The 57,671-nt window shown below is 35.7% G+C and carries 60 protein-coding genes and 1 pseudogene (2 of these 61 running past the window's edge); 42 read left to right on the top strand and 19 right to left on the bottom strand.

Annotated elements, in window-relative coordinates; all coding sequences use genetic code 11:
• Positions 1-43, top strand: partial view of a DUF6886 family protein gene (locus tag SJW71_RS17390; protein WP_312505451.1) — the 3' portion only. The gene continues 473 nt to the left of window position 1, outside the view; the window shows 43 of its 516 coding nt (coding positions 474-516); its start codon lies beyond the left edge, outside the window; it ends in the stop codon at positions 41-43.
• Positions 44-93: 50 nt separating this feature from the next.
• On the opposite strand, the gene SJW71_RS17385 is transcribed toward SJW71_RS17390, so the two are convergent.
• Together SJW71_RS17385 and SJW71_RS17380 are read right to left on the bottom strand one after the other, a co-directional pair.
• Positions 94-579 (bottom strand): NUDIX hydrolase, encoded by a 486-nt coding sequence (locus SJW71_RS17385; protein WP_312505452.1) that lies wholly within the window; start codon positions 577-579, stop codon positions 94-96.
• A gap of 19 nt (positions 580-598) precedes the next feature.
• Positions 599-1,144: a GrpB family protein gene (locus tag SJW71_RS17380; RefSeq protein WP_431811274.1), complete on the bottom strand. Its 546-nt coding sequence runs from the start codon at positions 1,142-1,144 to the stop codon at positions 599-601.
• 117 nt (positions 1,145-1,261) lie between these two features.
• On the opposite strand from SJW71_RS17380, the gene SJW71_RS17375 reads away from it, so the two are divergent.
• From SJW71_RS17375 to tnpA, 3 genes are all read left to right on the top strand, one after another.
• Positions 1,262-1,714 carry a DUF523 domain-containing protein gene (locus tag SJW71_RS17375; protein ID WP_274796232.1) on the top strand — a complete coding sequence of 151 codons (453 nt, stop codon included), beginning with the start codon at positions 1,262-1,264 and terminating at the stop codon, positions 1,712-1,714.
• Between the two features lie 78 nt (positions 1,715-1,792).
• A complete protein-coding gene (locus tag SJW71_RS17370) occupies positions 1,793-2,551 on the top strand; it encodes a DUF4184 family protein (protein ID WP_322610380.1) in 759 nt (252 codons plus the stop codon).
• Between the two features lie 148 nt (positions 2,552-2,699).
• On the top strand, positions 2,700-3,176 hold the full coding sequence (gene tnpA / locus SJW71_RS17365) for an IS200/IS605 family transposase (protein ID WP_274797225.1): 477 nt from the start codon (positions 2,700-2,702) through the stop codon (positions 3,174-3,176).
• A gap of 111 nt (positions 3,177-3,287) precedes the next feature.
• Here the strand turns inward: tnpA and SJW71_RS17360 are convergent, their stop codons facing one another.
• The 4 genes from SJW71_RS17360 to SJW71_RS17345 all read right to left on the bottom strand — a co-directional run bounded on the left by SJW71_RS17360 (position 3,288) and on the right by SJW71_RS17345 (position 6,761).
• On the bottom strand, positions 3,288-4,010 hold the full coding sequence (locus SJW71_RS17360; protein WP_431811273.1) for an ABC transporter permease: 723 nt from the start codon (positions 4,008-4,010) through the stop codon (positions 3,288-3,290).
• The gene (locus SJW71_RS17355; RefSeq protein ID WP_431811272.1) at positions 4,003-4,875 is read right to left on the bottom strand and encodes an ABC transporter ATP-binding protein; all 873 of its coding nucleotides are present in this window, start codon (positions 4,873-4,875) and stop codon (positions 4,003-4,005) included. The genes SJW71_RS17360 and SJW71_RS17355 overlap by 8 nt, the downstream gene beginning before the upstream one ends.
• Positions 4,876-5,019: 144 nt before the next feature.
• A complete protein-coding gene (locus tag SJW71_RS17350) occupies positions 5,020-6,036 on the bottom strand; it encodes an ABC transporter permease (RefSeq protein WP_341385810.1) in 1,017 nt (338 codons plus the stop codon).
• A complete protein-coding gene (locus SJW71_RS17345) occupies positions 6,033-6,761 on the bottom strand; it encodes an ABC transporter ATP-binding protein (protein ID WP_431811271.1) in 729 nt (242 codons plus the stop codon). Before SJW71_RS17345 ends, SJW71_RS17350 begins: the two co-directional genes overlap by 4 nt.
• A 117-nt stretch (positions 6,762-6,878) precedes the next feature.
• Between SJW71_RS17345 and SJW71_RS17340 the strand changes: the two genes are divergently transcribed.
• Positions 6,879-7,475, top strand: a complete 597-nt coding sequence (locus tag SJW71_RS17340; protein ID WP_431811270.1) for a TetR/AcrR family transcriptional regulator C-terminal domain-containing protein — start codon at positions 6,879-6,881, stop codon at positions 7,473-7,475.
• A gap of 153 nt (positions 7,476-7,628) precedes the next feature.
• Here the strand turns inward: SJW71_RS17340 and SJW71_RS17335 are convergent, their stop codons facing one another.
• Positions 7,629-8,528 (bottom strand): hypothetical protein, encoded by a 900-nt coding sequence (locus SJW71_RS17335; RefSeq protein ID WP_274796240.1) that lies wholly within the window; start codon positions 8,526-8,528, stop codon positions 7,629-7,631.
• Between the two features lie 232 nt (positions 8,529-8,760).
• Here SJW71_RS17335 and SJW71_RS17330 point away from each other — a divergent pair, with 232 nt between their 5' ends.
• Genes SJW71_RS17330 through SJW71_RS17315 form a run of 4 tightly spaced genes read left to right on the top strand, consistent with a single transcriptional unit; the run spans position 8,761 to position 12,173 of the window.
• Complete coding sequence (locus SJW71_RS17330; protein ID WP_274796241.1) at positions 8,761-9,333, top strand: class I SAM-dependent methyltransferase; 573 nt, start codon at positions 8,761-8,763, stop codon at positions 9,331-9,333.
• Positions 9,333-9,920 carry a DedA family protein gene (locus tag SJW71_RS17325; protein ID WP_274796242.1) on the top strand — a complete coding sequence of 196 codons (588 nt, stop codon included), beginning with the start codon at positions 9,333-9,335 and terminating at the stop codon, positions 9,918-9,920. The genes SJW71_RS17330 and SJW71_RS17325 overlap by 1 nt, the downstream gene beginning before the upstream one ends.
• A 53-nt stretch (positions 9,921-9,973) precedes the next feature.
• On the top strand, positions 9,974-10,675 hold the full coding sequence (locus SJW71_RS17320; protein WP_274796243.1) for a response regulator transcription factor: 702 nt from the start codon (positions 9,974-9,976) through the stop codon (positions 10,673-10,675).
• Positions 10,659-12,173 carry an ATP-binding protein gene (locus SJW71_RS17315; RefSeq protein WP_431811269.1) on the top strand — a complete coding sequence of 505 codons (1,515 nt, stop codon included), beginning with the start codon at positions 10,659-10,661 and terminating at the stop codon, positions 12,171-12,173. The genes SJW71_RS17320 and SJW71_RS17315 overlap by 17 nt, the downstream gene beginning before the upstream one ends.
• Positions 12,174-12,179: 6 nt before the next feature.
• On the opposite strand, the gene SJW71_RS17310 is transcribed toward SJW71_RS17315, so the two are convergent.
• Both SJW71_RS17310 and SJW71_RS17305 read right to left on the bottom strand, forming a co-directional pair.
• The gene (locus SJW71_RS17310; RefSeq protein ID WP_274796245.1) at positions 12,180-12,485 is read right to left on the bottom strand and encodes a hypothetical protein; all 306 of its coding nucleotides are present in this window, start codon (positions 12,483-12,485) and stop codon (positions 12,180-12,182) included.
• A gap of 136 nt (positions 12,486-12,621) precedes the next feature.
• Entirely contained in the window at positions 12,622-13,500 is an 879-nt protein-coding gene (locus SJW71_RS17305) for a LysR family transcriptional regulator (RefSeq protein WP_431811268.1), read from the bottom strand.
• A 102-nt stretch (positions 13,501-13,602) separates the two neighbouring features.
• Between SJW71_RS17305 and SJW71_RS17300 the strand changes: the two genes are divergently transcribed.
• Positions 13,603-14,793, top strand: a complete 1,191-nt coding sequence (locus SJW71_RS17300; RefSeq protein WP_313470526.1) for a YbfB/YjiJ family MFS transporter — start codon at positions 13,603-13,605, stop codon at positions 14,791-14,793.
• Positions 14,794-14,838: 45 nt separating this feature from the next.
• Here the strand turns inward: SJW71_RS17300 and SJW71_RS17295 are convergent, their stop codons facing one another.
• Positions 14,839-15,699: a YitT family protein gene (locus SJW71_RS17295; protein ID WP_274796248.1), complete on the bottom strand. Its 861-nt coding sequence runs from the start codon at positions 15,697-15,699 to the stop codon at positions 14,839-14,841.
• 33 nt (positions 15,700-15,732) lie between these two features.
• Positions 15,733-16,272 (bottom strand): transcriptional regulator, encoded by a 540-nt coding sequence (locus tag SJW71_RS17290; protein ID WP_274796249.1) that lies wholly within the window; start codon positions 16,270-16,272, stop codon positions 15,733-15,735.
• A gap of 187 nt (positions 16,273-16,459) precedes the next feature.
• Here SJW71_RS17290 and SJW71_RS17285 point away from each other — a divergent pair, with 187 nt between their 5' ends.
• From SJW71_RS17285 to SJW71_RS17270, 4 genes are read left to right on the top strand one after another with little or no spacing between them, the layout of a single operon-like run.
• Entirely contained in the window at positions 16,460-16,711 is a 252-nt protein-coding gene (locus SJW71_RS17285; protein WP_431811267.1) for a PLD nuclease N-terminal domain-containing protein, read from the top strand.
• Entirely contained in the window at positions 16,695-17,597 is a 903-nt protein-coding gene (locus tag SJW71_RS17280) for an ABC transporter ATP-binding protein (RefSeq protein ID WP_431811266.1), read from the top strand. Before SJW71_RS17285 ends, SJW71_RS17280 begins: the two co-directional genes overlap by 17 nt.
• Positions 17,598-17,603: 6 nt before the next feature.
• Complete coding sequence (locus SJW71_RS17275) at positions 17,604-18,383, top strand: ABC transporter permease (RefSeq protein ID WP_431811265.1); 780 nt, start codon at positions 17,604-17,606, stop codon at positions 18,381-18,383.
• Between the two features lie 19 nt (positions 18,384-18,402).
• Positions 18,403-18,801 carry a GntR family transcriptional regulator gene (locus SJW71_RS17270; RefSeq protein WP_431811264.1) on the top strand — a complete coding sequence of 133 codons (399 nt, stop codon included), beginning with the start codon at positions 18,403-18,405 and terminating at the stop codon, positions 18,799-18,801.
• 28 nt (positions 18,802-18,829) lie between these two features.
• Here SJW71_RS17270 and SJW71_RS17265 read toward each other — a convergent pair whose 3' ends face one another.
• Complete coding sequence (locus SJW71_RS17265) at positions 18,830-20,227, bottom strand: hypothetical protein (RefSeq protein WP_274796254.1); 1,398 nt, start codon at positions 20,225-20,227, stop codon at positions 18,830-18,832.
• A gap of 422 nt (positions 20,228-20,649) precedes the next feature.
• Between SJW71_RS17265 and SJW71_RS17260 the strand changes: the two are divergent.
• The 3 genes and pseudogenes from SJW71_RS17260 to SJW71_RS17250 form a co-directional block, all read left to right on the top strand.
• Positions 20,650-20,897, top strand: a pseudogene (locus SJW71_RS17260) (aldo/keto reductase); the annotation flags it as partial.
• A gap of 367 nt (positions 20,898-21,264) precedes the next feature.
• Positions 21,265-22,434, top strand: coding sequence for a class I SAM-dependent methyltransferase (locus tag SJW71_RS17255; RefSeq protein WP_429979462.1), 1,170 nt, complete (start codon positions 21,265-21,267; stop codon positions 22,432-22,434).
• A 36-nt stretch (positions 22,435-22,470) separates the two neighbouring features.
• On the top strand, positions 22,471-22,764 hold the full coding sequence (locus tag SJW71_RS17250; protein ID WP_274796256.1) for a putative quinol monooxygenase: 294 nt from the start codon (positions 22,471-22,473) through the stop codon (positions 22,762-22,764).
• A 115-nt stretch (positions 22,765-22,879) separates the two neighbouring features.
• On the opposite strand, the gene SJW71_RS17245 is transcribed toward SJW71_RS17250, so the two are convergent.
• Positions 22,880-23,263, bottom strand: coding sequence for a winged helix-turn-helix transcriptional regulator (locus SJW71_RS17245; protein ID WP_274796257.1), 384 nt, complete (start codon positions 23,261-23,263; stop codon positions 22,880-22,882).
• A 421-nt stretch (positions 23,264-23,684) separates the two neighbouring features.
• Between SJW71_RS17245 and SJW71_RS17240 the strand changes: the two genes are divergently transcribed.
• Both SJW71_RS17240 and SJW71_RS17235 read left to right on the top strand, forming a co-directional pair.
• Positions 23,685-24,323 (top strand): GntR family transcriptional regulator, encoded by a 639-nt coding sequence (locus SJW71_RS17240; RefSeq protein WP_274796258.1) that lies wholly within the window; start codon positions 23,685-23,687, stop codon positions 24,321-24,323.
• Positions 24,324-24,340: 17 nt separating this feature from the next.
• Entirely contained in the window at positions 24,341-25,390 is a 1,050-nt protein-coding gene (locus SJW71_RS17235) for a 2,3-butanediol dehydrogenase (protein ID WP_274796259.1), read from the top strand.
• Between the two features lie 321 nt (positions 25,391-25,711).
• On the opposite strand, the gene yiaA is transcribed toward SJW71_RS17235, so the two are convergent.
• Positions 25,712-26,182: an inner membrane protein YiaA gene (gene yiaA / locus SJW71_RS17230; RefSeq protein WP_274796260.1), complete on the bottom strand. Its 471-nt coding sequence runs from the start codon at positions 26,180-26,182 to the stop codon at positions 25,712-25,714.
• Between the two features lie 771 nt (positions 26,183-26,953).
• Here yiaA and SJW71_RS17225 point away from each other — a divergent pair.
• The 4 genes from SJW71_RS17225 (at position 26,954) to SJW71_RS17210 (ending at position 31,580) form a co-directional block, all read left to right on the top strand.
• The gene (locus SJW71_RS17225) at positions 26,954-27,397 is read left to right on the top strand and encodes a GNAT family N-acetyltransferase (protein WP_431811263.1); all 444 of its coding nucleotides are present in this window, start codon (positions 26,954-26,956) and stop codon (positions 27,395-27,397) included.
• A gap of 441 nt (positions 27,398-27,838) precedes the next feature.
• Complete coding sequence (locus tag SJW71_RS17220; protein ID WP_431811262.1) at positions 27,839-28,648, top strand: CPBP family intramembrane glutamic endopeptidase; 810 nt, start codon at positions 27,839-27,841, stop codon at positions 28,646-28,648.
• A gap of 78 nt (positions 28,649-28,726) precedes the next feature.
• Positions 28,727-30,985 carry a sensor histidine kinase gene (locus SJW71_RS17215; protein WP_431811261.1) on the top strand — a complete coding sequence of 753 codons (2,259 nt, stop codon included), beginning with the start codon at positions 28,727-28,729 and terminating at the stop codon, positions 30,983-30,985.
• Positions 30,951-31,580 (top strand): response regulator transcription factor, encoded by a 630-nt coding sequence (locus SJW71_RS17210; RefSeq protein WP_274796264.1) that lies wholly within the window; start codon positions 30,951-30,953, stop codon positions 31,578-31,580. Before SJW71_RS17215 ends, SJW71_RS17210 begins: the two co-directional genes overlap by 35 nt.
• A 206-nt stretch (positions 31,581-31,786) precedes the next feature.
• Here SJW71_RS17210 and SJW71_RS17205 read toward each other — a convergent pair whose 3' ends face one another.
• Positions 31,787-32,980 (bottom strand): MFS transporter, encoded by a 1,194-nt coding sequence (locus SJW71_RS17205; RefSeq protein WP_274796265.1) that lies wholly within the window; start codon positions 32,978-32,980, stop codon positions 31,787-31,789.
• Positions 32,981-33,222: 242 nt separating this feature from the next.
• Between SJW71_RS17205 and SJW71_RS17200 the strand changes: the two genes are divergently transcribed.
• From SJW71_RS17200 to SJW71_RS17175, 6 genes are all read left to right on the top strand, one after another.
• Positions 33,223-33,807 carry a TetR/AcrR family transcriptional regulator gene (locus tag SJW71_RS17200; protein ID WP_274796266.1) on the top strand — a complete coding sequence of 195 codons (585 nt, stop codon included), beginning with the start codon at positions 33,223-33,225 and terminating at the stop codon, positions 33,805-33,807.
• Between the two features lie 184 nt (positions 33,808-33,991).
• Positions 33,992-34,153 carry a hypothetical protein gene (locus SJW71_RS17195; protein ID WP_274796267.1) on the top strand — a complete coding sequence of 54 codons (162 nt, stop codon included), beginning with the start codon at positions 33,992-33,994 and terminating at the stop codon, positions 34,151-34,153.
• A gap of 157 nt (positions 34,154-34,310) precedes the next feature.
• Entirely contained in the window at positions 34,311-35,360 is a 1,050-nt protein-coding gene (locus SJW71_RS17190; RefSeq protein WP_431811260.1) for a Cfr family 23S rRNA (adenine(2503)-C(8))-methyltransferase, read from the top strand.
• Between the two features lie 447 nt (positions 35,361-35,807).
• The gene (locus tag SJW71_RS17185; protein ID WP_274796269.1) at positions 35,808-36,551 is read left to right on the top strand and encodes an SDR family NAD(P)-dependent oxidoreductase; all 744 of its coding nucleotides are present in this window, start codon (positions 35,808-35,810) and stop codon (positions 36,549-36,551) included.
• A gap of 288 nt (positions 36,552-36,839) precedes the next feature.
• Positions 36,840-37,247 (top strand): Rrf2 family transcriptional regulator, encoded by a 408-nt coding sequence (locus SJW71_RS17180; RefSeq protein ID WP_312505733.1) that lies wholly within the window; start codon positions 36,840-36,842, stop codon positions 37,245-37,247.
• Positions 37,248-37,319: 72 nt separating this feature from the next.
• Positions 37,320-38,219: an NAD(P)/FAD-dependent oxidoreductase gene (locus tag SJW71_RS17175; RefSeq protein WP_313470318.1), complete on the top strand. Its 900-nt coding sequence runs from the start codon at positions 37,320-37,322 to the stop codon at positions 38,217-38,219.
• 56 nt (positions 38,220-38,275) lie between these two features.
• Here the strand turns inward: SJW71_RS17175 and SJW71_RS17170 are convergent, their stop codons facing one another.
• Positions 38,276-38,890 carry a flavin reductase family protein gene (locus SJW71_RS17170; protein ID WP_312505729.1) on the bottom strand — a complete coding sequence of 205 codons (615 nt, stop codon included), beginning with the start codon at positions 38,888-38,890 and terminating at the stop codon, positions 38,276-38,278.
• A gap of 257 nt (positions 38,891-39,147) precedes the next feature.
• On the opposite strand from SJW71_RS17170, the gene SJW71_RS17165 reads away from it, so the two are divergent.
• The 3 genes from SJW71_RS17165 to SJW71_RS17155 all read left to right on the top strand — a co-directional run bounded on the left by SJW71_RS17165 (position 39,148) and on the right by SJW71_RS17155 (position 44,370).
• Positions 39,148-39,600: a CBO0543 family protein gene (locus SJW71_RS17165; protein WP_313470315.1), complete on the top strand. Its 453-nt coding sequence runs from the start codon at positions 39,148-39,150 to the stop codon at positions 39,598-39,600.
• 495 nt (positions 39,601-40,095) lie between these two features.
• The gene (locus tag SJW71_RS17160) at positions 40,096-41,367 is read left to right on the top strand and encodes a DUF5068 domain-containing protein (RefSeq protein WP_274796275.1); all 1,272 of its coding nucleotides are present in this window, start codon (positions 40,096-40,098) and stop codon (positions 41,365-41,367) included.
• A gap of 522 nt (positions 41,368-41,889) precedes the next feature.
• A complete protein-coding gene (locus SJW71_RS17155; protein ID WP_431811259.1) occupies positions 41,890-44,370 on the top strand; it encodes an S-layer homology domain-containing protein in 2,481 nt (826 codons plus the stop codon).
• Positions 44,371-44,507: 137 nt separating this feature from the next.
• On the opposite strand, the gene SJW71_RS17150 is transcribed toward SJW71_RS17155, so the two are convergent.
• On the bottom strand, positions 44,508-45,635 hold the full coding sequence (locus SJW71_RS17150; protein WP_431811258.1) for an acyltransferase: 1,128 nt from the start codon (positions 45,633-45,635) through the stop codon (positions 44,508-44,510).
• 265 nt (positions 45,636-45,900) lie between these two features.
• Positions 45,901-46,893, bottom strand: a complete 993-nt coding sequence (locus tag SJW71_RS17145; protein ID WP_322610395.1) for an NADPH:quinone oxidoreductase family protein — start codon at positions 46,891-46,893, stop codon at positions 45,901-45,903.
• Positions 46,894-47,018: 125 nt separating this feature from the next.
• Here SJW71_RS17145 and SJW71_RS17140 point away from each other — a divergent pair, with 125 nt between their 5' ends.
• From SJW71_RS17140 to SJW71_RS17100, 9 genes are all read left to right on the top strand, one after another.
• A complete protein-coding gene (locus SJW71_RS17140; RefSeq protein ID WP_274796279.1) occupies positions 47,019-47,606 on the top strand; it encodes a TetR/AcrR family transcriptional regulator in 588 nt (195 codons plus the stop codon).
• 416 nt (positions 47,607-48,022) lie between these two features.
• The gene (gene rocF / locus SJW71_RS17135) at positions 48,023-48,928 is read left to right on the top strand and encodes an arginase (RefSeq protein ID WP_431811257.1); all 906 of its coding nucleotides are present in this window, start codon (positions 48,023-48,025) and stop codon (positions 48,926-48,928) included.
• Positions 48,929-49,189: 261 nt separating this feature from the next.
• The gene (locus SJW71_RS17130) at positions 49,190-50,617 is read left to right on the top strand and encodes an amino acid permease (RefSeq protein ID WP_274796281.1); all 1,428 of its coding nucleotides are present in this window, start codon (positions 49,190-49,192) and stop codon (positions 50,615-50,617) included.
• 220 nt (positions 50,618-50,837) lie between these two features.
• Positions 50,838-51,638, top strand: coding sequence for a DUF817 domain-containing protein (locus SJW71_RS17125; protein ID WP_274796282.1), 801 nt, complete (start codon positions 50,838-50,840; stop codon positions 51,636-51,638).
• 155 nt (positions 51,639-51,793) lie between these two features.
• On the top strand, positions 51,794-52,372 hold the full coding sequence (locus SJW71_RS17120) for a pyridoxamine 5'-phosphate oxidase family protein (RefSeq protein ID WP_431811256.1): 579 nt from the start codon (positions 51,794-51,796) through the stop codon (positions 52,370-52,372).
• 157 nt (positions 52,373-52,529) lie between these two features.
• The gene (gene vanR, locus SJW71_RS17115) at positions 52,530-53,216 is read left to right on the top strand and encodes a VanR-ABDEGLN family response regulator transcription factor (protein WP_274796284.1); all 687 of its coding nucleotides are present in this window, start codon (positions 52,530-52,532) and stop codon (positions 53,214-53,216) included.
• Between the two features lie 22 nt (positions 53,217-53,238).
• Positions 53,239-54,333 carry a sensor histidine kinase gene (locus SJW71_RS17110; RefSeq protein ID WP_313470332.1) on the top strand — a complete coding sequence of 365 codons (1,095 nt, stop codon included), beginning with the start codon at positions 53,239-53,241 and terminating at the stop codon, positions 54,331-54,333.
• An 87-nt stretch (positions 54,334-54,420) separates the two neighbouring features.
• On the top strand, positions 54,421-54,648 hold the full coding sequence (locus SJW71_RS17105; protein ID WP_431811255.1) for a hypothetical protein: 228 nt from the start codon (positions 54,421-54,423) through the stop codon (positions 54,646-54,648).
• Positions 54,645-55,334, top strand: coding sequence for a D-alanyl-D-alanine carboxypeptidase family protein (locus tag SJW71_RS17100; RefSeq protein ID WP_431811254.1), 690 nt, complete (start codon positions 54,645-54,647; stop codon positions 55,332-55,334). Before SJW71_RS17105 ends, SJW71_RS17100 begins: the two co-directional genes overlap by 4 nt.
• Before the next feature lie 155 nt (positions 55,335-55,489).
• Here SJW71_RS17100 and SJW71_RS17095 read toward each other — a convergent pair whose 3' ends face one another.
• Positions 55,490-56,404, bottom strand: a complete 915-nt coding sequence (locus SJW71_RS17095; RefSeq protein WP_431811253.1) for a hypothetical protein — start codon at positions 56,402-56,404, stop codon at positions 55,490-55,492.
• A gap of 583 nt (positions 56,405-56,987) precedes the next feature.
• Here SJW71_RS17095 and SJW71_RS17090 point away from each other — a divergent pair.
• Positions 56,988-57,671, top strand: partial view of a CamS family sex pheromone protein gene (locus SJW71_RS17090; protein ID WP_431811252.1) — the 5' portion only. The gene runs 420 nt beyond the window's last position; the window shows 684 of its 1,104 coding nt (coding positions 1-684); the start codon lies at positions 56,988-56,990; its stop codon lies beyond the right edge, outside the window.

Below are 57,671 nucleotides of genomic sequence, written 5' to 3'. Positions count from 1 at the left end.
TTGGTCGATGTGCAGAATGCGCTTTGCACAGCCTAGACATTAAAAATAAGCCTCGTCATGCACCTAATGCATGGCCGAGGCTTGAATGTTTAATTAGACAGTAGATGCTTGTTCAATTGGTGCTGAAGAGATATTGACCAATTTTTTGTCTTGATAGGTAAAAATATATTCATAATTAGTTGTTTCCTTTAGCATTGTGGGTAAATAATATTTTAAATCCGCAATGCCCACATTTTCAGGGTGGAAAATCCAAGTAAGTTCCTTCCAATCTAGAATACCCTCAGCAACCTTTAGAGGGGTTACATATGTAAAAGATTCAGGTAGTTCCGCTATAAACGCATACATACAACCATAGTTAATATCGCCATCTGTCCATGTAATTTTTCCTTTATACGTAATATCCTCGACAGTAATACCTGTCTCTTCTTTAATTTCACGGATTGCACAAGCTAATGGTGTTTCATTCTGTTCAATTTTACCACCAACACCATTCCATGCACCCATCCACTGCGGCTTATCTCTATTCAGCAAAAGGATATGATCACCCTTCTTTACAAAACAAATAGTAAATTCAATCAAATTTATTCCTCCTTGTTAATTAGCTATCCGAGCGAGAGGGCGACCAGCCTGTAAGCTGACTCCATTGATTAGCTTGTTTTAAAATTTCCCAAATGATCGCTTCTTTAGAGTTTGTATATAGTTGTCGGTTATTTATGTATTTTTCTGCAAATTCATATTTTACCTGCTTGTAGCGACGACAGTAATTTGGATGACAGCGCAAAAAATCTCGAAATAATAAGGCCAGCTGTTCTGCCCAACTACCAGCCTGTCGAACATGAATATGTACTCGTCTATGACCAGGAGCCTCTCGAAAATAGCGTTTAGACTTGTCTGGATTGTTTGCTCGATAAATAAAATCAAGACATTCTAGTGGTCCTTTAAACGCTTCCAATGGCGTAAATGATGCTACGGATAGTTGTATGTCAATCACTGGTTTCGCTGCTAAGCCTGTTATAGAAGTTGAGCCAATATGATCAATTCTCAGTGCGTTGTCTCCTAGGGCCTCACGTAATCGAGAACCTATGCTATGAAATTCTTTAGCCCATTCATCTGTATATGGCAAAATTAAAATAGGATCGGACATTTTTTCCTCCTTTGGATAGCTATTTAAATAGTGTATCAAAAAAAGAGCAGATCACGTAAAACATTCTAATGTGAGCATGTTATAGTTGTATAAAGATAGTTGAAGGAGTGAGGAGCTATGATTTTAATTAGTGCCTGCTTAGCTGGAATAAATGTTCGTTATAATGGTACGAACAGTCTAGATGAAAAAATACAAAAGCTTGTGTTAGAAAATAAAGCTGTCACCGTTTGTCCTGAGTTAATGGGAGGTTTTACAACGCCACGCGAGCCTGCTGAAATTGTTGGAGGAAATGGTCATGATGTTCTTGATGGGAAAGCAAGGGTCGTTGAAAGATCTGGACGTGATGTTACAGAATTATACCTTAAAGGAGCGAATGCGACCTTACAAAAAGCACGCGAAATAGGTGCAACAAAGGTTGTCTTAAAGGAGTATAGCCCATCTTGTGGTAGTGCCATGATTTACAATGGGGAATTCAATGGCACTAAATTAGTTGGTGTGGGAGTAACGACTGCATTACTACAAAGGCATGGAATTGAGGTAGTGTCGGAAGAGCAATTTCTAACAAATTGAACCCAACATGACTGCGATTTTAGATGAGGGGGTAACCTTTGTCATTGGAAACGTCTGAACAGATGGGAGGTGGGTGATATGCCATTAACCTTTGCACATCCAGCCGTAATTTTACCTTTTTCAAGACAAAGTAAATACATACATTTTTCAGCATTAGTATTAGGAAGTATGGCGCCTGATTTTGAATATTTTTTAAGAGGCAGACCAATAGGCGAGATTGGACATAGCTTAACAGGTTTTTTTACTTTTAATCTACCTCTTGTAATCTTGCTCTATCTAATTTATCGAGCATGTATTCAGCAACATCTAATTAATCATTTACCGATATGTTTGCAGGACATAGCTAACCAACGAACTTCCAAAAGTAAACTATTCAATGTCATGGTATTTAGCTATTCAGCTTTATTCGGAATGTTAACTCACGTGGTCTGGGATTCGTTTACTCATAAAAATGGATTTATGGTCACGCAAGTATCTATTTTAGCTGAAATAATGCCACTGTTTGGTTTACAGATTCCTCTTTATAAATACTTGCAACATGGTAGTACTTTAGTTGGCATCACACTAATGATTTGCTATGTCTCTTATAGGGCAGCTAATCAACCAAAGAAATTCTTACCAAGTATTCAGCCTAAACAAAAACTCATCTTTTGGCTTCAAGTACTTGGATTGGCATTTTTCTATGTATGTATTTGGTGCTTAATAAATGAGGTTTCACTAAGGAGCTATGGTGTTTGGGTGGTTCGCTTTATCGATTCTAGTTTCTTGAGCCTGTTAACGATTTGTTTGCTACATACACCTCGTCACAATAACATCAAGGTAAAAGGACTTCCATAAACGGGAGTCCTTTTGGTTATTGTATCTTTTGAAAACCCCTTGCTATGCGAGGGGTTCCAAAGGGCTTCTAGCTATGGACAAGAAAAAAACCCCAGCCGTACAATGAAATCAGGTCTGGTCAACCGACTTCGTACGAAAGGGGCTCCAAATGGATAATAAAAGTTTAGCACACACGACATGGAATTGTAAGTATCACATCGTCTTTGCGCCAAAATATAGAAGGCAGATTATTTATGGAAAAATCAAAGCAGATATAGGTAGAATTCTTCGCCAGTTATGTGAAAGAAAAGGAGTAGAAATCATTGAAGCTACAGCCTGTCCTGATCATATTCATATGTTGGTGAGTATTCCACCAAAAATAAGTGTTTCATCGTTTGTAGGTTATTTGAAAGGGAAGAGTAGTTTAATGATATTCGATCGGCATGCGAACCTGAAATACAAATATGGAAATAGGAAGTTTTGGTGTCGCGGATATTATGTAGATACAGTAGGTCGAAACAGAAAAATCATACAGGAATATATAAAAAATCAATTGCAAGAGGATATTCTTGAGGATCAAATGACTATGAAAGAATTCATTGATCCATTTACAGGAGAAGAAATACAAGCAAAAAAGCGAAAATAATAAAACCACTTTAGTGGTAGCGTGAAAACGGAGTGCGGTTGGCGGACCTTTCAGTGTGTCTTTAGACATGGGCCAGTACCCCAGCGTTTCACGCGTAGAGCAAACCACCAGTTAGACTGGTGGTTCTGATTTCCTTTTTAGCTTAGATAAAAGGAAGAATAGAGTGATAACGAAACCAGCATAGACTAGTATCCAGGCAAATTGCCAATAAAACTTACTAGGTATGGATGTTATTTGATCGCCAATAGCCAACATTTCTAAAGAAAGATGGACAGGGGGAAGAACCCAAATAAGACCATTTAGTTGGTCAAGTGAATCCTTTAATGTTGCTAATACTATGGCAAACAATAATACACTAATAACTCCCCACCAAGTATTTTGTTTATTTTTAACAAGGTCTCTTGTAAACAGAGCGGATAGGGCCATACCTAAAGTAGCCAAAGTAAAATGGGCAAAAAATCCAAGAAATAGGTGAATAAAGCTTGGCTTTTCAGCAAAAGCATGGATGACTACTGGGTAAATGATAGATACAAAACTTAAGCTGAAAGCAATTACTATATTAATTATAAATAGGCTGACATTATATGGTGTTGAACCATTCGCATGCAGTATCGTAATCTTTTTTTGCCCTTCATCCTCTGAATGAAACAATGTCACGGTAAACCAACCCATCAGGAAAAAGAGGATAATAGATGTAAAGGAAAAGCTATCTAATATAGGGTTTGGAACAAATGTATAGTTGATTACAAGACATAAAATGAAAATAGAAAAAGGTGGCACATACTGATAGGTTCTCGCGTAATTGCTTAATTGATAACGCATTAAACTAATCATTTGCTATAAATATCTCCTTATCATTGATTGGCATAAGTTGTTTGATAGAAGCTTTTTTTAGAAGTAGCTGTTGTAAAAGATCGTCGGTATGCTGTGCTTGATAGCGAATATTAACTTCGTAAAAACCAGTAGCCAATTGTGTCTGGTGGTTAATTTCTATTAAATGAGATAGGTCCTCTAAGTATGTAGGATTAGAAATATCAAAAATTAATTGATTATAGGTTACATCCTTCAAGGGTAAATCTGTCCGCATCACTTTTTTGTTGTGAATCATGAGAATCGTATCCACGACATGGTCCAAAAGCTTTGTTTCGTGACAGCTTAAGATAATCGTCATTCCTTGTTGTTTGAGGCTATGTAGAGTTTGTTCCAACTCATTTTGTGTTGTAAGGTCTAATCCTGATAAAGGCTCATCTAATATCAACAAATCTGTTTCATCCAGCATCGCCTGCATAATCATTATTTTTTGTTTCATCCCTTTAGAAAAGTTGATAATACGAGTATTATGAACATCTACTAAGCTAAAAAGTTCTAGTAAATAATTTATTCTCGGTAATAGTTCTTGTTTAGCCATTCCACGGATTCGCCCCATCTGATAAAGATATTCTTGAGGCGTAAATAAAATATGAGAAGGGGAAACTTCTGGGACATAGCCAATTTTTAAGTTTTGTTTGGAAGGAATAATTGAACCATGGTCAGGCGTAATAAGACCAGCAATCATTTTTAATAGCGTGCTTTTGCCAGAGCCATTTTTCCCAACGATAGCAATGATTTGGTTATGATCGATTGGAAATGAGACATTATCTAAAATTTTTATGCCCCTGTATTGCTTGGTGATATTTTGTGCGTTAAACAAACTATTCATAAATCTAACACCTACTTATTTGGGTTTTGAAAGGAAACTACCCTAATTGTAAGACACTAGATGTTTGTTTGGCAAAAGAAACCATTTTAAATAAAGAAACAGTAAGGATCTTCTCTAAAGGGGGATGGATCCTTACTGTATTTTTTACAATGAGCGATATTTTTTTAAACTGATAATATTTAATGTAATAAAAACGAGGGCGAAACAGGCAAGAACGCTGATATTCACTACGATATCAGGGAAGGTATAACCTTTATACATAACATCATTCAATGCGTCCGCTGCATAGTAAAGAGGCATGATACGTCCAATGTTTTGAAGCCATTCTGCCATACTATCGAGCGGAAATATACCTGAAAAGAATACTTGCGGAACAATAACAATCGGGATGAATTGCATCATTTGGAACTCTGAAGCAGCAAAGCTTGATAGCAAGGCACCTAAGGATAACGATACAAGGGCAACCATCATATTAATGAGAAAGACAAGCCAGATTGAACCTACATGAACGATATCTAGTACATAAATACCAAATAGCACGATAATAATCGTTTGCAAGAAGGCAAATAATCCATAGCCAATCATATAGCCTGCTACAATTTCAGAGCGTTTAATAGGTGTCGCAAGTAGTCGCTCCAATGTCCCTGAAGTACGTTCCTTTAGTAAAGCGATTCCTGTAATTAAAAAGACAAAGAAGAACACAAAGAAACCAATTAACATGGGACTAAAAATATCAAAAATTGCCGTATCCTCATTACCATAAACATAGTCCGTTTCTAAACTGTCTATAGCAGCGTGTGAAGGTTGTAACATTTGCGCAAGCTGCATCGTTAACGCTTTTGCTTGGGAAGGGTCATCATTTAATAACGTTAACTTACTATCATTTTGCTTGATTGTAAGCCAGCCATCATACTCTTTATCTTGTAGCTGCTTTTTCGAAAAATCATCATCCTCAATAATTGTAAAATCGGCATCTTTTAATTTATCGATTAGTGGTGCGGGTCCATTCGTGACAACAAGTGTGACAGAAGTTTCGTTACTATTAAATATAAAATACATTAAGGATAAGACGAGAAGCGGGGCAAAAAATAATAAAGCGAGTGTCCGTTTATCTCGTTTCATTTGCTGAATAATTCTTGTGACAATTGCACCTATTCTCATTGTACGTCACCTCCAGCTTTTAAAAATACTTCATCAAAATCTTTTGCCTGGTAATATTCTTTTAACGCTTGTGGTGTGCCTTGCGCAATAATATGACCACTTCTTAACATAGCTAATTGATCACACTTTTCTGCTTCATCCATCGCATGTGTCGTCACTAAAATCGTCTTTTGTTCCTCTTCTTTTAACCGAATAAGTTCCTGCCAAATTTCTTTTTTTAAAACAGGATCAATACCAACGGTTGGTTCATCTAAGATTAATAGTTTAGGATTTTGGATGAGAGCAATAGCAAGAGATAATCGACGTTTCATTCCTCCCGAATAATTGATCACTTTAAGATGTAGGTCATCAGTTAAACGAACAAGGCTTGCGGCATAGGCTACACGCTCCACTCTTTCTACCTTTGACAAGGAGTAAAGCTTTGCAAAAAAATGAAGATTTTCTTCACCTGTTAAATCTGTATAAAGTGCATCTGATTGTGCCATATAGCCAATATCATTCAATAATTGCTTATGGGGAACATCTAAATCTAACACTCGAATGTGACCATTATCAGGCTTTAGCATGCCCATAATCATTTTGATTAGCGTCGTTTTACCACAGCCTGACGGACCAAGTAAGCCCATTAACTGTCCTTTAGGAATAGCTAAAGAAAGGGGGGCAATAACTTGCTTGTGGTGAAATTTTTTTTCAAGGGATTTAATAGAGATTGCTTGGTTGCCCATACGGACCTCACTCCTTCACTGAACACAATGTTGATTTGATAAAAATTTTACGGTAGCATGTGAGCAAATACAATCAACAGTTTGCCAGCATGTGTTAAGTAAATGGAGGGAATTTGTGTGTCGGTACATGAAAAAATGAATTTTGAAACGAAGCAAGCCATTAAAAAGGCACTGATTCTGCAAGTAGAGGAAGTGGCCTTTGAACGTGTGACCGTAAAAAAATTAGCATTAGCAGCTCAAATTAATCGTGGAACGTTTTATCTACACTATGCGGATAAATATGCCGTAATGGAGGATTTGCAACAAGAGCTCTTAGTGGAATTAGAACGCTATGTGAAGCATGTTCAACCAGTCGATGCTTTTCAAACATTAAAAATGGGCCAACTGTATCAACCATTTATTAATGTTATAGCCTGCATAAAGGAACATGCCCCAGCCTTTCGTATGCTATTAGGAGAGCAAGGAAGTCCGGGCTTTACACAAAAAATGAAAACAATCTTTGGCAATCATATATTAGATAGATTATCCGTTATACGCGAGGAAGTGCAAGATCCAGAATTTCAGCAATACCTACAAGCCTTTATCGCATCTGCCATTTTGGGGGTAATTCAGGAGTGGTTAGACAAGGGTAATGAGAACTTAACCGTAGATGAAATGGTTTCTCTCCATTTCCGATTATTGCGTTTCTTAGGGAATGTTGTAGCCAATACGTAAGGGTGAAAATCTGATATAGATTCAGGGAACCTGATTGACTATATGAATACATTATATTTTCACAGCATCGAGCAGGTAATATCATGATCTAATAAAAAGAACATGATTGGGACTATTTTAAATAGTCTCACTCATGTTCTACTAGTATTTGCTTTATTTTTCATAGTATTCGTTCAACGCAACTTCTAAACGCTCTTCTAAATGCTTGGAAATATAGCTTAGGACAAACTGCTCTTTTTCCATCTCGATTTGGGCGGATTTGAACATCTTGGTGAAAAAGCTAATTTTATTGTTCGTTGAAAATTCCTGTAATGCTTCTGTACGTAGTGTAGAGACAATTTCATTTTCAATATGACGCTCTCTAATTTTTTGCACAATATCCTTTACACTGTTTTCTTGTAGCTCGGTAATTTGCTTTTGGAGATGCTCGTTTTCCTGCTTTAGTTCTAACGTTTCTTTTTGAATTTCTTCCACTTGAAGGACTGAATCAGTCGATAAGCGTTGAATGTTTTCGACAAGAAAGTCCTGATTAATGTTAACTTGTAACGTCCCTTGCTCTTCATTCGGCAAAATTTGAAAGAGCCCTGTTTGGATCATTTGTTGTAGGACGTTTCCAAGAACATCAATTTTATGGGTTAGATCCTCTGAATCCATGGTCGTTGCCGTAATTTGATGTTTAAGTAACTGACCGTTATCATCAAGACCTAGCAATAATTTTATCCCTCTCACACGATACTCATCCTTCAGTAACAAAATCATTCTTAGCCTTACGATAGCAGGCAAGTTTAAACGGATATTCCCATGTACGTTCGGTGAAGCATTGTCAAATACATATTGCTCAAACGGTTTTAAATAGTAGCGAAGCATAGCGTCTGTGATATTAAACCAGCCCGCGACTTCTGCTATTGTATAGTGTTTGGATTCATCGATGTCTGCTAGATAGGCATCATTATAGAGGTTCTCCTCTAAAGGCGTATGTTGTAGTGCAACAAACAATGGGTCATCTTGCACAATTCCGAGTACCAATTCTTTTGCATCATTTACTTTAAGCATCCTTTCACACCCCACTTTATTTTTCCCCTGACTAATTGTTCTCTATATAGGTTTCTATTCGATTGGAAGCAATTGTATGCCTATTTTATGTAGGAAATAATCATTAGAACGAATTACCTTTTAAGCTTTTATGACTCTTAAGAAAATTTTAAGAATTCTCCTCGCAATTCGTTAAGAAATGCTCTTTATAGTTAGAACCATCTACATGAATGCAAAGTGAGGAGAAATTTTCATGCAATTTATTACCTTTCTTACTGAATTTATAAAACATCCTAAAACAATTGGAGCAATTTCCCCGAGCTCTAAAAAATTAGCTTATAAAATGATACAACCTATTTGTTTTGAAACTGCACAATGTATTGTCGAGCTAGGACCAGGAATGGGCTCTTTTACAAAGGAGCTTGTGAAAAGAAAAAAGCCAGCTACATGGCTTGTACTCATTGAACATAATCCGAATTTTTGCGAGAAATTACGTCAACAGTTCGCTCATGAGGCCTATGTTATTGTAATCAATGGCTCTGCAGAAAATATGAAGCAATATATAGACGAGTTGCATATTGAAAAAATAGACTATGTTATCTCTGGGCTACCATTTACATCTTTAAAGTCAGAAGTATCATGTTGCATTTTAAATAATGTGAAGGATTGTTTGGATGATGGGAAATTCATCACGTTCCAATATTCACTTGTGAAAAAAGCATTCTTCCAACGCTATTTCGCGGAGATCTCACATGAAAAAGTGTGGATCAATATGCCCCCAGCATATGTCTTTAGCTGTCAACTTGGAAATACGAGGGTAAGCTAATGGAGTTGCAGGATCTCTTACTATTTATTGATCAATATGGCTATTTTGCATTGTTTTTCAGTTTATGGCTAGGCATTATCGGGATGCCACTCCCGGATGAGATGATTGTAATGAGTGGTGGTTTTTTATCGTCATTAGATACAATGAGTGTATGGAAATCCTTTCTAATTACTTATTTAGGTGTTGTTTCAGGCCTTTCACTAGGGTATGTTCTAGGTAGACAATTTGGTCAACGAGTGCTCGATAAACTTATGAAAAAGAAAAAAGCAAAGTATTTATTGCAATCCAAAGATTTGCTTGATAAATATGGGCGTTTTGCTTTAGTCTTTAGTTATTTTATCCCGATTGTTAGACATATTCTTCCGTACTTGGTCGGGATGAATCATATGTCCTTTAAAACTTATGCCATATTCTCGTATACAACAGGCTTTGTTTGGACATTAATTTATTTCATACTTGGGCACTTATTTGGTAGCCAGATTGAGTATATTTCTTTGCTTGCTACTAAATATGGTATCTATTTAGGTATCGTCATCGTCATAATCAGCTTGCTTTATTATTTTTATATTCGAAAATTAAAAAAATAGTTAAAATAGGGAACATTCCTATTAGTAAAATATTTGAGGTATGGTGGGGTTAGATGAGTAATGAAACAATTTTAATTGTTGATGATGAAAAAGAGATAAGAAATCTTATCGCTATTTATTTGAAAAATGAGGGCTATCATGTGCTAGAGGCATGTGATGGGGAAGAAGGCTTGCAGCTACTGAAGAAGCATCAGGTACATTTAATAGTACTCGATTTAATGATGCCTAAAGTGGATGGTATAGAAATGTGTATGAAGGTAAGAGAAGTAGCGGAAATGCCGATTATCATGCTTACTGCAAAGTCACAGGATATGGATAAAATTGTTGGTTTAACAATAGGGGCTGATGATTATGTGACAAAGCCCTTTAATCCATTAGAGTTGATTGCACGCATTAAATCACAGCTTCGGCGCTATCTTAAAATGAATGGCTTAAATAATAGCAATGGTGAGGAAATGGAAATCGGTGATTTGCGTCTCAATACAGCGACTCATGAAGTCTTTGTTAACAATGAAAAAGTAAAATTAACACCAAGAGAGTTTGCTATTTTGGAACTACTTGTAAGTAATCCGGGCATCGTGATGAGCGCAGAGCAAATCTATGAAAAGGTTTGGAAAGAGGAAGCTTTCCAATCAGAAAATACAGTGATGGTACATATACGAAAAATTCGTGAACGTATTGAAACAAATCCAAGAAATCCACAATATATCAAAACTGTCTGGGGAGTAGGATATAAAGTTGAAAAAGATCTTTAGGCTATTCTTAAAACTACTGGGGCCCCTCCAGCGTATTTACAGAAAAATAAAGAATAATATAGAGCGCAGCATTAGAATTCAATTATTTACAACCTTTATTTTATGTGCACTTGGAAGCTTTTTAGTATCACGGGCAGTCCTCCCTTTATTTGAGAATATTAATGACACTGTCATCGTTGATTATAGCTACAGTATGAAGATGATGTATTATCAGGCACAAGATACAGCAAAATTAGCGACCCAAGAAAATAATGTGAATGTGTTGAGGCAATTGATTGAACAAGAAGATGAAAATTTCGAAAGTGACCAGAATGCTTTAAAAATTGTAGTAACAGATGAGGTAGGGAAGGTTTTATATAAAACAAAGCAGGTAAAAGAGTCACAAATTGATTTACATGAAGAAATTAGAAAGGTCATGGATTTTACAATTAATCAGCCGTTTGATCAAGCGTATCCTGATACGATTGAAACTTCTCGTAGAGAATTTTCAACATTAGTACCTCTGACCTTGCAAGATAAAAACTATTATTTTTTCGTAAGTGGCCTTCCACAAGGTGAAGCCATTACAAGTACGAGTGAAGGACCTATACCTTTTTTCATTGGTATTATTTTATTTATTGTATCGTTCTTCTATATAACCAAGCGCAAAATGAATCAAATAGAAGCGTTAGCAGAGGGGGTATTGGAAATAGCAAAGGGGAATTTAGCCTTTCGCATTGAGAAAAAAGGGCAGGATGAAATTGCTTTATTAACAGATAATATTAACCAAATGGCAGAAGAAATCATGACAAGTATCGAAATGGAAAGGAAAATTGAGCAACAGAAAAATGAGCTCATTACAAATGTTTCACATGATCTGAGAACACCGCTTACCTCCATAATGGGTTACCTACGGCTATTAAGAGAGGAAAAATATGAGACAAAAGAGCAATACGACGAATATTTGAAAATAGCCTTTTCTAAATCCGAGCAATTAAAAAATTTAATTGATGATTTATTTGAATATACAAAGCTAACAAATGATAAAAATGCTTTAGTGCGACAACAAGTCTGTTTAAATGAGCTACTCGATCAATTAATGGAGGAATTAGTGCCACTTGCAGAGGAGAAACAACGCATTTTTAAGAAGCATTTTTCAGAAGAGCGAGTTTTTGCGGCGCTTGATTCAGAAAAAATTGTTCGTGTGTTTGATAATTTATTAATCAATGCGATTAACTATAGTACGGGTGACGGAAAAATAATCGTTTCTCTTGAAGGGCAAGGCGATCATGTGCGTATTGGTGTAGCAAATCAAAGTGACGCCTTTACACCAGAAGAGCTTGATAGTTTATTTGAGAGGTTTTATAAAAAGGATCAGTCAAGAACGAATGTAACAGAAGGCTCTGGGCTGGGTCTAGCGATTGCCAAAAGCATTGTGGAGCTTCACGGAGGAACCATTCACGCTACATATAAAAATAAGACATTGTACTTTATTATCACATTGCCATTAACGACTTAATCCAAATCACAGTGGGTAAATGGTGATGGTATGATGGATTTGCTTAACGTGTGAAAGCATTTCCTGCATGGTTGCTAAGTGAGCTATGTCCTTTATTAAAAGTTGAATTTCTGTCTGCTTGTACTGTCGTTGAAAGTCAAAAATATAGTCTCTAATAATGGCTAAATTATGAGGATGTTTCATTTCTACCTCTACAAAAAATGGCAATGTTACATCGGGAAGTTTTGTACTGCCCCCGCGACGAATCCAGACCGATTCTTGCACATAATAACGGATAGGTAATTGGCGGTTACTAGCGATAAAAATATCCATAAAAAGCTCCTTTCTATATCTAATTAAAGCCTAAAGGAATTACGTTCAGCCGTCAAAGGAAAACATGAAAAGAGCTGTTCAGTGGGGGAAATCTACTGAACAGCTCTTTTAGTAATGAAAATAATAGATAGAACACTCAAACTGATGGATAGTCATACGCGTCTATTGATTCTAAAAAATATTGAAGTATTGGTGATTGTACATCATCCTTACGATAAATAAACCAGGTAGGAATATGTGCTTGCTTATTCGTTAATTCGTGCAGAGTTAGTGTTTGTGTTGCCATATATTTTTCCGCAATAGCACGAGGAAGTAAAGTAATACCTAATCCAGCAGCAACGCAGCCAATTATACCATCAAGCGTACCAAATTCCATTCTATTTTGAGGACGTACTCCGTCTTCGTGTAACCAATGCTCCAAAATGGCTCGATAGGAACAGCCATTTCGGAACGTAATCACAGTGCTACCCTCTAAGTCTCTCAAATTTTTAATGGGCTTATGCTTAGAAGATGTGATAAAAACAAGCTCTTCACAGATAAACTCCTTCACCAATATATTTTCTTTATATACAGGCCCGGTCACGAATGCACCATCTATTTCATAGTTTTCTAACCGTTCAATATTATGCTGAGATGGACTAGTCAATATAGTGATATCAACCTGTTCATGGGCTTGATGGAATGGTGTTAACAGTGCTGGTAAGTGAAGTGCTGCTGTAGTTTCCATTGAACCAATGCGCAAAATTCCTCTTTGTTCCTCTGTATTTTGTAAAATCTCAAACGATGTATCATAGAGATGAAGCATCTTTAATACCAGTTCGTAAAATTGTTCCCCTTTAGGTGTTAGTTGAATGCCTCGATGCCCCCGATAAAAAAATGTTGTATGATACATAGCCTCAAGATTTTGGATTTTCATAGAGATATTTGATTGCGTGTAATTAAGTGCTGTAGCAGCTTTTGAAAAACTCCCTGCTTGGACGACTGTTCGAAAGATCTTTAAATCATTAATATTCATTGGCCCTCCAGCTATCAATTTTTTTGATACTAATTATAACGAATTGAACATATTTGTGATAGCTAATTATTCGATATAGTGGAGAAGAGAAGGAGTGATACGATGCACAAACAAACAGTTCAATATTTAATAGGTGGTATTTTTTCTTTGATCATTGCCATGGGCATTGGTCGTTTTTCCTATACGGTCATTTTACCTTATATGCAAGAAACAGTTGAATTTAGCCGTTCGACTGCTGGTTATTTAGCAACAAGCAACTATTTAGGCTATCTAATAGGGGCAATAGTGGCAGGTCGTTTAACCTTAGAGAATAAACGTATTCCGTTTTTGCAAATAGGGCTAATTATTAGCATTCTTACAACTGCATTTATGGGCTTTACAGATAATGTTGTTTTATGGTATATACTTCGGTTTATCTCTGGAGTAGTGAGCGCTTTTATTTTTGTAGTGATTGCTAGTCTTGTACTCGATCAGTTGGCTAGTAGTAGTAAAATGCATTTATCAGGATTTTTCTATAGTGGGGTTGGTGTAGGGATTGCATTAAGTGCCATTATTGTGTCACCCATACAGGCAATCTACCATTGGAATGGCACATGGATTGCGTTAGCTTTGTTTTGTATTCTATTGTTTGGCATTATCGTACTATTCATCAAACCTATTAGGCCAAGTGAACAACAACGGATACATGAACCCACTACATCGAAGAGAACTCCACCAAAGAAATGGATGAAGTGGTTAATGATGTCCTATAGTTTAGAAGGGCTAGGTTATATTGTCACAGGTACTTTTATTGTATCGATTGCGCGAGAATCAACAAGCTTTAATGGGGATGCTGCCTTTGTCTGGTTTGTTGTGGGAATAGCTGCCATTCCATCGTGCTTCGTATGGTCAAAGCTAGCGCAGCAGTATGGTTATGTAAAAACATTATTTGTATCCATGATCGTTCAAGCAGTTGGGATTATTTTACCTGCATTTGCCTCGAATACGATTACACTCTATGCTAGTGCCTTTATTTTTGGCGCTACTTTTATGGGCATCACAACAGTTAGTACAACGCTAGCAAGACATATAGCTCCTATTAATAGCCATAAAATTTTAGGTTATTTAACGGCTGGCTATGCATTTGGACAAATGATTGGGCCATCCATTGCAGGAAAGCTTGCCAATATAACCAATAGCTATCACTATGCATTGATTAGTGCTGCAGTAGTCGTAGCTATTGGAGCTTTCTGTTTAATCGGTGGCCTAAAATATGAAACACATGAAACTGTAACCTCTCCAGTAAGTAAATAAACAAAAAAAGTAAGTAAGACTATAGAAGCCTTACTTACTTTTATATTAATGGATATCTCGCTTCTTGAAGTTACCGCCGCGAACCTCCGAAACATCGGAAATAACAACAAATGCACCGTCATCAATATCTTTAATAATCGAAACTAATTTATTTTCTTCCATACGGTTAATGACACAATTTAAAATTTCAGTTGGTTCATTGGAGAAACCACCTCGTCCATGTGTATAGGTAACACCACGACCTAGGCGTGCTTGGATGGCATCACCAATTTCCTCAGATTTTGCACTGACCACACGTACTTCTTTTGATTTTTCTAAACCAACTTGGATTATATCAATAACATTTTTTGCAATATAGTATGTTAATGCTGAGTATAATGCGCTTTCTAAGCCGAAAATAAAGCTTGCCCCTAAGAAAATAAAGGCATTGATAAATAATATAATATCACCGACTGAAAATGGAATCTTACGTGATAATAGTACGGCTAACACCTCGGAACCATCTAAAGCTCCACCGTTTCGTAAGACAATACCAATACCAACACCAAGTAGCATACCACCAGATAAGACAATCAGTAAGGGATCATTTGGTCCTAAAATGGTTTTGACATCATGTAAAAGAACCGTAGAAATGGATAATGCTGCGATACCAGCACAACTCATTAAGGCAAATGTTTTTCCTACTTGCTTGTAGCCGATATAAATGAACGGAATATTTAGTACAAAGAGCAGTACGCCTAACGGAATGCCAAAGAGGTGAGCGCCCATAATACTTAAACCCGTAACACCACCATCAATAACATCATTAGGAATTAAAACAGCTTCTAATCCGTACGCCGCAATAACTGCGCCAATAATAATCATGATTAATTTTCTTATGTTTTGAAGTAACTTTCCTTTTTTCATAAATCTTCTCCATTTCTTTACGTAAAATACTACCTAAGGTTTTGGAATAATATTTAAAGCAATCGTTTTTGTTTCAGAACCTTTAGTTGAGTCGGCCATATTATAGTATTTAGTTAATAATTCGTTTAATTCATTATCAAAGTTCTTGAATTGCTCCGTTGTTAATGTCAAATCAATGAAAGAAAAAGTTGCTAAATCTGCAGTACTTTCTTTTTCATCAAGGGATTGTAAATAATTTTGATATTGAGAAAGTAAAGCTAATTGATAGTAAGAAATATAATTTAACTTTTGCTTGGTTGAAAGTTGTGTCCAATCCTCCTTACTAAGTTTTGCTGCTCCTTCATTTAATGCATAAAACTTCTCTGTAACAGAACGTACTTTACGCTCTTTCACAATTTTTATGATGTTTTCATCCACTAAAATTTGGATATGCCGATATAAAGTAGCCTGGGGTACATCCTTAATAACAGAAATCATCTCTAAAGTGCTTAAGCCTTCTTCTTTATTGTGCATAAGAGCTTGTAAAATTTTCATTCTCACAGGGTGCATTAATACCTCTGCTTTATTACGCATAAATCGATCCTCCTATCAGATAAAATGAGATAGTATCAAGGGAAGCAATCAAATGTTATCAATATGAGAACATTATCAAAAAATATACTATAGATTTTTTTTTGAGATGTACAGTAAAAAGGTAATGTAATTTTTTAAGATTTCTGTTATCATTATCGATAACGATAATGAAAGGGGCTATATTAAGATGAAATTACATTACCGTTTTGAAGACTTAGGTCAAATTGATTGGGCAAGTATACTACCAATCCTTTTACCTTTTTTATTCGTAGGATTTTTACTTATCGTTGTTGCACTAGTCGATTTATATCGGCACCGAGAGACGAGAGAAAATATACTGATGTGGGCAATTATTATTTTATTCTTTAATACAATTGGTTCTGTTCTATATTTCGTGATTGGCAGAAAGGATGTAAATAAACATGCGCTTAGAAATTAATAATATTACAAAAAAGTTTAAATATAAGACGGCTGTGAATAATTTTTCAATGGTTATCGATACGAATGAATGTGTAGGACTTATTGGACCAAACGGGGCAGGGAAAACCACATTAATTCAAATCATTGCTGACATTCTTAATGCAGATGAAGGAGACATTGTACTTGATGGACAAAAAATTTCAAAGATGAAAAACAAAATCGGTTATTTACCACAGTATCCTAATTTTTTCTCCTGGATGACAGCATTTGAAACTTTATCCTTTATGGGGACACTTTCTGGTATTTCGAAAAATCAACTACAAAAGGACATTCCATTTCTTTTAGAAAAAGTGGGCTTAGGGAAAGAAGCACATGCTCATGTCGGAACATTTTCAGGAGGAATGAAACAGCGTCTTGGCATCGCACAAGCTTTATTACACAAGCCAGCTTTCATCATTATGGATGAACCAGTATCAGCGCTAGATCCCATAGGTAGACGTGAAGTATTGAATTTATTAAACGACATAAAAAAAGATACGACCATATTATTTTCCACCCATATATTAAGTGATGTAGAGGAAATTTGCGAACGCTTTGTCGTGATTAAAAATGGTTACAAAATAGAAGATGCGTCGAAATTAGAGTTACTTAATCGCTATCAAGACTCAGCTATCTTTTTAATGATTCAAAAGAAAGATGTTAAGTGGCTCACAACGATTGAACATTTACCGTATGTAAAGAGAATCGAAAGTAGTGGTGATGGTTTTAAAGTATACGTTAATCAATTGGAAGCGGATGCCCATCGATTGCTACAGTACGGCTTGGATTCAAACGTGTTATTTACAAAGTTTGATCTTGGCTTTCAAGAAAGCTTAGAAGAAATATTTTTAGAATTGGTGGTGTGACGTGGAGTGAATACGTTTTTAGCATTAAGTAAAAAAGAAATCAATCAAATGACAAAGGAATATAAAGTAGTTTGGTTACCAATTGTATTTATCCTACTAGGCTTAACTCAACCGATCATGATGCATTTCTTGCCTGCTATTTTACAATCAATGGGTGGGATTGAAGGGATTATGATTGATCCTACATTGGCAAAGCCAAAGGGACAAGAAGTGCTTGCCTCCACCCTTAATTCCCAATTTGATCAACTAGGTATTATCATACTTGCCATTGCGACGATGGGCATTATTCAAGGAGAAAAAGCCAATGGGATGATGGCATTCATTTTCACAAGGCCTGTCTCTATCTCATCCTACTTAAATAGTAAGATCCTTAGTCATTATGTTTTAGCTGTTCTATGTATTGCTCTAGGCTATGCAATGTCCTTTGGCTATACATCTTATTTATTTACCTCTGTACCGATAACTCATGCATTGATAGCTTTAGTATTTTATTGTATTTGGCTGTTATTTGTCATAACACTTGTTACCATGATGAGCACATTTTTTAATAGTTCACCATTTATTGCTTTAATAAGTATAGCTGTCTTATTTATTTGTCGTTTATGTGCTGGTTTACATCCATTCTTAGATGTACTTAATCCTGCTAGTAATAGCTTGTATGCTACAACGATATTAGTGACAGGTGACGTGGAAACATGGTATTACGTTACTATTGTTGTCACACTGTTGCTTGTACTATTAATGATGATTATCATGCATCATTTTATTGCCAAAAAGAAATTTTAATGGAAGGATTCCTCGACAAATGAATGTAAAAGTAAATCGAAGGAGCAAAATTCCTTATTATCAGCAACTTACCCAGCAACTGCATTTATTAATCGCGACAGGAAATTTAAAAAAGGGTGATCATTTGCCTTCTATTCGCAAGTTAGCGACACAAATAAACCTCAATCTTCATACGGTTCGTAAAAGCTACAAAGAGCTTCAAAAAAAGGGGATTATCACCATTAACCCTCATACTAGAGCACTTGTTACTGTAGATTCTAATAAAGCAAAGACTATTTCACTTCAACAACTATCGATGAGTGTGGAACAAATAATGATAGAAGCCTATATTTTAGGCATTAACGAATGCCAACTAAAAGAAATGTTTCATAAGAACTTACAAAAATATTATGTGGATAGTGAAAGAGATGGTTTCTAATAAAGTGACCATCTCTTTTCATTTTTATCTAAATTAAAAACACAGCTACAATCGTTGTCACAATCAGCCCAATAACGACAGGAATTAAGTTACGTCTTGCCAATTCAAATGGGCTCACATTACAAATTGCAGCAGCGGGAATTAACGCCCATGGAATCAAAGTACCGCCGCCTACCCAAATCGCTGTGATTTGCCCTAAAGCAGTTAAAGTGGCTGTTCCCCCTCCAATGGCATTGCCAAAGAGACTGCCAACTGATCCTGCTAGGGAAATTCCAGAGAAGCCCGAACCATCTAATCCAGTAATGGCACCGACGACCGCCAACGTGATAACCGCAATTTCCTTTGTTAAAGGGACGACCGCTGCAAGACCAACACCAAGATCATTCACAATACCATGCGAGGTAGCAGGTAGGTGGTCACCGAGAATTTGTGTGAAGCCAGCATCTCCAAGATAGAAGAATGCGGCGATTGGGATAACAGGCCCGAAAACTTTAAAGCCGAATTGGAATCCTTGAATCAAATAGCTTGTCGTCTTCTCGAGCCCTTCTCCTTTATGAGTAACAACACTAAGCAAAAGTAAAATAAAAACAGAGGTTCCACCGATTAAAGCAGTTGCATCGCCGCCCGTTAAATTGAATACTGACATAGCGATGACGTCTAAGATAAAGGCAATGGGAATAAGCACGGCGAAGAAACGTTTTTGACCAATTGACAGTAAATTTTCCGCAGTTTCTTGTTCGCCATCCTCCTCTTCGTTGTTGCCAGTATTTAAAAGCAGCGTTCCTCGCTTCATATCTCGCCGTAAAAAAATATAAGCAACAATTGTGGTTACAACGCCCATTGTAATGACGAGTGGAATACTAGCCGAAACTACATCTCCAACAGGGATACCCGCAGCATCAGCCGTTAATTTTGGAGCCCCTTGTATGACAAAATCACTTGATAACGCAATCCCGTGCCCAAATAAGTTCATCGCCATAGCAACGCCAAGTGCCGGAAGTCCCGCTCGAATGGCAACAGGCAAGAGCACAGCTCCTAATAATGCAACTGCAGGAGATGGCCAGAAAAACCAGGAGATTAACATCATTAACAGACCAATCGTCCAATAGGCAAGGGCAGGTGTTTTAATGATCTTTGTGAAAGGTGCAACCATGACCTCATTAATACCTGAAGACATCATCACTCGACTCATAGCAACGATAATCGAAATAATAAGAATTGTTGATAACAGCTCTGTAATGGCATAGATAAAGCTGTTAAAAACGCCACTGATAGACGAAGTTAAATCGCCAGTCGCAACGATTGCGAGCACAAAGATGCCAAGTATACAAATGAGGGTGGTATCGCGACGTTTAACCATAAATCCGATGATGAGCACAATAAAAACAACGTAAATCCAATGGAGAGCTGTGAATTCAATCCCCATAACGTTTCCCCCTCAATATTCGACCTGATTCTATAGAATATGAAGAGAAAAAAAGATGGTGATGATTTTGAAAAATTTCGCTTTAGATGAACAGCAATGTGAATTGATAAGCGCAATAACTAATGAAAAGAGATGAAGCATAAGTAATTAGGAGGGGCATAATAGAGGTAGTAGAAATGGGGTTATTCCTATATTTATCAATGAGTAGATATTGTGAGAAAATTTCTTTAGATAAGGCACATTTAAACAAGATAAATGAACACCAAGAAGGTATCTATCAGATATATTTTCCATTCTTTTAGGTACTTTTTTGTTTCTATAGCACTTTTAAGTACGTACTTTTTATTGTGTTAGATATATTTCATAATGACATTTGTAAGACGAGAATGAATGATGAGGTATTTTATCGTGTAAACTTTTTCTTATTAAAGAAAGTAGAAAAAATCAAAAGTATTGCAGATCGTCATCAAATCAGCATTAAGTCAGCTGCTTTACAATTTTCATTGGCGAACCTAGCAGTTGCTACGGTTATTCCTGGCGCAAGTAAACCAGAGCGAATTGCAGAAGACAAAGCTGCATTAAATACAGTATTCCGCCAGCATTCTGGAAAGAAATGCGTGAACAAAAACTAATAGCTCCTCATGCACCACTTCCAATCGATCTTAAGTAAAGAGAGTATGAAATGGCTTAGAAGGATTTACAAAGGATTTTAGAATAATCTGGTTACTGACAACTGTTTTCTAGATATATGGCATTTTAAAGATACTTCAGCAGCCAAGTGCTAAAAAAAGCCTTGGCTGTTTATCTTAGTATTTCCTGTTTTTATAAGAAGACTGATTTGAAATAACACTGATAGGTAAGACTTAGCTTGTATACCTTTGTAGAGAGCCACACTATAAGGGCTATATAGGTGTATGTCTTGTGTTTAAATTACTGATTTAAGAAATGATGGAATCCATGCTTTATAAGAGTAACCTTTTCATTTTACTCATCATGGTCATCTAGATATTTTTAACTTTTCAATAGGAGATGTTTAAATGGTTGAAGAATTTTTTTATAAAAATATACTAAAAAATCTCTTTTCAGACCCTGTTCAAATTACACTTTGGAATGGTGAAACCTTACATTATGGTGAGGGAAAACCTCGTTTCCATGTAACATTCCATAAGCCTCTATCAAAAAAAGAGGTTGCTATGGACCCTTCTATTGCATTTGGTGAAGCATATATGAATGGAGATCTTGAAATACAAGGAGATCTTGAAAAAGCAATTCAATCTATTTACAAAAAGCAGGATAGTTTTTTAGGGAATAGTAAATTGCAATATTTCAAAAGTAAATGGAATTTCTCCAAACAAAAAAATAAAGAAGATATTGCTCACCATTATGATATCGGGAACGACTTCTATAAATTGTGGCTCGATGACACAATGACATATTCTTGTGCATATTTCAAAAGCGATAAAGATACTCTAACAGCAGCTCAACATAATAAAGTAAATCATATTTTAAGGAAGTTAAATCTTCAGAAAGGTGATACTTTATTGGACATTGGTTGTGGATGGGGTGAACTGATCACAGCTGCAGCAAAGCAATATGGTGTTAAAGCCATGGGCGTAACATTAAGTGAGGAGCAATATGCACAAACTTCTGAGCGAATTAAGCAAGAGGGACTTACTGAGTTGGTTGAAGTATCTTTACTTGATTATCGTGATATTCAAGGTCGTAAATTCGATAAAATTGTTAGTGTAGGCATGATTGAACATGTAGGAAAAGATCACATTACGGAATACTTTGAAACTGTGAATACACTATTAAATAACGGCGGGTTATCTCTGCTTCATTGTATTTCATCGCCAACGAATGGTGCTACAAATGGATGGATTGAAAAATATATTTTCCCTGGCGGATATGTTCCTGCTGTCAACGAATTAATTACCAATATGACAAATCAACAATTTTATATAGTTGATGTGGAAAGCTTACGTAGACATTACGGTAAAACCTTACAACACTGGGCTCGAAATTTTGAACATGCGCTAGGTGAAATTCGTCAGACTAAAGATGAGCGATTCATTCGTATGTGGCGCTTATATTTAAATGCCTGTGCAGCTTCATTCTTTACAGGTAATATTGATTTACATCAATTTGTATTTACAAAAGGCATTAATGATTCAATTCCTATGACGCGATCTTATATGTATGAATAAGAGGATAATCTATCCTTAACAAGGAGAAAGAAAAGAATGACAGAAATTATAATCAATGCGGTTTTAAAAGCTAAATCTGGGAAAGGTGAACTGCTTAGAAAAGAGTTATTAAACTTAGTTGAAGCATCTCGAATGGAAGACGGCTGTCTCCAATATACTCTTCATGAATCTGTTGAAAATAGTGATACATTTATTTTTTATGAAAGATGGAAAGATGAAGAGGCGCTTATATTTCATATGAACGCTGAACATTATAAATATTGTGGTCAGCAAACAGAACCGCTACTGGAAAAACAAGAGATTCATCGTTTACAAATAGTAAATTCTTAAATGAAAGATCCTATGGCACCGTTCACATTCTCAATAGATAATACGACATAACCCTAAATGCGTTAAAAAGGAAAAAGAGACTGTCTTGTGTTTGACAGTCTCTTTTTCCTTCTCATTACGATGTTTGCTGCATGGCTATATCATCATCACGTTGTTTTAACATGACATCTTCGCCATTTTCCTGTAATAATTCAACATGCTTTTCGCCCCAAGTGCAAAGCATGTTTAGAATAGGTTCCATTCCTTGTCCATAAGTGGTTAAGGAATATTCCACTTTGGGCGGTACTTGATTAAAGACCTTTCGGTTGATTAATCCTGCCTGTTCTAATTCTCTTAATTGACTTGTGAGCATTTTTTGGGAAATACCTGGAATTAATCGTCGGAATTCATTTGTTCGAATTTTACCATGGTGGTTCAAATGACAAAGAATAACCGGTTTCCATTTACCGCCAATGACTTCAAGTGTAGCTTCAACACCAATATTATAAATTTTTTGCATTGTAAACCTCCTATAATATACAAAAGTAACTAAAAGTACTGTACATTCTTTTTAAGTATGTATATATTACTACACAATATTAAAAAAATCAAAGGAACTTTATTCTAAAACTCCATATCAATCTAATGTGAGTCATTATGTAAGGCTCAGAACTACTATCTTATATCCTCATCTTCGCAAACCATCTCAAATTAACTATCAAATCAACGTAACAATCATTTTCCTAGCGTTTTAAACTTCTCTTAAAAGATTCTTCAATAGCATTCCAAAACAAGATAATTGAAAGTAACAAGCTTTTATATTAAAATACCTTTATAGATTATCGATAATCTATAATCCATAATATATAACACCTTTAGCTAATCACCCTATACACTGAACTATGTTAAAATAGAAGATATAAATTTAATGGAGTGGTTTAATGGGGTTTGATGAAAATTCAATTTCAAAAAAAACAATTTCTGAGCAAATAGCTGAACGATTATTATTTCGTATATTTTCTGGGTATTATGAACAAGGTCAGCGCTTAATAGAAGCGGAAATTGCAAAAGAGTTACAAGTAAGTCATGCACCTGTCCGTGAGGCTCTTTATCTTTTACAAAAAGATGGTGTAGTTGAAAAAGTTCAACATAAAGGTGTAAGAGTGAAGATTATAACGGATCAGGAATTGAAGGATTATTTGGAAGCGCTTTATTACCTATTGGATACTGCACTTACAAAGTGTGAATCTAAATGGACGGCCGATTTGCAAAGCGAACTATTACGTCGTTTTGAAGCAATGAAACAAAGAAAGTCTGCTGAAAATATTTATGAATATGTTGTTTCGTTTGCACACTTATTACAATTGTTTTTTGATGTTACAGGAAATATTGCGATGCTACGATTTTTTAAAGAAACCATATTTGTTACAAACGTAGCTGCACAAACAAAATGGAAAATGAATCTAGTTGAATCCTATCATATGTCCATCAATACATTTATCAAGTGTATAGAAGCATCGGATTTTGATAATGCACGAGTAGCTATTAAAGATGTTATTTTATGGTACCAATTTAAATAATTTTGGGGGTAACATAAATGAAAGCTGCAGTTTGGCATGGTGTGAAAGATATTAGAGTCGAAGAGGTTGAATTACGAGCTTTAAGAGAAGAAGAAGTGAAAGTAAAAGTAGCGTGGGCTGGTATTTGTGGAAGTGATTTGCATGAATACGAAGAAGGTCCCGTTTTCGTACCAGTTGATGTCAAAGCTGAATTAACAGGTGAGGTTGCCCCACTTACAATGGGACATGAATTTGCTGGAATCATCGAAGAAGTTGGCGCTAAGGTTACTGATTTTAAAGCAGGGGACCGAGTTGTAATCAACCCTACTTTAACGTATAGAAACAAGCATGAAGATGTCGATCGTTATGATGGATTTAACTTTATCGGATTACATGGAGACGGTGGATTTGCAGAATATGTCAACGTCCCCGTAACAAATATCCACCGTTTAGCAGATAATTTAACATTACAAGATGGTGCACTTGTAGAACCAATGGCTGTTGCTGTACAAGCTGTCAAAGATGCTGGGGTTACACTAGGAGATTCAGTTGCAGTATTTGGGGCCGGACCAATCGGATTATTAACAGTAATCGCTGCCAAAGCATCTGGTGCAAGCAAAGTTATTGTATTAGATTTATCTGACGAACGACTAGAGAAGGCAAAAGAATTAGGGGCAACTCATGTTATTAACTCAGGTAAAGAAAATCCTGTACAAGCAGTTCGAGCAATCGTAGCAGATGGAGTTGATGTATCCTTTGAGGTTGCTGGAGTAGCTCCTACCTTTAAACAAGCAATTGATGTAACAAAACCTCGTGGTAATATGATGATTGTTTCGATTTTTGCTAGACCGATCGAATGGAATCCAATGCAACTTACAAATACAGGTGTTAATGTATTATCATCAATTGTTTATACACCATCAATTTTCCAAAGAACAATAGATGCTATGAGCTCTGGTCAACTAAAACCACAAGGAATCATCACAAGTCAAATTGAACTAGATGAGATTGTTGACAAAGGATTCAAAACGTTAACAAGTGACAAAACACAATCTAAGATTTTAGTTGCGATAAGTGGAGAAAAATAATATAGATTAATGTATATCTAACGGAGCATGGCTAATTACAGCCATGCTCTTTTCGTCTAGTCTCCTGACATAACATTGTTTTACTCGGAATTTGATAGAGGGAAGGGGGCTTGAAAAATTAGTCTCGACTTTTTTCACTATCAACGTACAACAGGGGGCAGGGTACCAAATATCAATAGGAAAGATTTTTACATAAATCGAAAGCGTATTGTACTGAACTTGGACAGGCCGAGGACTTGATGCGCTTAGGAGTGTAATGAGACAAGAACAAATGACAAAAGGAATCCAGAATGAACTTCTAGATTCCTTGAGTGATATAACTTAATTTCTTTCTTTTGCTCTTTGTGTGTCTCTAATGTTCTTTTGGACCGTAATGGATGCAAATAAACTAAGAACAAAGGACATACCATAAAAACCTTTTTCGCTTAAAACAATACTTCCAGCATTATATAACCCAATACCCATTAATGAAATAGATAGAATAAGTGCGATCCAACTAATACCATAATAAATACTAGTAACGGGTATTCCCTCATCTTTGTCTCTTACCGCTTTTTGTAACGATATGGCTGAATAGAGTCCGAAAACTAAAACGGCTAAGTAATACCCTTTTTCATTTAGTTGCATCGTTGCGTTGAACAATCCTATAAGATAAGCAGAAACACCTACTAGCAAAGCTGCCCAAGAAGCACCTTTAAAAGCAGCAGTCGGTTCTCCCTCTTTTCTTTCTATTTTAATTTTCTGATCAGGTTGTTTTTCCTTATCTAATGAAGTTTCATTTTGATTAGACAATGAATCCTTCTCCTCCTTCTTTCACTGTATAAAAACATTCTATCATTCTAAAAGGATGTTATGAGAACAGAAATTTACAAAATCTCACTTTCAGTAAAAAAGCAACTCTTTTTGTAGGAAACAGCTTAAATTTGTCCTATTTTGTAAAAATATAGACGGTTAATATGGATTATAAATGGTGCAACTGTGCCTAGTTCTTCAATGACAACAAAACTATAAAGGCTTCATGGTGATTTTTTGGAAAATTCTATTGTGTACTAAGATTAACTTTGTTTCAGATTATTCAAAGACACAGCTGATTATGTCAATGCACCGCTATATTAGACTTGCGACTACAATAATAGAAATCATAAAAATGATTGATAACAGCTTTGTTTTGCCACAAATAAAGCTGTTAAAAACCACACTATTGATGAACTGAAATCACCAGAGACTACAAACGCTAACATGAATATGCTTCTTCCCATAACGTTTGCCCTACATTATTCAACTTCTTTCTATAGAATATGAAGAAATAAAAAGAAGGTGATGATTTTAAATTCGATTAGTTGAAATGGAAGGTAAATTACAGAAGTAAACGATTAAACGCAGGATATAATGCTAGTAAAATTGGATATTCTTATAAAAGAACTCAATTTATACATGAGAGTTTTTCTATTAAAGTTTGTAAACTATAATATCCTATAAGGAGTGATGTGTTATGCAAATAAAACAATATAAATTTAATGATTCGGATAAAATAAACTAGACTATTATAGGAGGAATCCAAATTTGATTTATTTAAAATCTATTGATCAAAGTAATTGGGAAGATTGCATAGAACTGAAAGTAAAGCAGGAACAGCAAAGTTATGTAGCATCAAATTTGTATTCAATTGCGGAAAGTAAAATATTTCCTCATTTAAAAATTAAATCAATCTACTGCAATGAAAAGTTAATAGGTTTTGCAATGTATGGAATAGATTCAGACGATGGGAACTACTGGATTTATAGATTTATGATTGATGAACGTTTCCAAGGACATGGATATGGTAAGACCGCAATGAAATTAATTATTCAAGATATAGAAGGCAGAAATGATTGTACTGACGTAGTATGGCTTGGGTATCAACCGGAAAACGAACAGGGAAGAAGATTATATGCGAGTGTAGGATTTGAAGAAGTAGGAATTGCTCCATGGGGTGAAATGCTGGCTAAATTTAGCTTTTCTTCATGAAGCTGAAGCATTTAGGTAAAAAAAAATATTATTTTTAGTTTCTTTCATTTTTCGAAGTTAATTTTGCAGGGAATGAACCATCCTAATTAGATTTTAGCCAAAAAGCCCGAACTATTTACAAAACATTAATTTAATGTTCTGTAAATTGTTTGGGTTTTCAATTTATAGGGATAACTTTTACTTCAACATTTTCTTGTGATATTTATAAGTCAATTGTTTATTTACCGTATATTGGCTGAATCTTTTATTAATTAAATGAATATTGACGTGAAGTAACAAAAAACGCAATATTATTTTTTTGCGTGAACACGCAAAAAGAATGCGTAAGTAAACTTAATTTTGACGGAAAATACGGATTCTGTAGACACCAAAGTCCGCTATGCTCAATGAGTACTTTAAGAAATTAAAGTTCATTTTGAGAATAACAGGAGGGGTTTTGTCATGTCTGAGGTTTACCGTAAACTTGTAGATTTTTTCAACTTGTCTGATCCGAACTATATCCGTTTCGTCCGTAAATATGAAGCCAAAACAAAAAAAGAAATTGCTTTTTACTTGTTTATTGGTTTGTTACCCGGTCTGATAGCATATGTTTTCATCTATCCGCTTCGAGAAATGATAATGGCATGGACCGACTTATCAGCTCATTATTTGCAGTTATATGTGCTTGTCCTAATGAGTGCCGGCTGGCATATGCTCGTTCCTTTCCTAATGCTACGATACAAGGACAGACTTTCATTCAAGGAATCACTCGTATACTTAGGCTTCACCAGACTTGATCTGAAAGGGCTGGTATTCGTCTTTCCGATTTTGACGATTCTATTCACGCTTTTATCGTTACCTTATGTAAAATATGTCTATCCACCATTTTTTGAATGGCTGAATGGGTTCCCTGCTTTCCATATGGGGGAATGGCATGTTTTTTATCAAGGATACTATGATCCAGCTTTTCCGTTACCGTTATTGCTAATTGGCCTAATTGGAAATTTTATCGGTGAGGAAATTTATTTTAGGGGTTATTTGCTACGTAAAGTGGGAATTCTCAAGTTTGATTGGCTATGGATTGCCATTATTTTTCAACTCTATCACATGTGGCAAGTGCCAATTAACTGGGCGTACGTACCGTTAGCCATAATGATTCCTGAAGAAATCTTAGTGAAGTTGCGCAAAAATATTTATGGCGCTATCCTGCTGCATTTATTTGTCAATTTTTTATGGGGGATGATTAACATGTATTTAGTGGGAGTTCGATAAGCTCTTAGCATGTCATTCACCTTTACTTTTATGCTCGACTAAGTGATTTATTAGAGTAATATATTTAAAGAGAGGTGAGTGGATTTGCAAAAAATAGCCCGTAAATATAATTTAGCTGTATACAGTTCAGCCTTGTTATTTTTACTTGTTGCAGGTTATATTCATGCCATTACTTTAAAGAATCCATATACTGGTTTAATGTTCCTTGAAGACGGAAACACCTGGGTCGTTGCATCCATCGATCCAGCCGGTAAGGTTAGAGAATGGGACATCCATATCGGTGACAGACTTTTGACGGTTGATGGTCAAAAGCCAGAAATAATGAAATTAGGTAATCGTGCTTATCTGAAGAAATTGGGGGTACTTCAGTTCGAGCGCGAGGGCTTGGGTCGCTTCGAATTGCGTAGTGAATTAGCAATGTCAGAAGTTTATAAAAGTTTGTATGCAGCATGCGTGGAATTGGCGCTGCTCGTTATCGGACTGGCTGCCTATAGGAACAAGCCTGAGTCCTATATGGTGCGTCGTTTTTATGCATTAAATGTATTTATGGCGGCGACGCTGCTATCGGTCTATTCAACAGAGACTGTGCTTACTGGACTAATATTGCCTGTCGTTGTTAGTTGGTTGCCTTACCTGCTATTTGCTTTCTTCGTTGCCTTCGTATTTCGCACGGTCCCAAGGTGGATTGGTTTAGTAATGGCTGTCTATCGGGTATTGGCAGCTATGTTCGCTGTATATGCTTTACTAGTTTTCTCGCTAGGGGTCATCCCAGGATGGACCAGGAGTGCTCTTAATGCAGCACTGATTGGTACATTACTTGCCCTATTCGTCATTACTATCATATATTGGCGTACGATGGATCGCGCTGAAAAAAATCAGCTTCTTACATTTGTTGCTGCGTTGACATTTGGCCTGTTACCTTACCTGTTTTTATATGCACTCCCTGATCTACTATGGGGGGAATACATAGTGTTGCCGGATATGACATTGGCCGGTCTTATTGTTTTCCCAGCTTCCATCCTAACGTTGTGGACCAGACAAAAGCTGCTAGATATCCGTTTTTATCTCCCTAGTTTAGTTATTAATGGATTATTTTTGGGGATTGCAACTATCCTGATAGCAGCGCTTATACGTTCTAGTGCATCTCTACTAACACTTATATTGTGTGGTGCGTTTATTATTCTCACATTGCTACACCGACTTGGACTTGATAGTTTCAAACGACAGAGGAAGAAACGGGAAAATCTATTGGATCAACAAAGGTTAGAGATGTCGATTAGGCTTGCTGAACATCGTAATAGCCGTGATCTATTACGAATGCTTGCCGAGCTCGTCCATAGCGTGACAGATATTGAAGGGCTTTGCTTCGTCTGGAATCGGGGAAGTGAAGCTATTATCTATGGAACAGGCCAATTTACCGAGACGCATACCAATTTTAGCCAACCTTCACTAACTGTTTTTGCACAAGTGATGAATCTTGTACAGCCTGATGGAAAGGTCATAGGCTATTTGGGACTTGGTTCAAAAAAAAATAATACTTCCTTTACGCCTGAAGAACTAAGCTTAATCAACAAAGTAAGGCAAGAAACCGTTAGTCTCCTGATGGGTGCTGCTTTACTCGATGAACTAAGAGGAGCGAGAAGTGAATTACCAAAGGAAACCTCAGAATACAGATTGCTAGAAGCCCAGCAGGCAGAGCGGATTCGGTTGTCATATTACTTGCATGATCATGTGTTGCAGAATCTAATTTTTCTTGCTCGCGATTTGGAAGAGTTACACGATACCGAGCGAAGTGACAGGCAGTTAACCGCCGTTTGGTTAAAATGTTTGTACGATACGCAACGTGACATCCGAAAGCTATGCGATGATTTATATCCTCACATCATTGACCAGGCGGGGTTAGATGCAGCACTGCTCTGGCTCGCACGCACAGTTAAAGAGAACGGAGGCCCTGCAATTAAGTTGGACAACAAATTGCCAGCTACGTTGCCTCCATTATACAAAATGACACTATTTCGAATTGTTAGGGAGCTTGCAAATAATACGGTTAAGCACGCGAAGGCACAAAAGTTGGAAATTCAGCTATGGGAAAATGATGACGCGTTCTGTGGAAAGGTAAGTGATGATGGCATCGGATTCGATCCAGTACAAGCTAAAGACAGTACTGACTCTAAAGGGTTTGGGCTTGTCACAATCAGTAGTCAAGTAGCTCAATTTGGAGGAGGTATCGAGATTGAATCGGAAGCTGAACGAGGTACTATTGTCTTTATTAGACTGTCAAAACTGGGAGGTGAAGCAAATTATGGATCAACCAATCAAAGTTCTGTTACTCGATGATCATCCACTTGTCATGGAGGGATTGAAAAATCGACTAGAGCGTGAGCAGGATATGCAGGTCGTAGAGACATTCAGTGACCCGCTTGAGGTGATTAAACGTATCGGTACATTGAAGCCGGACGTCGCCGTAATTGACATTTCAATGCCAGGTATGACGGGATTTGACTTGGCAGTAGAAATAAAGCGGACTTACGATATGGCAATCAAAATGATCGTGCTGTCGGGTTATGTCTACGATGAATATGTGCAAAAAGCTTATGAGATAGGAATACATGCTTATTTATCGAAGCAGGCGACCTATCCACAAATAATAAATGCCATTCGGCAGAGTATGCTTGGTCTGCGGCTCGTACCGGAAAATATCACTACATTACCGAGAGCTGATCAATTAACACCAACAGAAAAGGCTGTACTAAAGCAAATAGCGCTTCAGAAGACAAATAAAGAAATTGCTAGGGAGCTAGCTATGAGTCAGCGGACGGTGGAATATCATATGGCGGCAATTAACCAAAAGCTTGAGGTGAAGACAAGGGTCGGGGCGGTAGCAAAAGGCTATGAAATGGGATTGCTAGAACGCTTATACGACAGAAGCTAGCATTAAAGTGTTAATTGCCGCTATAGCGATACTTTTTACATTAGATAGTGAATAGTGAAGTAGGAATGAGTCTGAGTGCCAAACGGCCCATGGCAACATTAATATAAATTTGTAATAAAGCACATAGTTAGATTAATAATTGAAGAAACGGATTTGGATTAAGAAGAAATCTCCAACTCCGTTTCTCTAAAGAAAAAATTATAGAATTACTTCTTCTCTGTAGTAAAATAAAGTAAGGATATAATTGGAAATGTTATTCCAACCCATAATGCTGTACTCCATCCTCCCTCGGCATATGCCCACCCCCCTATTGCAGATCCAATTGCACCGCCAAAAAAGAAAATAGCCATGAATAACCCATTCAGCCGACTACGAATTTCGGAACTCAACGAGAAAATCTCGCGTTGTCCGAGCACAAGATTTGCGGATACTCCAGCATCCAACAATAACGATGAAACTACGAGAACAGCTATTCCGATGGGTGAACTTGTTTGGATGATAAGTGGCAATAAAAGAGAAATAACAACTGTAAGGAGTGCTATTCCTGTTGCAAGTCTAGTAAAGCCACGATCTGCAATTCGTCCGGCTATGGGTGCAGCTACTGCACCTGCAACTCCAACTAGCGCGAATAATGCAACTTCTTTCTGAGAAAAATGAAACATAGAGCTAGTTAACAGTTGAGGAACTGTAGTCCAAAATAAACTAAAAGATGCAAATACACATGCATGATATGCAGCCCGACGGCGTAATATTGGGGTTGTTCTTAGCAAATGCCACATAGAATAGAGCAGAGCTAAATAGTGAGTGTCAGTTGAAGGCTTTCTTGTAGGTAACACCTTCGCAAGTACGATAGCTAAAATAATAATAGCTATAGCAGATAAAATAAATATGGCATGCCAGCCAAAAAAATCAGCGACTAAGCTCGATAAAGGACGTGATAGCATAATTCCAAGTAACAAACCGCTCATCACATTGCCAACAACTCGCCCGCGTGAAGAATCGGATGCAAGATAAGAAGCAAAGGGGACGAGTACTTGGGTAGCTACCGAGCCTAAACCAATGACAAATGAAGCGGCTAGGAACAACCAAGTTTGTTTAGACAGTGCTGTAATGATGAGAGCAACTGCCGTGATAAGTAAAGATGAGACAACTAACTTCCGATTTTCTAAAATATCTCCTAAAGGCACGATAAATAACAAACCGACTACGTAACCGATTTGTGTTAACGTAACGATAAAGCCAGAACTGTTTGCTGACAACCCGATTGATGAGCTAATTACTCCGACTAAGGGCTGTGCATAATACAGATTAGCAACAATGATACCGCATGCTGTTGCCAACAGGAAAGTTAACCAAGAAGGGATGTTTTTTTCAAATGTTTGTTTAGTTATATTAGGCATACTGAACAACTCCTTATGTGAAAATTTATTGTTTAAACACTAATAATTACAACGCCATGTTGTTTCCTCCCTTAAGTTTTGTTCAATTATAAATACTAAACGTATAGTATATAAAATGATTAACAACATAATATACTGAACGTACAGTTTTGTAAATAGGCAAATCCAACTTTCTGTTTTTCTATATAATTGATATACTGAACTTATAGTTTTTAAATTCCGGAAGAAAGGTGATACTTATAATGGATGGTAAAAGAGGGAGACCACGTAATTTAGAAGCACAAAACTCAATCCTATCAGCATCGTATGATTTATTATTAGAAAACGGGTTTCAGGCTGTAACTGTTGATAAAATTGCAGAATGTGCCCAAGTTAGCAAAGCAACTATTTATAAATGGTGGCCAAACAAGGCTGCTGTAATAATGGATGGTTTTCTTTATGCTGCCTCAGAAAGATTGCCTGTGCCTGACACTGGTTCGGCATACGATGATATACTTATTCACGCCACAAATTTAACGAAGTTTTTGACGAGTCGAGAGGGGACAATAATTAAGCAATTATTAGGAGAAGGACAATTTGATTCCGGATTGGCAGATGCCTATCGTGATCGATATTTTCGCCCTCGCCGACTTGAAGCAGGCAGTCTTTTAGAAAAAGGGGTAGAACGTGGTGAATTGAAAAAAAATATCGACATTGATATATGTATTGATTTAATTTATGGTCCAATTTTCTATCGATTACTTGTGACCGGCGAACCATTAGATGAATCCTATGTACAACAATTAATAGTAAACGCTTTTGAGGGAATTCGTACTATCAAGCAGTAAAAATAGGTTTACTGGAATCTTATTTTCAAACCTTAAAATAGCCGGGGGCACATATATAGTGCAAAACCTTAGTGTGATTATAATAATGAGTGATACCTCTGTAAAACAAACATTTATCTTTACATAAGGGAAACTTCATGCTATGGTATCTATTACTATTATTTACAGAAAAGAGGTGAAAGCAATGATAACAGTTTTTAGAATTTTGTTCGGTAAAAATGCAAAACTTGGAAATCGTTTGGCGTATAAAGGGAGTGGTCTGTCCTTTTTTAAGCCAAATAACCAAACAAAATCAGTTATCGGAGCTTTTTCTCTACAGCAAATAAACTTTAATTCAATGACATAAATAATGTCCTTGATTATTTGTGTAAGATTTTTTAAGCGTAGTAACACCGATAATTGTGTCGGTGTTTTTTTGTGCTTAATTTTATAAAAAAGGTTAGATGATAACTCCCTCAAATTTTACTCAAGCAAAAAAGAGTTAAATTGAAGGGTGAGAAAATATGCAACAAAAAAACAAGTATGCAAGAATTCAAGAGTTCTTAAATCAGAATAATTTCCCTAATTTTAGAATGAACCAAATTACAAATGCTATATTCCAAGGTCGGATAAATAATTTCACTGACATAACGGTTCTTCCTAAATCCCTAAGAGAAATGTTAATAAAGGAGTTTGGAGAATCGATTTTAAATATTGAAGCGTTAAAAGTACAACATTCTGAACAAGTGACAAAAGTTCTATTTGAAATTGTAGGGGATGAAAAAATAGAGACAGTAAATATGAAATACAAAGCTGGTTGGGAGTCATTTTGCATATCCTCTCAGTGTGGCTGTAATTTTGGTTGTAAATTTTGTGCTACTGGAGATATAGGATTAAAACGCAACCTCACATCAGATGAAATTACAGACCAAATTTTGTATTTTCACTTGAAAGGACATTCAATTGATAGTATTTCTTTTATGGGAATGGGGGAAGCATTAGCTAATGTACAAATTTTTGATGCTTTAAATGTTCTTACAAATCCGAGGTTATTTGCTTTAAGTCCTCGCAGATTATCAATTTCGACTATAGGCATTATTCCAAGCATTAAAAAGTTGACTCAAAATTATCCGCAGGTTAATTTGACTTTTTCATTACATTCTCCATTCAATGACCAGCGAAGCAAGTTAATGCCAATTAATGATCAATTCCCTTTATTGGATGTAATGGACACTTTAGATGAGCATATACGGGTGACCTCAAGAAAGGTTTATGTTGCGTATGTTTTGTTAGCTGGAGTGAATGATTCTATTGAACATGCAAAAGAAATAGTAAATCTTTTAAAAAGTAGATATAAGAAAGGGAACTTGTACCATGTAAACATCATCAGATATAACCCAACTTTTAGTTCACCTATGAGATTTGAAGAAGTAGGTGAAAATCGTGTTGAAAACTTCTATAAAGAATTAAAGTCAGCAGGAATTAACGTTACGATAAGAAGTCAATTTGGCATAGATATAGATGCGGCTTGCGGGCAATTATATGGAAACTATCAAAAAACAATTACCAAATAAATAAAGGTGAAGGTAATGGTCAGAACGTGGGAAGTGCCATAAAAGCTAATGATCAAGAAGAAAATAGGAATGTTCCAGTAGAAAAAAAGTGGATTATAAAAGATACGATGTAATCCAAATTGGATGACCAATAAAAAAACAAGGTGAACTTGGGGGATATGTTATATAGGTTCATTGCGCTAAACTCCTTCTTATATAACTGTAAAGGAATAAGCTCATTCCTTCTAAAGTATTGAATACGTTTTTTCCTAGAAGATATACTACTTATGCAAGCAGAAATAAAAAGCAATAGGAGGCAATATCAAATTTTATAGATTGTAAGTTCATTTTGATATTGGCCGTGTAACAGCACTTGCGTTAGCGTGTCAGGTTCATCAGGTGCGATTGAAACGTAACCTGAATCAAATCTGGGATATATTTTAGAACATTACGTAGGAGGAACTTACTATGAGATTTCAAGATAAAGTTGTCATTGTAACAGGAGGGGCAAGTGGTCTTGGAGAAGCTACAGCACTTGAATTTGCAAAAGAAGGAGCGAAAGTAGCTATCGCTGATGTTGCAGATAAGGGACAAGCATACTCTGATGAATTGAATTCAAAAGGCTACGATACAATCTTTGTAAAGACTGATGTATCAAAAGAAGACGAAATTAAAAATTTAGTTTCTACAACGGTTGAAAAGTTTGGGAAATTAGATGTTATGTTTGCAAATGCTGGCATTAACATTGAGGCTGATGTACACGATCTAGATTTAGCATCTTGGCAAAAAGTAATTGATATTAATTTAACAAGTGTCTTTCTTTCAGATAAATATGCAATTGAACAATTCCAAAAACAAGGTACTGGTGGAGTTATAATTAATACTGGTTCTATTCATAGTCTAGTTGCACGTGATGGTCTTGCCCCATATTCAGCTTCAAAAGGTGGCATTAAAATGCTAACTCAACAAGTAGCTGCTAGATATAGTAAAGAAGGAATACGTGCAAATGCTATAGCTCCAGGTTATATTGAAACACCGCTTATGAACACATTATCACAAAATGTCATTGATAGCTTGGTAGGTCTTCATCCAATGGGACGTTTAGGTAAACCTGTAGAAGTAGCCAAAACAGTATTATTCCTAGCTAGTGATGATTCATCATTTATTTCAGGCGTAACTTTACCAATTGATGGTGGTTACACAGCTGTTTAATCTTTATAATTAAATACACATTTATCATGAACTGCATCCTACTTGTTAGCTATTAACTAACAATTGGAGATGCAGTTTTTTATTTTCACTTATGATTTAATAGACTCATTGCTAAAAGAAATATTATAGAAAACATCGATTCTAATAAAGGTTTGGGGAAAATTCCTAATTGTTTTTCGAGTCTTTTTTGTACACTAAAATAAAACTAGCATCGATACAAAAAAATTGACGGGTAAAAATTAAATAGATATTATGGATATATTAAGTCCTTAATATGGTGGTGATAAGATGAAGCTAACAAAAGCAACTAATTATGCTCTCCACACAATGCTATTTTTAGCTATTAATCCACCCAATGAGCATATTGGGGTGGCAAAATTAGCTGAACGACAAGAAGTTTCAACGACCTATCTATCTAAAATACTAACAAAGTTAGTAAAGTCAGGAATGATTGAATCTGTCTCAGGTGCAAATGGAGGCTATAAATTAAAAAGGGGATGGGAAAAACTTTCATTACTCGATGTTATAAAGGCCGTTGAAGGTTTGACCCCTATTTTTGATTATTGTTTGAATCATAATCCTGATTGTTTAATTCAAAAGGCGATTGAATCAGCTGAGGAAAAGCTGTTGGATGAATTGGATCACACACTAATTGTCGATCTAGCTAAAAAAATGAAGGAGGCATCACCTATGTAATGGTGATGTTTTTCACCCTAATTGTAGATATTAAAGGTCTTTAATATATTTTATGAAAATGGAGGAAAGCAGATGTATCAATACGATTGTATTATTATAGGCGGTGGGCCAGCTGGTTTAAGTGCCGCTTTAACTTTGGGTAGAGCACGAAGGAAAATACTTTTATTTGATAATGGAACAAATCGAAATCGTGTAACACAGGAGTCCCATGGATATGTAACAAGAGATGGAATAAAACCTCATGAATTTAAAGAAATTGCTATTACAGAATTGCAGTCTTATCCATCTATTTCAATTTCAGATCAGACAGTTATTGAGATAAAAAAAGATGATCAACAATTTGTAGTGAATACATCAAATAATATTTCATATCTGACTGAAAAAATATTATTAGCTACTGGTATACAAGAGGAGTTTCCCATACCACAAATCAGACAATATTATGGTAAGAGTTTATTCAGCTGTCCATATTGTGATGGTTGGGAGCTAAAAGATAAGCCATTAGCTATAATAGCAGAAAGCGAAGCACACATTAATCATATGACCAAGTTGCTGTATAATTGGTCACAGGACTTAATTGTATTTACAAATGGTCATCAACTTTCCGATATCATACAAAATGAATTTCAACGTAAAAAGATAATGGTATATACGGCTATTATAAAAAATTTACATGGAGACGAAGGTAATTTATACAGTATTGAATTGGAAACAGGTGAAAACATTGTAAGAAGTGGTGGTTTCGTAGTTCCAAGTTTTTATCGTCCAAATAATTTGGCTATACAGTTAAACTGTCAAGTTGATGAAAACGGAGGAATTATAACAGACAATGCAGGAAGAACAACAGTGAGTGGAGTATATGTTGCAGGTGAAACTGAAAAAGCAGGACCCTCTTCCTTGATGATTGCCGCGGCTGATGGCTTTAAAGCTGCTACAAGCATAAACTTAGATCTAACATTATTGAGATTTTAAATTAAAAGCTGATGAGTTGAAAATACAAACTCATCAGCTTTTGTTATAAAAGAGGTTTACATTTCTGATCGAAAGTTGTTACCTAGCTCGTTACCCAGACCAAAATAATGTCGGAAATTATAAATAAGAGGACTCCATTTATTGGGGTCGATATGATGATCTTTTATAATAATGTCCGTATGTGCATGTACATGTATCGTTTGAGTTTCAACGATTGCAAAATCCGGAGAATAATTAGGAATGCGTATATGTTTTACCTTTGCCTCAATTTGTATGGGGCACTCCATAATACGAGTAGGAATGACTGTTGTAGACTCAATAGGTGTTAATCCACTAATTGCAAACTTATCTTTTCTATAAGTAAAGCCAATCTGTTTCTTAAAATCTGGCACTATATTTTTTCCTGTATATGGGGCTAACTGTTCTACATTCTCCCATAGAGAGGGATCAGGAATATTAATAACACATTCGGGATGTCGTTCTAAATTTTCGATTGCTTTTCCACCAAGCCCTATACCTAAGACAATACAATCTCCTAATGCCCATGACGAGGATAATGGACTAATATTTACTGTTCCATCCTCATTCAACGTAGTCAGTAAAATTACTGGAAATCCATAATATAAAATTTTTGGGTTAATCATTTTTGTGTTTGGATTCGTTATTTGCATCTTTAGGTCCCCCTACAATCTGTTTTTATTTGCTAACTCATTGTAAAATAGAAATATTTCCATTTGCATCGAAGTGTCGATTACATAAATAACTATATTCTTTAAAGAATCTTAAGAATATGATGAAATTAATAAATCCAGCTACACTGGTGGGGCAGGGTTGCTAGAAAAAATGACTGCTAAAATAATAAATCTGTATTCTGAAGAGTAGTTAAAAAAATTTATGTTAATAATAGTACTAAAAGGACGTTAGTCAAATGTTCTTCAATTTTCTAATTGCATTTGTTCTTCCATGGCTTATTGCTTCCATGCATTTATTTAAAAAAGATAGTTTATTAATCGTATTAGTCGCCCCTTTTTCTAGTGTCCTAGCTTATTTTATAAATACCATGGCTTACAATTTTGGTTTTTGGGAGGTAGCCCCTTTTCCAGAGCAAAAAAATCTTGCTTCATTGCCTTCAGAGTTGGGGATTTACCCTGTATTAGCTTGTTACTTAGTTTTTCTTATAAGAAAGTTTAAAAGGACTTATATGGTTGTTGTAATAATGACCGTAATTACAACATGTTTAGAACAAATTTTTGTTCTTTTCGGGTGGATCATTTATGAAAATGGATGGAATATAGTGTATACATTATTCTCCTATCTGTTGCCCTATCTTGTCGTATATTGTTATTACAGATACTTAACAAAATTATCTATGTTTGAATAAAATTGAACCTATTGTTAACCTGTTTGTTTTTATTTAGAGAATGGTCATCTATTTATAGGATAAAGCCAGGGAGCTCATAGAATGAAGTGAGTTACCTGGCTTTTTCATATGTAGTAATTGATTGGTCGGTTTTCTGTGTAAGGAATAAGAATCTCGTGTTTTCTATTTTTGAGACTTATGACCTGGGTATATTATAACTTTTTTACATATCCAAGTACAAAACCGTTGTTATAAATAGGATAAGAACTATTTACCTACCTATGAAAATGCTACACGAAAAAGAAAATGTAATAATTTGTATTACATTAAATGATATCGGATTACTAAAGTGTTAATTATTGGTATGCCTTTGTTGCGATAGTATAATTTTTACCAAAAAATGTTGTTTCATTACAAAATGTGGATTAAAATGGGTATCAGCTCAAAATGGTTTATTGTGAAACTATTTTAAAATTGAGTTTGAAGTTTCTGATTATTGAAATTATGGAGGAAGAAATGAAAAAGAACTTATTATTATTACTGTCACTTACTTTCGCTATCGCTGTTATTCTTAGTGGATGTGGAAAAAGTGAGGAAGAAGCGAAGAAAGACAATGATGCGAAAAATACGCAAGAGGAACAAGGACAGGAAAAAGAACATTCAGATAAAAATGAGGAAGATAAGAAAGAAGAAGAACCAACTAAGGAATCAGCAGATATTACTTCTTTAATCTCTTATATGGAAGAGGAAACACAAGGGACAGCAAAAGTTCTTTATGAAAATAAAGAGCCACAAGTCCATAAAATGGAGGATGTTTCAATTTCTCTTGATAGCTACTCGTTAGTTGAATTAAAGGACTTCCACACTGATTTTGCTATTCCATTTAACGATGAAACAAATGGTGGGGTTATTTTAGCAAAATATACAGTGAAAAATGACATGGATAAAGATGTCTACTATATGCCAAGCTTAGATATTACTTATACAGGAGCACCTAAATACTATACTAATTATAAGGATTTAATTCCAGAGGATCAGCAATTGCCTACAAAATTAAACTATCAAACAGGTTATGAGCTGAAAGCTGGTGAAGAGGTAACTGGCTACATTGCATATCCATTCGGAGAAAGTCATTTAGCGAAAATCAATGAGTTAGGTACAGTTACAGTAATGGTTCCACTACCAATTACAGAGAAAGATAAATATGATACGTCTATTGGTTCAGAAGGCCGATTTAATTTAGCAATTAATGCACAAGGTTCTGAGAAGGTTTCTAGTAACGCTGCGTTCTATCAAGATAAAGCAACGATGGACAACATGGGTGAAAAGAAAATGCTGAAGGAAAAAAGTAATATCAACGACAGCAAACCAATTGGTGATGTCAATGCAGTGTTAGAAGGGTATCAATTTACTGCATTTACCCCAAATGAAGTGGAAGCACCACGTTTTTCTAATTTCACAAATGGCGTAACATTATTAACAGTTAAATTTAAATTAGACAATAAAACGACAAGTGAAATTGGTTTATCGTCTTTGTCCTCAAAATTAACAGTGAATGATGGCACTCAATATTTATTGGATGAAGGAATGCTATTAAATTATGGCTATAAAGATGTCATTAAAGCTGGTGAAACGGGTGAACTATTACAAATCTATGTGCTAGATCAAGAGCAGTATGAAAAGATTTGGAAAGATAAAGCCTTTGAAATTGAATTAGGTCCAATTCGTAACCAAGGAGCAGAGGATATTTCTAAAGGGAAAAAAGCAACGTTTATTCTACCAAAATAAAAAACTAAGAGGAAGGCATGAGTCCATTACAGGGCTTAAGCCTTTTTTTGTTTAAAAGATCGTTGAAAAAAATAGAACCTTTAATTAATACAATTAGGACCCTATCAAACATATAGTAGACAGTTTGTTGTTATATTAAGAAAGTATGGAACGTAAATACTTTTTCTACATGAAATCTCTTAAACATGTAAATATTATCTAACTTTTGTCATCAAGTAATCAAACACTCCTATATTTTGGAATTTTTTAATGAAGAAATTACCTACATAACCAATACAGTATTAATATTACCTTATTTTTAGCATTTATTTATTGGTAATGTAGTTATAATATTGTCTTGTAAAGCAAATTACAGTTGGATTGGGATATTTAATCTTGGAAACTTAGGAAGATTGCTTTACATATAATTGGTTGTAATTATTATTTGCGAGAACAAATTATACATATTTTAAAAACTAAATAGAGCGATAATATTGTTTTCACAGAATAATATAATTTATTAAAATTCTGGAGGAATATACTATGACAAAACAAAACAAAGGTCGTAAATTTTTCGTAACTACTGCTACTGCAGCATTAGTAGCATCAGCAATCGTGCCAGTAGCATCAGCTGCTGAATTTAACGATGCAGATAGCATTTCATCTTGGGCTAAAGAAGCAGTTCAATTTTTAACTGACAAAGGCTTCATCCAAGGCGATGAAAAGGGGAACTTCAACCCAGCTGGTACTCTAACTCGTGCAGAAGCTGCTGAAATCTTATCAAAAGCATTAGACTTAAAAGCAACAGGAACTGAAGATTTTTCTGATGTAGATGAAAATGACTGGTTCTATAATGCAGTACTTGCAACTTCACCTGAATTATTTGACGGTATGGGCAATGGTAAATTTGAACCGAAAGCTCAATTAACAAGAGAACAAGCTGCGAAAGTAATCGTAGAAGGATACCAATTAACAGGTAAAGCGGATTTAAGCCAATTCGCGGATGCTTCTAAAGCTTCTAAATGGGCTGTATCTTACTTAGAAACAGCTGTAGAAAACGGCGTAATCAACGGTAAAGGTTCATTATTAGCTCCACAAGATAAAATTAGCCGTGAAGAATTCGCTACAATGGTAAAACGTACAATTGATGCAACAGTAAAAGAGGTAACTCCAGCTGTAGCTTCTGTACAAGGACTTAATGCAAAAGAGCTTGAAGTAAAATTCACCACAGCTGTTGATGCAAAAGATGCTGCTGTGACAGGTAAATATGCGATTGAAGGTGTAGCGATCACAAAAGCAGAAGTATCTGAAGATGGCATGTCTGTTATTTTAACAACTAATAAAGAATTAAAATTAACAAATGGTAAAGTAACTGTTAAACCAATCCAAACAAAAGCAGATACTAAAGTTTTAACTGAAGAGTTTAACAAATTAATCACATTTGCAGACACAACACCTGTTAACGTTAACTCTGTAGAAGCAAAAGGCACTACAGCAGTAATCACTTTCGATGAGCCTGTACAAAGTGAAGGAACAGTAAGCTTAAATGGTGCTGAACTTTCTAAAGATCGTTATACTTTATCTGGTAAAACTTTAACTATCAAAGGTTTAACTGCCGAGCAAGCTTATAAAGTAGATATCGTAGGTGCAACTGACTTCGCTAATAATATTGCAAATCCAATTGCTGTGAATTTCACAGTTCTAAAAGCAGACGCTGATAATTCAAAACCAACTGTTTCTACAGCAGTAAACGGTACAGAAATTACGTTTGATTTCTCAGAAGAATTAAAGAAACATGATTTTGTTGTTGATAAAGAGACAACTATTAAAGGGTATGCAAAAGTAACTGTTGGATCAACTGTTTTCTATTTAACAGATGCTGATATTAAAGATACAGAGGATAAAACTGTATTCACGATTGATGCAAAATCAGCATTAGGTACAGCTACATTCATTAATACAAACATTAAAGTAGAGGGACAAAAAGATTTAGCTGGTAATGCTGGAGATGCATTTGAGTTTAATGCTATTCTATCAAAAGATTTAACACCTGCTTCACTTGTATCTGCTTCTACTAAAATGTTAGTAGCTGATGATGTAAATGCTACTACAGATGTTGATGCACTATACCTTACATTTAGTGAGCCAGTAAAAGTAGATGGCACTTTAACAGTTAAAACGCAAAACGGTATTGCTTACACTACTGGAAAAGAAACAGCAGTAAAAGCAGACGCTGGTTTCGATGTAGATGGTAACGGTAAAATTGAGGGTGCAGAGAAAAACACTGTAAAAGTTGACATTGATTTAGATAGCAATTCATCTTATACATTTGAATTATCTGCAAAAGCAGTGACAGATTTAGCTGGCAACGTGACTGCAGATACAGTTACTTTCAATGTAACAACAGGCGTGTTTGAAGCTACACCTGAAACACCTACAGATTCATTAGTATTTGGAGCTACACCAGTTGTTGTAACAGATAACAATGTATTCACTGTTGAATATGCTGCAGATGTAACTGCAACAGCAACAAATGCTGCTAACTACACACTTGGAGGAAAAGAACTTCCTGCTGGTACTCAACTTCAGTTTGTAGATGGTACTAAAAAAGTAAGATTCACTTTACCTGAAGGTTCTATCACTGCTAATGGTAATTATGTACTTGAAGCTATCAATGTAGTAGATACAAAAGGTAACACTCTTAAAGGTGGAAAAGTGACAACTCTAGTAGCACTTAAAGAAAATGTTGTACCTGTTGCTACTAAAGTAACTGCAGTAGATAGCAAAACATTTACAGTAGACTTCTCTGAAAATATTGCTGACCAAGCTGCACCAACAGGAGTAACAGTTAAAATTGCTGGTTCAACTGTAGAACTTGCTTCTGCTAAAGTAGAAGGTGGTAAACTTACTGTAACAACTAAAGCTGACTATACATTAACAGACAGCATTGTAGTTGAATTCAAATCAACAAACTTAGTTGACGCTAATAACAACAAAGTGAAAGACGGATCTATTGCTAAATAATTAAACCGTTCAAATTTTGAAACCCCTGTAGAGAATAATTCTACAGGGGTATTATTATTAGTTTCTTCTATAATATAGGGGGTTAATTCAAACGATAGCTTTCAATTATTCATGTGAATGACCGTATATTTAATAAATTATTTGTAAGGAAACTTCTTCGGAATTGGTCCAAACGCAATCCAATGATAGTTAAAAAATCTGCCTATCAATAGCACAAGAATCCATGGGATAAATAGGGCAAAGATAAAGCCCCCAACACTCCATAAATGAAAGATAATACTATTGCCACTTAAATTGATTTGTCTATAAAGGAAAAGGAAAAGTGGATGCAAGAGATAGACACCAAATGAAACTGTTCCTAGATTGATTAAGACATTTACAAAGCCTTGGTTCCATTTATCATAGATCCAGAAGGATAGTTGTAATAAGACAATACAAGCAGTCAAAGATTGTAGCTGAAAAACTAGTTCAAAGATGATGCTGTTCGTTAAATAGGTTTGAGACGAAAAGACAAAGTAATATAAATAAACATTATATATAGTAGAAATAAGCCAGATTGCCCATATAAAAAGGGTTGGTATCGGGAAATTTTCTTTCTTTAAATGGAGCCATTTTTTATATTGTTCAAAATAGATACCTAAAAATGCACCGGCTAAGAAATAAAGAATATACGAGAAAGAGATACTGCCTCTATAGGGATACTGCCAAAACTCAGCATTTAATAGAATAAAGACCCATTGAAGGGCAAAGCCAATCCAAATTAAATGAGGAGATAGGGCTGGTTTTTTCTTTAACATATACAGGAAGAGTGGGAACATGAGATAGAACTGCACAATAATAAAAATATAGTATAAATGTGTGTACGCTTTCCCAATCAAAAGCTTCTTAAGAAATTCCACACTAAATAGAGCATTCCATGTTACTACTAAATCACGTGACACAAAAAATTGCGAAGCTGCATAGTAGAAAATAGAAAAAAAGAGGTAAGGAATGAGTATTTGTGTTACTCTCTTCTGATAAAAACGAACGATAAGCTCTTTTGTTAAATCTTTTTGTATATAATTGTAAAATAAAACAAAGCCACTTAAGAAAATAAAAACTGGCACAGCGAATTTCGGGAAAATATTAAAAAATACATAAAGTGGATAAAGTTTCGAATCACTTGATAAAACTGTAACAGGTGTACTGGTTGAATGAATGAGAAGTACAGCTAGAATGGCTAATGCTCTTGTGATATTTAATTCATTAATATGTGCTCGCTTCATACGATCATCTCCAAATATTGATTATAGTGTTGACTTCCCATATTGCTACATACATACTCTATTGTTATGCGAATAAGTGCTAAATTAGACAATCTTAATCATTAGTATTTGAAATAGATGGGCATCTATGACTAACTATAGGGAGCTATTATGTCAGGCAGATGTCAGCAATAAAAAAAGTTACCACGCTCTTTATGCGCAGTAACTTCCGTGTCATAAAACTATAATGTTTGGAAATGGAATGGAGAGCAGTTCATATACCTAATTACATTGTAACCAGGAATCTCCCTCTCGCTTGCCCTTTCAGTAAAACTGGTAAAACATCAGGTAGTTGTTGCAACGTTACCTCTCGCTGAATGAAGTTAGCAATATTAGCAGGTTTAAAATCAGTTGCTAAACGATCCCAGATCTTTAATCGAATGTCCATTGGGCAATAAACAGAATCAATTCCAAGTAAATTTACCCCTCTTAAAATGAAGGGGAATACGCTTGTCGGAAGCTGTGTACCTGCTGTTAAACCGCTACTTGCAACAGCTCCTCCATATTGAATTTGGCTTAATAATGAAGCTAGTGGCTCTCCTCCAACAGAATCGACAGCAGCAGCCCATTTTTGTTTGCCTAATGCTCTAATCTTTCCATCAAAAACTTCTTCACGATTCACGATAGTGGTAGCTCCAAGTTTACGCAAATAATCATGTTCATCTTCTTTTCCTGTACTTGCTTCCACCTGATAGCCTAACGTAGAAAGAATAGCAACAGCGAAGCTTCCTACACCGCCTGTTGCACCCGTTACTAGGATTTTTCCTTTTTCAGGATGAATAGCATTGTCCTCTAATTTTTGGATAGACAATGCGGCTGTAAATCCTGCAGTACCAATCACCATTGCCTCTTTAAGGGAAAGGCCTTTTGGAAGGGGCACTATCCATTTTGCTGGGATACGGGCATACTCACTGAAGCCTCCAAAATGAGATACACCTATTTCATAGCTAGTGGCAATGACTTCATCGCCTTCGTTAAAGCGAGGATCTTCAGAGGAAACAACAACTCCTGCTAAATCAATACCAGGTACAAATGGATAGGAAGTAACGATTTTACCATCAGGGATGGAAGCAAGACTATCTTTATAATTAATACCGGAATAACTAACTTTAATTAATACCTCACCTTGGGGTAAATCTTCAAAAGTTAAATTGTTCACTTTCACTGTAAAATCGTGGTCTTTATTGACTACTAATGCCTGAAAATTTTCTACTGTCATTGTAACGTCCTCCTACAATTAAATTCCATTAAACAGTATCAAAATTATTCTGACCGGTCAATATAAAATTGGATTTTATCTATTAATCCTGTATAATGGCTTTTATTACGTCATCGGAGGCTCGTATGAAAAAGAAAGAGGAAGAACGAAAAAAGCAGATTATGAATGCAGCCTTTCATGCTGTTTCAAATTTAGGCTATGATAAAGTCACACTACAGGACATAGCAAACCATGCTAATGTTTCTAAAGGGGTAGTACACTACTACTTTACAAGCAAACAAAACATTTTATTAGAATTACTAGAATCCACTACAAGCAAAATTTATCGCTTTGAAATACAAGAAATAGGCAAGTACCATTCAGCGATAGAAAAGCTTCAAGCCTATGTAAACGCTGTTTTTGTGTCGCCCCAAGATAATAAAAAATTTTACAGAGTATATTTAGATTTTTTGGCCCAGGCAAACGGTAATGAAGACTATAAAAGAATTAACTTGAAATTTTATGAAAATTGCTGGGGAATTGGCCAAGAAATCATTGAACTAGGAAAAGGTGAGGGTGTATTTAGGGAAGACATCGATCCATTAACATATGCTAAAGTGATAAGGGCGATAATTGATGGATCATTAATTCAATGGTTGACATGTGATATAGAAGAACAACATACGTTTTATAAAGATATATGTTTTAATAGTATTTTAAAATTATTAAAGTAGAAAATGAAAGTAACTTTTAAAGCCTTACTAACTATATTGTAAGGCTTTTTTTCTGTCTCAAAACGATAATTTGTTAATCGGAGCTTTCCCACTCTGTATACAAAATTGGATATGGTTTCAATATTTTTCTAATATATAGTACTTAACCCTTAAATTACTGAGCTAATTTTCTTAAAAATCTATAAAAATAGAACAGTTTTAATTTTTTATTTTGAAATTTCTAACAAAAAAACGCATTAATTTGGTAAAAAAAGTATCCTTATTCACTGAAACCGTTTTTATACATTCATTTATACAAGAAAATATCTATGTTTTTAATAATTTAAACTGTATAAAAATTTAAAATAATGTCGAGTTGAGTCAAAATCCCATTTTCTTTATACTGTGAAAGTAATTATCGGAGAGGAGAAAACATCATGAACAAAGAAGTGACAATTATTGGGGTACCCATGGATTTTGGCCAAACTAGAAGAGGGGTAGACATGGGACCAAGTGCTATTAGATATGCTGGATTAACAGATCGACTTGAAGGCCTTGGTTATTCGATTTATGACGAAGGGGATTTAAATATTGAAATAGTAAATGAAGAGAAAGAAGCCGAAGAAAAGACAAACTTAAAAAATTTAAAAACTGTAGCAGATAGTAATGAAAAGCTAGGTCAAAAAGTAGATCGCGAAATTTCTTTAAATCGTTTTCCTTTAGTTTTAGGTGGAGATCACAGTATTGCTATTGGAACATTAGCAGGTGTTTCAAAGCATTATGAGAATTTAGGTGTCATTTGGTACGATGCCCATGGAGATCTCAACACTGGTGAAACATCTCCTTCAGGAAATATTCACGGGATGTCTTTAGCTGTAAGTTTAGGACTTGGTCATCCTGCACTGACAAATATCGGGGGTTATGCACCAAAAGTTAAACCTGAAAATGTTGTCATTATTGGTGCTCGTGATTTAGATCCAGGTGAGAAAAAGCTAATTAAGGAAATTGGTATTAAAGTATATACGATGCACGAAATTGATCGTTTAGGTATGACAACAGTAATTTCGGAGACGATTGAATATTTAAAGGAACGTACAGACGGTGTCCACCTTTCATTAGATTTAGATGGGCTTGATCCAAACGATGCACCAGGAGTAGGGACGCCAGTTGCGGGTGGAATTAGTTACCGTGAAAGCCATTTAGCTATGGAAATGCTATCAGAGGCAAATATTATTACTTCTGCAGAGTTTGTTGAGACAAATCCTGTATTAGATCAATATAATAAAACGGCAGTCGCTGCTGTAGCTTTAATCAGCTCTTTATTCGGAGATACACTACTCTAAACAAAATCTTAAAGAGGAAGAACTTTTCTTAGATTAATAGTCACCACAACCAAATGTAAGAAAGTAGCTCTCCCTAAATTAAGTTTACAATAGAAACGGCGAATGCTCTAGCTATTCAATGGTATTTATTTTGTCAGAAAATTGACAGTTCGTAAAATATACTAAATTATTATCCTATTAATTATTAAAATTTCTATTAGTTATCTTTCTTGCACGAAAAAAAGAAAGTGCTTACAAGATAATTAGTGTAAGGAGCTTCTTATGGCATCAGAACAATATGAATTAAAAAGAAGTATGAAAGCAAGACATTTATTTATGATCTCACTTGGAGGATGTATTGGAACTGGTTTCTTTCTTGGATCAGGTTACACAATTAACCAAGCTGGACCATTAGGTGCCATTTTAGCCTACTTAGTAGGTGGAGCAGTTATGTATTTAACTATGCTATGTTTGGGTGAATTGTCTGTTGCGATGCCAGTATCCGGTTCATTCCAAACATATACGACGAAGTTTATTGGCCCTGCAACTGGTTTTGCTGTTGGATGGTTGTATTGGTTAGGATGGGCAGTAACTGTGGCCCTTGAATTTTTAGGTGCTGGACAACTTATGCAAAGGTGGTTTCCTGAATCACCAGTATGGATGTGGTGTCTACTATTTGCTGCCCTGCTCTTTGTATTAAATGGATTATCAGCAAAAGCATTTGGTGAAGCAGAATTTGTCTTCTCAAGTATTAAAATATTGGCCATCCTAATGTTCCTTGGGGTTGGCGGAGCGGCAATGTTTGGTCTAATCGATATGAAAGATGGATCAAATGCCCCATTCCTTTCTCATTTTTATGAGGGTGGACTTTTTCCAAATGGTGTAACAGCACTGTTAATTACAATGATAACAGTGAATTTCTCATTCCAAGGGACGGAGTTAATTGGTATTGCGGCTGGGGAAAGTGAAAATCCTGAAAAGACAATCCCTAAATCGATTAAACAAACAGTTTGGCGCACGCTATTCTTCTTTGTTTTATCAGTCGTTGTGCTTGCTGGAATGATTCCTATGGATAAAGCTGGTGTTGTTGAAAGTCCATTTGTTGTTGTACTGGATAGTATAGGTATTCCTTATGCAGCAGATATTATGAACTTTGTTATTTTGACAGCCTTATTATCTGTTGCGAACTCTGGTCTCTATGCAGCAACGCGTATGCTTTTCTCTCTTTCTGTTGAAAAGATGGCAAGCCCTTTATTAGGGAAGGTTAATAAAAGAGGGATTCCAATGAATGCCTTATTGATTACACTTGCTGTGGCTGGTTTATCACTACTTTCAAGTGTATTCGCCGCAAAAACAGTATTTGTTTGGCTACTCTCCCTAGCAGGGTTAGGTGCACAAATTGGTTGGATTGCTATTACTGCTTCGCAAATTGCTTTTAGAAGATCCTATATCCGTCAGGGAGGAAAAGTAGAAGATTTAAAATTCAAAGCACCATTATACCCAGTAATTCCTATTTTAGGTTTGTTGGCAAACTGTATAGTTATGGCAAGTTTGGCTTTTGATCCTGCTCAACGATTAGCTCTTTATTGTGGAGGAGCATTCTTTGTTGGCTGTTATATCGTCTATTATTTAAAAGTGAAGAAAGTTGTGAACTTACAAATAAACCAACAAGAAGTACAACTAAAATTAGATCAAAAAATGTATCTTTAATGACAAGAGTGGCTGCATGTTGCGGCTACTCTTTTTTATTTGTTAAACCCATTTCCTTGCTAATCAGGAACAAGAAAGACGTAATTTGCAAAGAATAGTTGCAAAATAAAAAGAAAAAAATATCGTTTTTCGATAAAAAAATATTGAAATAGAATAATTAATCGTTTATTCTTCATACAAGAAGAAATTAAATTCTGACCAAGTTCATTGAGGTGGGTGCATGTTAAAGAAGCTTTTTAAAGATCTAGGAGTCTTTACTTATCATCAAGCATTATCTTGTATTTTTCCTGTTGTCATATTTATGACACTTGCACTTTCTAAAGCTATTCAAATTCCTGGCGTAGCAAGATACGACTTCATTCTGATCATCTGTCTTGTGACCCAATATTTAATGTATAAATTTGGCTTAGAAACAAAGGATGAAATAAAAGTAATCTGTCTGTTTCATATTATTGGCCTTGTGCTAGAGCTCTATAAAGTGAATTTTAATTCGTGGTCCTATCCTGAAGAAGCATGGACAAAAATAGCAGGTGTGCCATTATACAGTGGTTTCATGTATGCCAGTGTAGCCAGTTACATTTGCCAGGCATGGCGTCGCTTTGATTTGAAAATCGTCAGATGGCCCAAAAGTTATGTAGCCATTCCTCTTGGTGCCATGATCTACTTAAATTTTTTTACCCATCATTTTATATATGATTTTAGGTGGGTATTAATGGCTTTACTTTTTATAGTGTTTTATCGAACAGCTGTCAAATTTACAGTACGAGACTCTATCTATAAAATGCCTATCGTTGGGTCATTCTTTTTGATTGGTTTTTTCATTTGGATTGCAGAAAATATCGCCACTTTCTTTGGGGCATGGTCCTATCCTAACCAAGAAGTATCGTGGAAGATCGTTCATTTTGGTAAAATCAGCTCTTGGTTTCTGCTGGTAGTCATTAGCATTATGATTGTTGCACAGCTTAAATTATTTTATCGCGATGCAGGTGAGGATGAAAAAAAGACAAAAAGAAAGGCTTGAGAAATTTTTAACTAAAGACTTCTAAAAGAGCACAATTAAATAGAAGAAATTTCTATGGTTTTTAGTTGTACCCATTCCTTTTCATTAAACTGTCTCTTTTTTAGTGATAACACCTACTGTAGACTCCTTTTATAAGATATAAGGGGGACATAAGGATGGACAAAGACATTCGAATGAAGAACAGAGCTTGTATAGATGAACATCACATAAAACAATTTTTAGAGCACGCACAAACCGCTTTTCTAGGTTTAGTGGATCAACATATCCCATATGTTATTCCGTTAAATTATATCTTCAAAGATGGTAGTTTCTATTTCCATGGTGCCAATGAAGGAAGAAAAGTAGCCATACTGACGACCAATCCGAATGCTTGTATTACCATATGTGAAAGCTATGGAACAATGGTAGATCCCATTCCAGCTAAGACGGATACAGCTTATATGAGTGTCATCGCCAATGGTGAGGTCGAAATTGTCACAGATATCAATGAGGCAACAGTTGCTATGCAGGCAATGCTTAATAAATATGTGCCAGACTATTACCAAGCCCCATTGTCAAAATCACATATAGAAAAGTATCAATCATCTTTAGGTAGCAAAACGCTTGTATTAAAAGTGAGACCAAACAATCTAACTGCAAAAGAACATAAACTTAATGAACAAATGCAATATTATCCTGGGAGAGTTGTGACACAGGACCTGAACAGAAAATCCTCTCCTCTAGCAATCAATTAAATTTAAAAGTAGATTTAGGGAAAACATATTTTTCTAAATCTACTTTTTTATTTGTCCACAAGACATTTTCTTATTAATAGATATAACTACTAGTAAATGCTATAATGCCTGTGAAAAATCCATTAGCATCAGGGTGGTAGAAGGAGAGAGGCATTTATTGAATATTTTAGTTGTAGATGATGAAAAAGAAATTGCAGATTTAATTGAGCTTTATTTAAAAAATGAAAATTACCATGTGTTTAAGTATTATAATGCCCAAGAGGCTTTGGCATGTATTGAGCGCGAAAATGTGGATTTAGCTGTTTTAGATATTATGATGCCAGATATCGACGGCTTTACTATTTTACAAAAAATACGAGAAAGATTTAATTTTCCAGTGATTATGCTTACGGCAAAGGAAGAAGAGATCGATAAAATAAATGGATTTTCTTTAGGGGCAGATGATTATATAACAAAGCCTTTTCGTCCATTGGAAATGGTTGCTCGTGTAAAGGCACAAATACGGAGATTTACATTGTATAACCAAGGTTCAAAGCAAAACGAGGATATCATTGATTTCGCAGGTTTGATGATCAACAAGAATACAAGACAAGTCTTTTTAAATGAAAGACCATTATCCCTCACACCCACGGAATTCGCGATTTTATGGTACTTATCTGCAAATCGAGGGAAGGTTATTAGTTCAGAGCAATTATTTCAAGAAATTTGGGGAGAAAAGTACTTTAATAGCAATAACACTGTAATGGTTCACATTCGGCATTTACGAGAAAAAATGAAAGATTCTGTGGACAACCCAAAATTTATTAAAACCGTATGGGGAGTGGGGTATACCATTGAAAAATGAGTTTGGCAGACTGAAGAGAAAAATGGTAGTACAAATTATTATTATCCTTCTCTTAGCGATCATCATAGGTTTATTTATAAATTTTGCATTCATTGATGGAGTCTTGCAAGCTCCTTTTGCAGATGCCTTTGTTGACTTTTGTGAAAAAGTCTTGCAGCTCGATTATTTTGCTGCACAAAATGCCTACAATGTGTTATTCCAACAAAATAAACCCCTTTGGCTTGCTATCGGTTTTATTGTATTATTATTAATCATTTTTTATATTGCCTTATCTCGCTTTACTCGTTATTTTCATCAAATTAGTACGAGTATCACAATGCTTGCCGATGAGTCAGATAAGGAAATTCAACTTCCCGAAGAGCTTGATTTCTTGGAGAAAAAACTAAATGATGTGAAAAATAAATTAGAAAAACGTGCGAGAGATGCTCAAGAAGCGGAACAACGTAAAAATGATCTAGTTGTCTATTTAGCGCATGATATTAAAACACCCTTAACATCCATTATTGGCTACTTAAGCCTTTTAGATGAGGCAAGGGATATGCCTATTGAGCAAAAAGAGAAATATGTTGCGATTACGCTAGAAAAGTCAAATAGACTAGAACAATTAATTAACGAGTTTTTTGACATAACAAGATTTAATTTACAATCCATCGTTTTAGAAAAAGACCTTATTCCTCTAAATTATATGCTAATGCAAGTAGCTGATGAATTTTACCCATTGCTTGCACCAAAAGGGCAAAAAGCGGTTGTCAAAATAGATGAAGAAATTAATATATATGCAGATGGTCATAAATTAGCAAGGGTATTTAATAATATTTTAAAAAATGCCATTGCCTATAGTGATTCAAATAGTACAATTGAAATTAGTGCAAAAAGCGAAAACAATCAAACGTATATTTCGTTTACTAATACAGGAAAGACAATTCCTCCTGAAAAATTGAACATGATATTTGAAAAGTTTTACCGTTTAGATAATGCTAGGTCTACACAAACAGGTGGAGCTGGTCTTGGTTTAGCCATTTCAAATGAAATTGTCCAAGCCCATGGCGGGACCATTACGGCAACTTCTAATAATGGGAAAACAGTTTTTACTGTGATGATTCCAACGAATTCTTAAGAAACCTTAAGAATTCACTAATAGTTAATTAAAAAAAAGCTCCTTTTTTTATGGTTGAATAAAACTATAAGAGAAGGAGTTGTTTTTATGACGAGAAAAGGTGTTTTAAGTATATTGTTCCTTATCATCATGCTACTTGGTTATTTACTAGTAAAAGAAACACCCGTGTCACTACGTCAGGAAATTGTCGAATCACCTAACGTAGTGCAAACAATGGGTAGTAATATGCTCAATATCGATTTATACAGTGCTAATGCAATATTAGTGAATTTAGATGAAAATCAAGTGCTACTAGAAAAAAAAGTGAGGAAATGATTTATCCTGCATCCTTGACAAAAATGATGACGGTTTTAGTCGCGATTGAACAGATTTCAAATTTACAAGAAGAAATCGTGTTACAAAAAAATATCTTTAATGATTTATTCGAGGAAAATGCGTCTGTGGCGGGGTTTCTCCCGAATGAGAAGGTAACTTTAGAGGATTTATTATATGGTTCCATGTTACCCTCAGGTGCAGAAGCATCCATTGGTTTAGCTGAATATGTTGCTGGATCAGAAAAGGAGTTCGTAAAACTTATGAACGATAAGGCACAGCAGCTAGGAATGAAAAATACACATTTTATGAATACAACGGGATTGCATCATCCTAAACATTATACGACAGTAAAGGATATGTCTTTACTCTTACAATATGCATTAACCAATCATGAGTTTCGCAATGTTTACACAGCAGAACGATATTCTATTAAGCAAACAAACCTTCACCCCGAAGGCATTACATTTACAAGCCGCATGTTTCAGCATATGACTACATCTGCATTGCCAGGAGGAGAAATTGTAGGTGGTAAGACAGGCTATACAGATGAAGCTGGTTTGTGTTTAGCAAGTCTAGCCGTTGTAAATGGACAAGAATACGTGTTAGTAACAGTAGGGGCAGAAGGAAATCCTCGAACGGAGCAATACAATATCACCGATGCGCTTTCGGTATATAGTCAATTATAGGCTGCATAAAAGTGAGGAAAATACTCCAATGTGATGGAGCTTTTGATCAAAAATGTGGCTCCCACTCCAAGTTGAGGAGAGGGCGCTCATAAAAGGATGGTCCCCGCTCCAAATTTGGGAGTAGCCCGCTCATAAAAGAGAGAACCGCTCAAAGTTCAGGAGAAGCCGCTCATAAAGTGAAGGAAAGCGCTCCAATAAGGTGAGAAGTCGCTCATAAAGTGAAGAAAAGCGCTCCAAAGTGGTGAGTAATCGCTCACAAAGGTAAGGAAAGCGCTCCAAAGTGAAGGGTATCCGCTCATAAAGGTAAGGAAGCGCTCCAATAAGGTGAGAAGTCGCTCAAAAAGTGAAGAAAACCGCTCCAAAGTGGTGAGTAACCGCTCACAAAGGTAAGAAAACCGCTCCAAAGTGAAGGGTATCCGCTCATAAAGGTAAGGAAAGCGTTCCAAGATGGTGAGTACCCGCTCAAAAAGGTAAGAAAACTGCTCCAAGTAAAGGTATCCGCTCATAAAGGTAAGGAAGCGCTCCAATAAGGTGAGAAGTCGCTCAAAAAGTGAAGAAAACCGCTCCAAAGTGGTGAGTAATCGCTCACAAAGGTAAGGAAAGCGCTCCAAAGTGAAAGCTAACCGCTCATAAAAGTGAAGGAAAGCGCTCCAAGATGGTGAGTAACCGCAAAGGTAAGAAAATCGCTCCAAAGTGGTGAGTAATCGCTCACAAAGGTAAGGAAAGCGCTCCAAAGTGAAGGGTATCCGCTCATAAAGGTAGGGAAAGCGCTCCAAAGTGAAAGCTAACCGCTCATAAAGTGAAGGAAAGCGCTCCAAGATGGTGAGTAACCGCTCAAAAAGGTAAGAAAACCGCTCCAAGATGGTGAGTAACCGCTCAAAAAGGTAAGAAAACCGCTCCAAGGAGAGGAGAAGTCGCTCAAAAAGGTAAGAAAACCGCTCCAAGGTGAAGGGTATCCGCTCATAAAGGTAAGGAAAGCGCTCCAAGAAGGTGAGTACCCGCTCAAAAAGGTAAGAAAACCGCTCCAAAGTGGTGAGTAATCGCTCACAAAGGTAAGGAAAGCGCTCCAAAGTGAAAGCAACCGCTCATAAAGTGAAGAAAACCGCTCCAAGGAGAGGAGAAGTCGCTCAAAAAGGTAAGAAAACCGCTCCAAAGTGAAGGGTACCCGCTCATAAAGGTAAGAAAACCGCTCCAAGATGGTGAGTACCCGCTCAAAAAGGTAAGAAAACTGCTCCAAGTAAAGGTATCTGCTCATAAAGGTAAGGAAACCGCTCCAAAGTGAAAGCTAACCGCTCATAAAGTGAAGGAAAGCGTTCCAAGAAGGTGAGTAGCCGCTCCAAGTTGAGGAGAGGTTGCTCATAAAAGGATGACCCCCGCTCGAAAGGTGAGGAGTACTCGCTCAAACAAGAAAGGCAACTGCTCTAAGTGATTGACCCTATGACGAGGGACATCCTATATTAATCAGATACTCTATTAAAGATCAATGTTCATTTTTCTTGAGCATTGATCTTTCTTTTGTGATTGACCTTGTATAGAATGGTGAGATTTATTAATTTATAATGTTTTATTTTGGAAAATTTGGTATGGTTAAGTTATAGGAATAAACAATTATTACATAATCGTCAAGGAGTAATCGTAATGAGGAAAAGGCGAATGTTATTTTTAATTGCACCAATATTGTTAGTAGCCTCTTGTAGTAGTGATGTTGAGGGTGTTCCTACTAATGAGAAAATGTATACTTCATCTATACAAAAAAAGGAAGTTTATGAATTTCAACAGCCTGCAAAGTCCACTATTGCTAGAGGCTTAATCACCAAAAATATGAATAATGCCTTGAATATAAATGAGATAGAAAATGGATTAATGAATTTATCTGTGAAGCATTTTCCAACAGAAAAGTTTTACATGCAGGAAGGTCAATATTTGGATGAAAAAATGATTAGTCAATGGTTAGAAAGAAAAACAGAAGAAGGTATAGGTTTAAACCCTGCCATTGAAAATAGGACGGGTAATGTTTTAGAGGATGAAAAAAAGTATCCTTTGATACTCTCTCATGTTTTAGAACATAATTTTATAAATAAAAAAACTAACAAAATAGAAGGTATGTCGATCGCAATATCTCTTAATGAATTTTATGATATACGAGTAACGGATGACAACGGTTTAATTTACACTGGCCAAGTGAAAGTTGATGAAAATGATGATGATATTCATGATGTGAAAAGGTATGGGAAAGAAGTAGCTGAAAAGATTATTAAAGACCTTAGAAAAAATGAAAAAGTACCTCGTGTTCCCATTTATTTAACTTTATATCAGGAATCTAATATCAATGATATT

The sequence above is a fragment of the Lysinibacillus sp. FW12 genome, assembly GCF_050817245.1.
In the GTDB taxonomy this organism is placed as follows: Bacteria; Bacillota; Bacilli; order Bacillales_A; family Planococcaceae; genus Lysinibacillus; species Lysinibacillus irui.
The sequence above is the reverse complement of the archived record's forward strand: the minus strand, read 5'-3'. Positions and strand labels throughout refer to the sequence as shown.

What these genes read in the sequence shown, in the direction of transcription:
- SJW71_RS17165 (WP_313470315.1), top strand. Translation starts at nt 39,148, where the DNA reads ATGTTCTTCAATTTTCTAATTGCATTTGTTCTTCCATGGCTTATTGCT.
- SJW71_RS17150 (WP_431811258.1), bottom strand. Translation starts at nt 45,635, where the DNA reads ATGAAGCGAGCACATATTAATGAATTAAATATCACAAGAGCATTAGCC.
- SJW71_RS17105 (WP_431811255.1), top strand. Translation starts at nt 54,421, where the DNA reads ATGACGAGAAAAGGTGTTTTAAGTATATTGTTCCTTATCATCATGCTA.
- SJW71_RS17210 (WP_274796264.1), top strand. Translation starts at nt 30,951, where the DNA reads ATGGATCAACCAATCAAAGTTCTGTTACTCGATGATCATCCACTTGTC.
- SJW71_RS17100 (WP_431811254.1), top strand. Translation starts at nt 54,645, where the DNA reads ATGATTTATCCTGCATCCTTGACAAAAATGATGACGGTTTTAGTCGCG.
- SJW71_RS17160 (WP_274796275.1), top strand. Translation starts at nt 40,096, where the DNA reads ATGAAAAAGAACTTATTATTATTACTGTCACTTACTTTCGCTATCGCT.
- rocF (WP_431811257.1), top strand. Translation starts at nt 48,023, where the DNA reads ATGAACAAAGAAGTGACAATTATTGGGGTACCCATGGATTTTGGCCAA.
- SJW71_RS17195 (WP_274796267.1), top strand. Translation starts at nt 33,992, where the DNA reads ATGATAACAGTTTTTAGAATTTTGTTCGGTAAAAATGCAAAACTTGGA.
- SJW71_RS17270 (WP_431811264.1), top strand. Translation starts at nt 18,403, where the DNA reads ATGAATGTAAAAGTAAATCGAAGGAGCAAAATTCCTTATTATCAGCAA.
- SJW71_RS17220 (WP_431811262.1), top strand. Translation starts at nt 27,839, where the DNA reads ATGTCTGAGGTTTACCGTAAACTTGTAGATTTTTTCAACTTGTCTGAT.
- SJW71_RS17140 (WP_274796279.1), top strand. Translation starts at nt 47,019, where the DNA reads ATGAAAAAGAAAGAGGAAGAACGAAAAAAGCAGATTATGAATGCAGCC.
- SJW71_RS17185 (WP_274796269.1), top strand. Translation starts at nt 35,808, where the DNA reads ATGAGATTTCAAGATAAAGTTGTCATTGTAACAGGAGGGGCAAGTGGT.
- SJW71_RS17380 (WP_431811274.1), bottom strand. Translation starts at nt 1,144, where the DNA reads ATGTCCGATCCTATTTTAATTTTGCCATATACAGATGAATGGGCTAAA.
- SJW71_RS17360 (WP_431811273.1), bottom strand. Translation starts at nt 4,010, where the DNA reads ATGATTAGTTTAATGCGTTATCAATTAAGCAATTACGCGAGAACCTAT.
- SJW71_RS17200 (WP_274796266.1), top strand. Translation starts at nt 33,223, where the DNA reads ATGGATGGTAAAAGAGGGAGACCACGTAATTTAGAAGCACAAAACTCA.
- SJW71_RS17320 (WP_274796243.1), top strand. Translation starts at nt 9,974, where the DNA reads ATGAGTAATGAAACAATTTTAATTGTTGATGATGAAAAAGAGATAAGA.
- SJW71_RS17325 (WP_274796242.1), top strand. Translation starts at nt 9,333, where the DNA reads ATGGAGTTGCAGGATCTCTTACTATTTATTGATCAATATGGCTATTTT.
- SJW71_RS17350 (WP_341385810.1), bottom strand. Translation starts at nt 6,036, where the DNA reads ATGAGAATAGGTGCAATTGTCACAAGAATTATTCAGCAAATGAAACGA.
- SJW71_RS17145 (WP_322610395.1), bottom strand. Translation starts at nt 46,893, where the DNA reads ATGACAGTAGAAAATTTTCAGGCATTAGTAGTCAATAAAGACCACGAT.
- SJW71_RS17280 (WP_431811266.1), top strand. Translation starts at nt 16,695, where the DNA reads ATGCGCTTAGAAATTAATAATATTACAAAAAAGTTTAAATATAAGACG.
- SJW71_RS17345 (WP_431811271.1), bottom strand. Translation starts at nt 6,761, where the DNA reads ATGGGCAACCAAGCAATCTCTATTAAATCCCTTGAAAAAAAATTTCAC.
- SJW71_RS17300 (WP_313470526.1), top strand. Translation starts at nt 13,603, where the DNA reads ATGCACAAACAAACAGTTCAATATTTAATAGGTGGTATTTTTTCTTTG.
- SJW71_RS17310 (WP_274796245.1), bottom strand. Translation starts at nt 12,485, where the DNA reads ATGGATATTTTTATCGCTAGTAACCGCCAATTACCTATCCGTTATTAT.
- SJW71_RS17110 (WP_313470332.1), top strand. Translation starts at nt 53,239, where the DNA reads ATGGTAGTACAAATTATTATTATCCTTCTCTTAGCGATCATCATAGGT.
- SJW71_RS17120 (WP_431811256.1), top strand. Translation starts at nt 51,794, where the DNA reads ATGGACAAAGACATTCGAATGAAGAACAGAGCTTGTATAGATGAACAT.
- SJW71_RS17250 (WP_274796256.1), top strand. Translation starts at nt 22,471, where the DNA reads ATGACAGAAATTATAATCAATGCGGTTTTAAAAGCTAAATCTGGGAAA.
- SJW71_RS17335 (WP_274796240.1), bottom strand. Translation starts at nt 8,528, where the DNA reads ATGCTTAAAGTAAATGATGCAAAAGAATTGGTACTCGGAATTGTGCAA.
- SJW71_RS17240 (WP_274796258.1), top strand. Translation starts at nt 23,685, where the DNA reads ATGGGGTTTGATGAAAATTCAATTTCAAAAAAAACAATTTCTGAGCAA.
- SJW71_RS17285 (WP_431811267.1), top strand. Translation starts at nt 16,460, where the DNA reads ATGAAATTACATTACCGTTTTGAAGACTTAGGTCAAATTGATTGGGCA.
- SJW71_RS17170 (WP_312505729.1), bottom strand. Translation starts at nt 38,890, where the DNA reads ATGCAAATAACGAATCCAAACACAAAAATGATTAACCCAAAAATTTTA.
- SJW71_RS17295 (WP_274796248.1), bottom strand. Translation starts at nt 15,699, where the DNA reads ATGAAAAAAGGAAAGTTACTTCAAAACATAAGAAAATTAATCATGATT.
- SJW71_RS17265 (WP_274796254.1), bottom strand. Translation starts at nt 20,227, where the DNA reads ATGGGGATTGAATTCACAGCTCTCCATTGGATTTACGTTGTTTTTATT.
- SJW71_RS17370 (WP_322610380.1), top strand. Translation starts at nt 1,793, where the DNA reads ATGCCATTAACCTTTGCACATCCAGCCGTAATTTTACCTTTTTCAAGA.
- SJW71_RS17245 (WP_274796257.1), bottom strand. Translation starts at nt 23,263, where the DNA reads ATGCAAAAAATTTATAATATTGGTGTTGAAGCTACACTTGAAGTCATT.
- SJW71_RS17130 (WP_274796281.1), top strand. Translation starts at nt 49,190, where the DNA reads ATGGCATCAGAACAATATGAATTAAAAAGAAGTATGAAAGCAAGACAT.
- SJW71_RS17175 (WP_313470318.1), top strand. Translation starts at nt 37,320, where the DNA reads ATGTATCAATACGATTGTATTATTATAGGCGGTGGGCCAGCTGGTTTA.
- SJW71_RS17290 (WP_274796249.1), bottom strand. Translation starts at nt 16,272, where the DNA reads ATGCGTAATAAAGCAGAGGTATTAATGCACCCTGTGAGAATGAAAATT.
- SJW71_RS17205 (WP_274796265.1), bottom strand. Translation starts at nt 32,980, where the DNA reads ATGCCTAATATAACTAAACAAACATTTGAAAAAAACATCCCTTCTTGG.
- SJW71_RS17125 (WP_274796282.1), top strand. Translation starts at nt 50,838, where the DNA reads ATGTTAAAGAAGCTTTTTAAAGATCTAGGAGTCTTTACTTATCATCAA.
- SJW71_RS17330 (WP_274796241.1), top strand. Translation starts at nt 8,761, where the DNA reads ATGCAATTTATTACCTTTCTTACTGAATTTATAAAACATCCTAAAACA.
- SJW71_RS17180 (WP_312505733.1), top strand. Translation starts at nt 36,840, where the DNA reads ATGAAGCTAACAAAAGCAACTAATTATGCTCTCCACACAATGCTATTT.
- SJW71_RS17355 (WP_431811272.1), bottom strand. Translation starts at nt 4,875, where the DNA reads ATGAATAGTTTGTTTAACGCACAAAATATCACCAAGCAATACAGGGGC.
- SJW71_RS17255 (WP_429979462.1), top strand. Translation starts at nt 21,265, where the DNA reads ATGGTTGAAGAATTTTTTTATAAAAATATACTAAAAAATCTCTTTTCA.
- SJW71_RS17375 (WP_274796232.1), top strand. Translation starts at nt 1,262, where the DNA reads ATGATTTTAATTAGTGCCTGCTTAGCTGGAATAAATGTTCGTTATAAT.
- SJW71_RS17235 (WP_274796259.1), top strand. Translation starts at nt 24,341, where the DNA reads ATGAAAGCTGCAGTTTGGCATGGTGTGAAAGATATTAGAGTCGAAGAG.
- SJW71_RS17305 (WP_431811268.1), bottom strand. Translation starts at nt 13,500, where the DNA reads ATGAATATTAATGATTTAAAGATCTTTCGAACAGTCGTCCAAGCAGGG.
- tnpA (WP_274797225.1), top strand. Translation starts at nt 2,700, where the DNA reads ATGGATAATAAAAGTTTAGCACACACGACATGGAATTGTAAGTATCAC.
- SJW71_RS17155 (WP_431811259.1), top strand. Translation starts at nt 41,890, where the DNA reads ATGACAAAACAAAACAAAGGTCGTAAATTTTTCGTAACTACTGCTACT.
- SJW71_RS17190 (WP_431811260.1), top strand. Translation starts at nt 34,311, where the DNA reads ATGCAACAAAAAAACAAGTATGCAAGAATTCAAGAGTTCTTAAATCAG.